Annotated in this window: 49 protein-coding genes, 1 other RNA gene and 1 pseudogene (2 of these 51 running past the window's edge); 37 read left to right on the top strand and 14 right to left on the bottom strand. The window is 64.3% G+C overall.

Annotation, left to right across the window (positions count from 1 at the left end):
- Window positions 1-524 carry the beginning of a GGDEF domain-containing protein gene (locus tag EJ068_RS04280; RefSeq protein WP_127250680.1) on the bottom strand. 754 nt of this gene lie to the left of the window's left edge, so 524 of the gene's 1,278 nt are visible here — the first part of the coding sequence; it begins with the start codon at window positions 522-524; its stop codon lies off the left edge, out of view.
- A 266-nt stretch (window positions 525-790) separates the two neighbouring features.
- Here EJ068_RS04280 and ettA point away from each other — a divergent pair, with 266 nt between their 5' ends.
- From ettA to EJ068_RS04265, 3 genes are all read left to right on the top strand, one after another.
- Window positions 791-2,440: an energy-dependent translational throttle protein EttA gene (ettA, locus tag EJ068_RS04275; protein ID WP_126060051.1), complete on the top strand. Its 1,650-nt coding sequence runs from the start codon at window positions 791-793 to the stop codon at window positions 2,438-2,440.
- A gap of 40 nt (window positions 2,441-2,480) precedes the next feature.
- Entirely contained in the window at window positions 2,481-3,248 is a 768-nt protein-coding gene (tam, locus tag EJ068_RS04270) for a trans-aconitate 2-methyltransferase (protein WP_127250681.1), read from the top strand.
- Between the two features lie 118 nt (window positions 3,249-3,366).
- The gene (locus tag EJ068_RS04265) at window positions 3,367-4,488 is read left to right on the top strand and encodes a beta-ketoacyl-ACP synthase III (RefSeq protein ID WP_127250682.1); all 1,122 of its coding nucleotides are present in this window, start codon (window positions 3,367-3,369) and stop codon (window positions 4,486-4,488) included.
- A 15-nt stretch (window positions 4,489-4,503) separates the two neighbouring features.
- Here the strand turns inward: EJ068_RS04265 and EJ068_RS04260 are convergent, their stop codons facing one another.
- Complete coding sequence (locus tag EJ068_RS04260) at window positions 4,504-5,070, bottom strand: isoprenylcysteine carboxylmethyltransferase family protein (protein WP_127250683.1); 567 nt, start codon at window positions 5,068-5,070, stop codon at window positions 4,504-4,506.
- A 178-nt stretch (window positions 5,071-5,248) separates the two neighbouring features.
- On the opposite strand from EJ068_RS04260, the gene EJ068_RS04255 reads away from it, so the two are divergent.
- On the top strand, window positions 5,249-5,875 hold the full coding sequence (locus tag EJ068_RS04255; RefSeq protein ID WP_127250684.1) for an MOSC domain-containing protein: 627 nt from the start codon (window positions 5,249-5,251) through the stop codon (window positions 5,873-5,875).
- 171 nt (window positions 5,876-6,046) lie between these two features.
- On the opposite strand, the gene EJ068_RS04250 is transcribed toward EJ068_RS04255, so the two are convergent.
- The 4 genes from EJ068_RS04250 to tsaA all read right to left on the bottom strand — a co-directional run bounded on the left by EJ068_RS04250 (window position 6,047) and on the right by tsaA (window position 8,874).
- Complete coding sequence (locus EJ068_RS04250; protein ID WP_127250685.1) at window positions 6,047-6,886, bottom strand: SDR family oxidoreductase; 840 nt, start codon at window positions 6,884-6,886, stop codon at window positions 6,047-6,049.
- 125 nt (window positions 6,887-7,011) lie between these two features.
- Window positions 7,012-7,971 (bottom strand): D-amino acid aminotransferase, encoded by a 960-nt coding sequence (locus EJ068_RS04245; RefSeq protein ID WP_127250686.1) that lies wholly within the window; start codon window positions 7,969-7,971, stop codon window positions 7,012-7,014.
- An 85-nt stretch (window positions 7,972-8,056) separates the two neighbouring features.
- Window positions 8,057-8,371, bottom strand: a complete 315-nt coding sequence (locus EJ068_RS04240) for a DUF2293 domain-containing protein (protein ID WP_127250687.1) — start codon at window positions 8,369-8,371, stop codon at window positions 8,057-8,059.
- Window positions 8,368-8,874 (bottom strand): tRNA (N6-threonylcarbamoyladenosine(37)-N6)-methyltransferase TrmO, encoded by a 507-nt coding sequence (tsaA, locus tag EJ068_RS04235; RefSeq protein WP_127250688.1) that lies wholly within the window; start codon window positions 8,872-8,874, stop codon window positions 8,368-8,370. The genes EJ068_RS04240 and tsaA overlap by 4 nt, the downstream gene beginning before the upstream one ends.
- A gap of 140 nt (window positions 8,875-9,014) precedes the next feature.
- On the opposite strand from tsaA, the gene EJ068_RS04230 reads away from it, so the two are divergent.
- Both EJ068_RS04230 and metF read left to right on the top strand, forming a co-directional pair.
- On the top strand, window positions 9,015-10,022 hold the full coding sequence (locus EJ068_RS04230) for a metalloregulator ArsR/SmtB family transcription factor (protein WP_127250689.1): 1,008 nt from the start codon (window positions 9,015-9,017) through the stop codon (window positions 10,020-10,022).
- The gene (gene metF, locus EJ068_RS04225) at window positions 10,022-10,939 is read left to right on the top strand and encodes a methylenetetrahydrofolate reductase [NAD(P)H] (RefSeq protein ID WP_126060063.1); all 918 of its coding nucleotides are present in this window, start codon (window positions 10,022-10,024) and stop codon (window positions 10,937-10,939) included. Before EJ068_RS04230 ends, metF begins: the two co-directional genes overlap by 1 nt.
- 381 nt (window positions 10,940-11,320) lie before the next feature.
- On the opposite strand, the pseudogene EJ068_RS04220 reads toward metF, so the two are convergent.
- A pseudogene (locus EJ068_RS04220) lies at window positions 11,321-12,227 on the bottom strand (DMT family transporter); the annotation flags it as partial.
- Between the two features lie 210 nt (window positions 12,228-12,437).
- Here EJ068_RS04220 and EJ068_RS04215 point away from each other — a divergent pair.
- Window positions 12,438-13,658 carry an alanine racemase gene (locus tag EJ068_RS04215; RefSeq protein ID WP_127253879.1) on the top strand — a complete coding sequence of 407 codons (1,221 nt, stop codon included), beginning with the start codon at window positions 12,438-12,440 and terminating at the stop codon, window positions 13,656-13,658.
- A gap of 158 nt (window positions 13,659-13,816) precedes the next feature.
- On the opposite strand, the gene EJ068_RS04210 is transcribed toward EJ068_RS04215, so the two are convergent.
- Both EJ068_RS04210 and EJ068_RS04205 read right to left on the bottom strand, forming a co-directional pair.
- Window positions 13,817-14,995, bottom strand: coding sequence for a lytic murein transglycosylase (locus EJ068_RS04210; RefSeq protein ID WP_127386194.1), 1,179 nt, complete (start codon window positions 14,993-14,995; stop codon window positions 13,817-13,819).
- 183 nt (window positions 14,996-15,178) lie between these two features.
- Complete coding sequence (locus EJ068_RS04205; protein WP_127253925.1) at window positions 15,179-15,970, bottom strand: GH25 family lysozyme; 792 nt, start codon at window positions 15,968-15,970, stop codon at window positions 15,179-15,181.
- A 292-nt stretch (window positions 15,971-16,262) separates the two neighbouring features.
- Here EJ068_RS04205 and EJ068_RS04200 point away from each other — a divergent pair, with 292 nt between their 5' ends.
- Window positions 16,263-17,645 (top strand): serine hydrolase, encoded by a 1,383-nt coding sequence (locus tag EJ068_RS04200; protein WP_127386193.1) that lies wholly within the window; start codon window positions 16,263-16,265, stop codon window positions 17,643-17,645.
- Between the two features lie 110 nt (window positions 17,646-17,755).
- On the opposite strand, the gene EJ068_RS04195 is transcribed toward EJ068_RS04200, so the two are convergent.
- From EJ068_RS04195 to EJ068_RS04185, 3 genes are read right to left on the bottom strand one after another with little or no spacing between them, the layout of a single operon-like run.
- Window positions 17,756-18,421, bottom strand: a complete 666-nt coding sequence (locus EJ068_RS04195) for a class I SAM-dependent methyltransferase (RefSeq protein ID WP_127253842.1) — start codon at window positions 18,419-18,421, stop codon at window positions 17,756-17,758.
- Window positions 18,418-19,716, bottom strand: coding sequence for a DUF3419 family protein (locus tag EJ068_RS04190; protein WP_127253843.1), 1,299 nt, complete (start codon window positions 19,714-19,716; stop codon window positions 18,418-18,420). Before EJ068_RS04190 ends, EJ068_RS04195 begins: the two co-directional genes overlap by 4 nt.
- Before the next feature lie 44 nt (window positions 19,717-19,760).
- The gene (locus EJ068_RS04185; RefSeq protein WP_128298177.1) at window positions 19,761-23,393 is read right to left on the bottom strand and encodes a hydantoinase B/oxoprolinase family protein; all 3,633 of its coding nucleotides are present in this window, start codon (window positions 23,391-23,393) and stop codon (window positions 19,761-19,763) included.
- Window positions 23,394-23,570: 177 nt separating this feature from the next.
- Here EJ068_RS04185 and EJ068_RS04180 point away from each other — a divergent pair, with 177 nt between their 5' ends.
- The 7 genes from EJ068_RS04180 to EJ068_RS04150 all read left to right on the top strand — a co-directional run bounded on the left by EJ068_RS04180 (window position 23,571) and on the right by EJ068_RS04150 (window position 27,540).
- On the top strand, window positions 23,571-23,777 hold the full coding sequence (locus tag EJ068_RS04180; protein ID WP_082056158.1) for a hypothetical protein: 207 nt from the start codon (window positions 23,571-23,573) through the stop codon (window positions 23,775-23,777).
- A gap of 135 nt (window positions 23,778-23,912) precedes the next feature.
- The gene (locus EJ068_RS04175; RefSeq protein WP_127250306.1) at window positions 23,913-24,632 is read left to right on the top strand and encodes a DnaJ family molecular chaperone; all 720 of its coding nucleotides are present in this window, start codon (window positions 23,913-23,915) and stop codon (window positions 24,630-24,632) included.
- Window positions 24,629-25,414 (top strand): N-acetylmuramoyl-L-alanine amidase, encoded by a 786-nt coding sequence (locus EJ068_RS04170; protein WP_127250278.1) that lies wholly within the window; start codon window positions 24,629-24,631, stop codon window positions 25,412-25,414. The genes EJ068_RS04175 and EJ068_RS04170 overlap by 4 nt, the downstream gene beginning before the upstream one ends.
- A 167-nt stretch (window positions 25,415-25,581) precedes the next feature.
- Window positions 25,582-26,283, top strand: coding sequence for a transglycosylase SLT domain-containing protein (locus EJ068_RS04165; RefSeq protein WP_127250279.1), 702 nt, complete (start codon window positions 25,582-25,584; stop codon window positions 26,281-26,283).
- Between the two features lie 128 nt (window positions 26,284-26,411).
- An RNA gene (rnpB, locus tag EJ068_RS04160) (RNase P RNA component class A) lies at window positions 26,412-26,807 on the top strand.
- Window positions 26,808-26,965: 158 nt separating this feature from the next.
- Complete coding sequence (locus tag EJ068_RS04155) at window positions 26,966-27,250, top strand: type II toxin-antitoxin system ParD family antitoxin (protein WP_126060079.1); 285 nt, start codon at window positions 26,966-26,968, stop codon at window positions 27,248-27,250.
- A complete protein-coding gene (locus EJ068_RS04150) occupies window positions 27,247-27,540 on the top strand; it encodes a type II toxin-antitoxin system RelE/ParE family toxin (RefSeq protein ID WP_127250280.1) in 294 nt (97 codons plus the stop codon). Before EJ068_RS04155 ends, EJ068_RS04150 begins: the two co-directional genes overlap by 4 nt.
- 69 nt (window positions 27,541-27,609) lie before the next feature.
- Here the strand turns inward: EJ068_RS04150 and EJ068_RS04145 are convergent, their stop codons facing one another.
- Window positions 27,610-28,725, bottom strand: coding sequence for a cystathionine gamma-lyase (locus tag EJ068_RS04145; RefSeq protein WP_127250281.1), 1,116 nt, complete (start codon window positions 28,723-28,725; stop codon window positions 27,610-27,612).
- 400 nt (window positions 28,726-29,125) lie between these two features.
- Here EJ068_RS04145 and mraZ point away from each other — a divergent pair, with 400 nt between their 5' ends.
- From mraZ to EJ068_RS04040, 21 genes are all read left to right on the top strand, one after another.
- Window positions 29,126-29,584, top strand: a complete 459-nt coding sequence (gene mraZ / locus EJ068_RS04140; RefSeq protein WP_127250282.1) for a division/cell wall cluster transcriptional repressor MraZ — start codon at window positions 29,126-29,128, stop codon at window positions 29,582-29,584.
- The gene (rsmH, locus tag EJ068_RS04135; RefSeq protein ID WP_127250283.1) at window positions 29,581-30,597 is read left to right on the top strand and encodes a 16S rRNA (cytosine(1402)-N(4))-methyltransferase RsmH; all 1,017 of its coding nucleotides are present in this window, start codon (window positions 29,581-29,583) and stop codon (window positions 30,595-30,597) included. Before mraZ ends, rsmH begins: the two co-directional genes overlap by 4 nt.
- Before the next feature lie 4 nt (window positions 30,598-30,601).
- Window positions 30,602-30,997 carry a hypothetical protein gene (locus EJ068_RS04130; protein WP_127250284.1) on the top strand — a complete coding sequence of 132 codons (396 nt, stop codon included), beginning with the start codon at window positions 30,602-30,604 and terminating at the stop codon, window positions 30,995-30,997.
- Window positions 30,994-32,718: a penicillin-binding protein 2 gene (locus EJ068_RS04125; protein WP_126081990.1), complete on the top strand. Its 1,725-nt coding sequence runs from the start codon at window positions 30,994-30,996 to the stop codon at window positions 32,716-32,718. The genes EJ068_RS04130 and EJ068_RS04125 overlap by 4 nt, the downstream gene beginning before the upstream one ends.
- A 54-nt stretch (window positions 32,719-32,772) precedes the next feature.
- Window positions 32,773-34,227, top strand: a complete 1,455-nt coding sequence (locus EJ068_RS04120) for a UDP-N-acetylmuramoyl-L-alanyl-D-glutamate--2,6-diaminopimelate ligase (protein ID WP_127250285.1) — start codon at window positions 32,773-32,775, stop codon at window positions 34,225-34,227.
- Complete coding sequence (locus EJ068_RS04115) at window positions 34,224-35,657, top strand: UDP-N-acetylmuramoylalanyl-D-glutamyl-2,6-diaminopimelate--D-alanyl-D-alanine ligase (protein WP_127250286.1); 1,434 nt, start codon at window positions 34,224-34,226, stop codon at window positions 35,655-35,657. Before EJ068_RS04120 ends, EJ068_RS04115 begins: the two co-directional genes overlap by 4 nt.
- 26 nt (window positions 35,658-35,683) lie before the next feature.
- The gene (mraY, locus tag EJ068_RS04110; RefSeq protein WP_042637735.1) at window positions 35,684-36,766 is read left to right on the top strand and encodes a phospho-N-acetylmuramoyl-pentapeptide-transferase; all 1,083 of its coding nucleotides are present in this window, start codon (window positions 35,684-35,686) and stop codon (window positions 36,764-36,766) included.
- 11 nt (window positions 36,767-36,777) lie between these two features.
- On the top strand, window positions 36,778-38,181 hold the full coding sequence (murD, locus tag EJ068_RS04105) for a UDP-N-acetylmuramoyl-L-alanine--D-glutamate ligase (protein ID WP_127250287.1): 1,404 nt from the start codon (window positions 36,778-36,780) through the stop codon (window positions 38,179-38,181).
- Entirely contained in the window at window positions 38,181-39,332 is a 1,152-nt protein-coding gene (gene ftsW / locus EJ068_RS04100; protein WP_127250288.1) for a putative lipid II flippase FtsW, read from the top strand. The genes murD and ftsW overlap by 1 nt, the downstream gene beginning before the upstream one ends.
- A 6-nt stretch (window positions 39,333-39,338) precedes the next feature.
- Window positions 39,339-40,463: an undecaprenyldiphospho-muramoylpentapeptide beta-N-acetylglucosaminyltransferase gene (murG, locus tag EJ068_RS04095; RefSeq protein ID WP_127250289.1), complete on the top strand. Its 1,125-nt coding sequence runs from the start codon at window positions 39,339-39,341 to the stop codon at window positions 40,461-40,463.
- Window positions 40,460-41,866: a UDP-N-acetylmuramate--L-alanine ligase gene (gene murC / locus EJ068_RS04090; protein ID WP_127250290.1), complete on the top strand. Its 1,407-nt coding sequence runs from the start codon at window positions 40,460-40,462 to the stop codon at window positions 41,864-41,866. Before murG ends, murC begins: the two co-directional genes overlap by 4 nt.
- Window positions 41,863-42,828, top strand: coding sequence for a UDP-N-acetylmuramate dehydrogenase (murB, locus tag EJ068_RS04085; RefSeq protein WP_127250291.1), 966 nt, complete (start codon window positions 41,863-41,865; stop codon window positions 42,826-42,828). The genes murC and murB overlap by 4 nt, the downstream gene beginning before the upstream one ends.
- 481 nt (window positions 42,829-43,309) lie before the next feature.
- A complete protein-coding gene (locus EJ068_RS04080; protein ID WP_127250292.1) occupies window positions 43,310-44,236 on the top strand; it encodes a D-alanine--D-alanine ligase in 927 nt (308 codons plus the stop codon).
- Window positions 44,224-45,168: a cell division protein FtsQ/DivIB gene (locus tag EJ068_RS04075; RefSeq protein ID WP_128298262.1), complete on the top strand. Its 945-nt coding sequence runs from the start codon at window positions 44,224-44,226 to the stop codon at window positions 45,166-45,168. The genes EJ068_RS04080 and EJ068_RS04075 overlap by 13 nt, the downstream gene beginning before the upstream one ends.
- The gene (ftsA, locus tag EJ068_RS04070; protein WP_042637743.1) at window positions 45,165-46,472 is read left to right on the top strand and encodes a cell division protein FtsA; all 1,308 of its coding nucleotides are present in this window, start codon (window positions 45,165-45,167) and stop codon (window positions 46,470-46,472) included. Before EJ068_RS04075 ends, ftsA begins: the two co-directional genes overlap by 4 nt.
- Before the next feature lie 67 nt (window positions 46,473-46,539).
- Entirely contained in the window at window positions 46,540-48,207 is a 1,668-nt protein-coding gene (ftsZ, locus tag EJ068_RS04065; protein ID WP_127250294.1) for a cell division protein FtsZ, read from the top strand.
- A 355-nt stretch (window positions 48,208-48,562) separates the two neighbouring features.
- Window positions 48,563-49,510, top strand: a complete 948-nt coding sequence (gene lpxC / locus EJ068_RS04060; RefSeq protein WP_126082002.1) for a UDP-3-O-acyl-N-acetylglucosamine deacetylase — start codon at window positions 48,563-48,565, stop codon at window positions 49,508-49,510.
- Between the two features lie 200 nt (window positions 49,511-49,710).
- Window positions 49,711-50,580 (top strand): outer membrane protein assembly factor BamD, encoded by an 870-nt coding sequence (locus EJ068_RS04055; RefSeq protein WP_127250295.1) that lies wholly within the window; start codon window positions 49,711-49,713, stop codon window positions 50,578-50,580.
- A gap of 8 nt (window positions 50,581-50,588) precedes the next feature.
- Window positions 50,589-52,262, top strand: a complete 1,674-nt coding sequence (gene recN, locus EJ068_RS04050) for a DNA repair protein RecN (protein WP_127250296.1) — start codon at window positions 50,589-50,591, stop codon at window positions 52,260-52,262.
- Window positions 52,263-52,545: 283 nt separating this feature from the next.
- Window positions 52,546-54,756, top strand: coding sequence for an NAD-dependent DNA ligase LigA (gene ligA, locus EJ068_RS04045; protein ID WP_128315537.1), 2,211 nt, complete (start codon window positions 52,546-52,548; stop codon window positions 54,754-54,756).
- On the top strand, window positions 54,753-55,445 hold the full coding sequence (locus EJ068_RS04040) for a TIGR02453 family protein (protein WP_127250298.1): 693 nt from the start codon (window positions 54,753-54,755) through the stop codon (window positions 55,443-55,445). Before ligA ends, EJ068_RS04040 begins: the two co-directional genes overlap by 4 nt.
- 27 nt (window positions 55,446-55,472) lie before the next feature.
- On the opposite strand, the gene EJ068_RS04035 is transcribed toward EJ068_RS04040, so the two are convergent.
- Window positions 55,473-56,231 carry an SDR family oxidoreductase gene (locus EJ068_RS04035; RefSeq protein WP_127250299.1) on the bottom strand — a complete coding sequence of 253 codons (759 nt, stop codon included), beginning with the start codon at window positions 56,229-56,231 and terminating at the stop codon, window positions 55,473-55,475.
- A 156-nt stretch (window positions 56,232-56,387) separates the two neighbouring features.
- Between EJ068_RS04035 and EJ068_RS04030 the strand changes: the two genes are divergently transcribed.
- Window positions 56,388-57,281, top strand: partial view of an aldehyde dehydrogenase family protein gene (locus EJ068_RS04030; RefSeq protein ID WP_127250300.1) — the 5' portion only. 516 nt of this gene lie beyond the right edge of the window; the window shows 894 of its 1,410 coding nt (coding positions 1-894); its start codon is at window positions 56,388-56,390; the stop codon falls past the right edge of the window.

Raw genomic sequence — 57,281 nt, 5'->3', positions numbered from 1 at the left:
AGCACGCAGGCGACCGATGCTAGGATGCGCATGAACGGCCTGGCGCGCAGATAGGCGCCGAGCTTCTCGTAGAGCAGGATGATCAGGATGGCGTCGATGAAGAGCAGCGAGGTGCCCCACACCATCAGCCAGCCCATCTCGTCGATGAAGGCGATGTCGGGCATCCTGCCGTCGGGAAGCGGCGAAACGGCGTGCAGCCGCAGGATCAGCACCAGGCCGATCATCAGCGCGTTGCCGAGCAAAAGACCGTAGATCGGCTGCCGGACGGTCGCCGCATCCTCCTTCATGTAGAGCAGTAGGATCATCACCAGCTTGCCGGAGAACAGCACGGCGGAGCCCGGCGACACCAGCCCGAACGGCAGCGCGACATAAAAGACGCTGGCGAGGTAGGTTTCGAGGAAGTGCATGACGCCGAGCGCGCAGATGAACACGCCAAGCCCGATGCGTCGCCGGAAGCGGAAAAGCGTGACCATGGCGCCGAAATACAGAACCGCTTCGGCAAGGAGCAGGGCACCGTTCAGCACGTCGTCGATCCGATCTTTCCCCGAAACCGCGGCATGGCCGCCAATTTGCCAACCTATTAGCGTTTTGAAGGCGAATGGTTAACCGCTGATTTCAAGCCATGGCCGGCGGCGGTGAAAAGCTATGGACGGAGTGGGACCGCAAAACCGGCGAATGCGCGCCGTTTGACGGCCTGCGCGCCGAAAGCGATTGCCGTGCAGCGCTTCATCGCCTACATAGCGCGCAACCCCCATTCACTTTGACACTTCAGTTTCCAGGGAAAGCGCGCGTGGCTCGCCAGTTCATCTATCACATGTCAGGCCTGTCGAAGGCCTATGGCACCAAGAAGGTGCTCGATAACGTTCACCTGTCCTTCTATCCGGACGCCAAGATCGGCATCCTCGGCCCCAACGGTTCGGGCAAGTCGACGATCCTGCGCATCATGGCCGGGCTCGACAAGGAATTCCAGGGCGAGGCGTGGCTGGCAGAAGGCGCGACCGTCGGTTACCTGGCGCAGGAACCGCAGCTCGACAACACCAAGACCGTGCGTGAAAACGTCATGGACGGCGTCGCCAGGAAGACCGCCATCATCGAGCGCTACAACGAGCTGATGATGAACTATTCCGACGAGACGGCCGACGAGTCGGCCAAGCTCCAGGACGAGATGGACCGCCTCAATCTGTGGGATCTCGAGCAGCAGGTCGAGATGGCGATGGACGCGCTGCAGTGTCCGCCGCCGGAGTCCGAAGTGACCAACCTGTCGGGCGGTGAGCGTCGCCGCGTGGCGCTTTGCCGCCTGCTGCTCGAACAGCCCGACCTCTTGCTGCTCGACGAACCGACCAACCATCTCGACGCCGAGACCACGCAGTGGCTGGAAAAGCATCTGCGCGACTATCCGGGCTCGGTGCTGATCATCACCCACGACCGCTACTTCCTCGACAACGTCACCGGCTGGATCCTCGAGCTCGATCGCGGCCGCGGCATTCCTTACGAGGGTAACTACACCAAATATCTCGACGCCAAGGCCAAGCGCCTGATCCAGGAAGGGCGCGAGGACGACGCCCGCCAGAAGTCGATCTGGCGCGAGCGCGAGTGGATCCAGTCCTCGCCCAAGGCGCGCCAGACCAAGTCGAAGGCGCGCATCAAGGCCTATGAGGAATTGGTCGAGCAGTCGCAGAACCGCAAGCCGACCGACACGCAGATCGTCATCCCGGCGAGCGAGCGCCTCGGCAATGTCGTCATCGAGGTCGAAGGCCTCAACAAGGGCTTTGGCGACGAGCTCCTGATCGAGAACCTGTCGTTCAAGCTGCCGCCGGGCGGCATCGTCGGCGTGATCGGCCCGAACGGCGCCGGCAAGACGACGCTGTTCAAGATGGTAACAGGGCAGGAAAAGCCGGATGCCGGCTCGATCCGCATCGGCGAGACGGTCAAGCTCGGCTATGTCGACCAGAGCCGCGACGCGCTCGACCCGAACAAGACGGTGTGGGAAGAGATCTCCGGCGGCGCCGAGGTCATCAAGCTCGGCAAGCACGAGGTCAACAGCCGCGCCTATTGCTCGTCCTTCAACTTCCGCGGCGGCGACCAGCAGCAGAAGGTCGGCAACCTTTCGGGCGGCCAGCGCAACCGCGTCCATCTGGCCAAGATGCTGAAGGGCGGCGGCAATGTGCTGCTGCTCGACGAACCGACCAACGACCTCGACACCGAAACGCTGGCCGCGCTGGAAGATGCGCTCGAAGCCTATGCCGGCTGCGCGGTCATCATCAGCCACGACCGCATGTTCCTCGACCGCATGGCCACGCACATGCTCGCCTTCGAGGGCGACGCGCATGTCGAATGGTTCGAAGGCAATTTCGAGGAGTATGAGAAGGACAAGCTGCGCCGCCTCGGTGCGGAAGCGGCGGCGCCACACCGCATGACGCACAAGCGGCTGACAAGGTAGCATCGGTCCGAAGGGGCGGCGAACAGAGCGAGGGTCTCAAATGGCTGACTGGTCCGCCGCCCAATATCTGAAGTTCGAGGATGAGCGCACGCGGCCCGCGCGCGACCTCGTGGCGCAGGTGCCGGTCGATTTTCCGCGCCGCGTCGTCGACATCGGCTGCGGTCCGGGCAACTCGACCGAACTTCTGGTCGAGCGCTGGCCGGACGCTCGGGTCAGCGGTTTCGACACCTCGCCCGATATGCTCGAAAAGGCGAGGGCGCGGCTGCCCAATGTCAATTTCGAGCTGGCGGACGCCGCCAAATGGCAGCCCGAGCATCCCGTCGACGTGATCTTCGCCAATGCCGTCTTCCAGTGGCTGCCGGAGCACCCGGCGGTGTTCCAGCGGCTGATTGGACTTCTGGCGCCGGGCGGCGCCCTGGCCGTGCAGATGCCGGACAATCTCGGCGAGCCCTCGCACCAGCTGATGCGCGAGACCGCGGCGGAAGTGCCGTTTGCGGCCAGGCTCAAGGGCGCCGCGCGCGGACCTCTGCCGCCGGTGTCCTTCTACTACGATCTGTTGTCGCCGCTCGCCGACCGGCTCGACATCTGGCACACGATCTACAACCATCCGCTGGCCGACGCCGAAGCGATCGTCGAATGGGTCAAGTCGACGGGGCTGAAGCCCTTCCTCGATCCGCTCGATCCGAATCAGAAGAAAGTGTTCCTCGACGGCTATACCGCCAAGATCGCCAAGGCCTATCCGAAAACCGCGAACGGCAAGGTGCTGTTGCGCTTCCCGCGTATCTTCATCGTCGCCAAACGCGCTTGAGCATCCACCACCTGAATGCCAGCGATGGTTGTCGAATTAAGCTGGAATAAACCGGGCAAATGCGACAAGTGTAGCGCCTCGCCTCGGCACCACTTGCCTCCCCTCGGACGGATTGGACATGCATCGCGTCATCATCAGCGGCATCGGCGCCGAAATCCCTGAACCCGTCATCACCAATGAGGAGCTGGTCGCAAGCTTCAACAGTTGGGTCGACACCGAGAATGCGCGGCGCGCCGACACCGGCGAGCCGCTTTTACAGAAATCGGACAGCGATTTCATCGTGCATGCCTCGGGGGTCAAGAGCCGTCATGTTATCGAGCGCGAGGGAATCCTCGATCCGACTCGCATGTCGCCGCGCATTCCGGCGCGGCCGGACGACGCGCTGTCATTGGAGGCGGAGTTCGGCATCGCCTCGGCCAGGAAGGCGCTTGCCCATGCAGGCGTCGATGGGTCAGACATCGACCTGGTGATCTGCTCGGCCTCGCACCATCAGCGGCCCTATCCGGCCATCGCCATCGAGATGCAGGAGGCGCTGGGCACTAAGGGGGCCGGCTTCGACATGGGGCTGGGCTGCTCTTCGGCGGCAGCCGCGCTGCATGTCGCCGTCAACCTGGTGAGGGCAGGGGCGCACAAACGTGTCCTGGTGTCGACGCCGGAAATCATCACCGGCCATCTCAACTTCCGCGATCGGCAGACGCATTTCATCTTCGGCGACGCCTCGGTCACCATGGTCGTCGAGGGACTGGCGCAAGGCGAGAAGCGGCCGGGGCGTTTCGAGGTGCTCGACACACGCACCTGGACGCAGATGTCGAACAACATCCGCACCAATCTCGGCTATTACACGCGCACTGCCCAGGAGGATCCCTACATGATCAACCTGGAAGGCAATCTCATCAAGCAAGTCGGCAACAAGGTGTTCAAGGAAGTCACGGTTGCCGGGCAGAAGTTCATCGTCGAATTCCTGGCCGAGCACGGGCTGACACCGGGGGGCATCCGCCGCTTCTGGCTGCACCAGGCCAATGCGCGCATGAATGCGATGATCCTGAAATTGTCCTTCGGCCATGACGTCGACCATGACCGCGCGCCCATGGTGCTGGAGCGGCTCGGCAACACCGCCGGCGCCGGCGCAATCGTGGCGCTTTCCGAGAACCATGCCGACATGAAGGCTGGCGATTTCGGCCTGATCTGCGCCTTCGGCGCCGGCTATTCGATTGGGGGCGCGCTGCTCAGAATGCTGTAAAGCCATCCCGCCGCGTTACGCCGGCGCGAACGGCACCAGCATCGGCACGCGCCTGGCGTAGTCGTCATAGGCCGGGCCGAGTTCGCCGCGCAGGAAGCTTTCTTCCAGCCTCGCCTTGACGACGACGCCGACAAGCAGCAGCGCCGCGCCCGCGATACCCCATATCGTGCCTTTGACGGCCGCCGTGGCGAGGATCGACAGCAGCAGGCCGGTGTAGATCGGGTGGCGGACGAGGCCATAGGGGCCGGTATCGACCACGCGATGATCGGCCTTGGCGGTGACGTTGGCCGACCACAGCCGGCCGAGATGAAGGCGCGCCCACCAGGCGAAGGCGATGCCGATAGCAATCAGCGCAACGCAGATCCAAGCCTCGGTGAGCGTCGGCGTCCAGAGCCGCAGCCTGCCGACATAGCCGTGCGCCGGCACGAACATCAGCACGGTGCCGGCAAGCAAAAGGACACGATAGCGCGCCTCCGACTTGAGATCGGCGCGCTTTTGCGCGGGATCCGCCCAGGCAGCAGCAAGGACCCAGGACACCACCCAGAACAGCCAGAGTGCTGCGATTGCGTGTCCAACCTGCATGATCGAGCCTCCTCCCGATTGCGCCATCATTTAGGGGAGCGTCGCGGCGGCAATGCGACGTGTGGTGCGGCGGTGCCGGCGTTTTTGGTAATAACGTCGTGATCGCCATCAAGCGGCGTGATCGGATCATCAGCGCTTTCGACTGGACCGCATTCTTCGGCACCTTTAGACCAGCGGCATGCAGGAAACGAACCTGGAACTTTTTCCCATGGCAGAACCGATGGTTGACATCGTGCCGGGCCGCAAGCTCGCTGCCAAAGCAGCGGCGCTCTATGCAGCTCCGCACGATCATTTCGAGACGAGGGCGGTCGAGGAACTGCGGCTTGGCTTCGACGGTATCGCAGGCGACTTTCATGCGGGGGCAACCCGGCGTTCGGGCGGGCGCGAGCCCTGGTATCCGCGCGGCACCGAGATGCGCAACGAGCGGCAATTGTCGGTGGTCGCCGCCGATGAACTTGCCATTGTCGCGCAGCGCATGGGCCTCGCGGAGATCAAGCCGGAGTGGGTCGGCGCCAATCTCGTGGTCGAAGGCGTGCCGCATCTGTCGATGCTGCCGGCCGGCTCGCTGATGTTCTTCAAGGGTGGCGTGACGCTCAAGGTCGATGGCCAGAACAAGCCGTGCCGCTTTGCCGGACAGGCGATCGCCGAGCATGTCGGCGCCGTAGATACCGATGGCACCGCGCTGCTCTTTCCCAAGGAGGCGAAACGGCTGCGCGGCCTCGTCGCCTGGGTCGAGAAGCCGGGCGTCATCAGGGCCGGCGAGGAGATCTCGGTGCGGGTGCCGGAGCAGTGGATCTACGCCTGAGGCATGCTGATATTCAGGTGAGGCCGGCCTGCGAACGGCGGTTTCCTGTGCTTCCGGTGCTCACGTACCCAAAAGTACGCTCCGCGCCGGTTCTCGGAATCCACCGTTCTCGACTCGCCCTGACCTGAATCTCAGCATACCTCGGCCGGTTTAGGTCCGGCCGAAAGAGTTTTAGCCTTTCCGGTTCTTGTTGGCGCCTTGCGCCATCACCGAGACATGGTCCCATTTTTCCCAGATGGCGATGCGGTTGGCGTATTCCTGCCGGATCATCGGCAGGCCGCCATCGCCGAAGAAGACCCTGAGCGGCGGCTCGGCGGCATCGACGATCGCCAGCATTGCCGGGCCGGTTGCTTGCGGATCGCCGGCGACCGAACGGCTGCGACGTTCGGCCATCGCCGCGCGGACCGGCTCATAGACGTCCATCGGCTTGGAAACCTTGGCCGACGGTCCGGCCCAGTCCGTGGAGAAGCCGCCCGGCTCGACCAGGGTCACGTGGATACCGAACTGGGCGACTTCCTGGCTGAGCGACTGGCTGAATGCCTCCAGCGCCCATTTCGAGGCGTGGTAGAGGCCGATCGAGGCGAAGGCGTTGACGCCGCCGATCGACGAGATCTGGATGATGTGACCGGAGCGCTGCGCCCGCATGATGGGCAGCGCCGCCTGGGTGACCCAGAGCGCGCCGAACACGTTGGTCTCGATCTGGTCGCGCGCTTCCTGCTCGGAGACTTCCTCGATGGCGCCGAAATGGCCGTAGCCGGCATTGTTGATGACGACGTCGAGCCGGCCGAACCGCTTGTGCGCTTCGGCGATCGCGGCGTCGACCGCCCGTTTGTCGGTGACGTCGAGCTTCAGGGCGGCGATGTTGTCGCCATATTTCTCGACGAGATCGGCGAGCGTGCCGGCGTCGCGGGCGGTGGCGGCGACGCGATCGCCGCGGGCGAGCGCGGCCTCGGCCCAGACGCGGCCAAAGCCCTTCGACGATCCGGTGATGAACCAAACCTTGTTTGTCATGATGTGTATTCCTTGCCCTTGGAAGGCCGTGAATTCTCTCGGAGGAAAGCGGAGGAATCTCCGCTTACGGCATGTACGGCGCTGTCGGCGTTTTTCCAGATGCGTTCCGAGAAATAATCCGTGGGTCAGGGATAACGCACCGCACTTGACCAGGCGGGATCCTCATGCCTCTTCCAGTAGAGCGCCATCAACCGCTCGGTGATCGGACCGACCTTGCCGCCGGCGACCGGCGCGCCGTCGATCGTGGTGACCGGCATGATGCCGCCGGCGGTCGAGGTGATGAAGACCTCGTCGGCGCCTTTGAGAGCGGCGACGCCGACCGCTTCGGCTTTGACGGCGAGGCCGATTTCGGCGCACAGGTCGAAGACGGTGCGGCGCGTGATGCCGGGCAGCACGCCGACGGCGGGCGTCGTGAGCCTGCCGTCCCTGACGCAAAAGACATTGAAGCCCGGGCCTTCGGCGACATTGCCATTGAAGTCGAGGATGAGCGCGGTGTCGGCGCTACGGTCATAGGCATCGTAAAGGCCACGGACCAGATCGAGCCAATGGTAGTTCTTGATCGAAGGATCGATCGAGGCCGGCGGAATGCGGACCTTGTCGCTGATCGCGACATGCAGGCCGGTGCGCAATTGCTCGGCATTGGCGACCGAGCCGAAGGGGACGGCGAAAGCCATGAAGCGGTTGATCGCCTGGCGCGGGTCGCGGCTGAAGGTCGGCGAGGCGCCGCGCGTGCACAGCATCTCGACATAAGCCGCGCGATGGCCCGACAGCGCGACGCAATTGTGGAGGATCTCCGCAACGCCGTCGCGATCGAACGGGATCGTCATGCGCAGCTTCTCCAGCCCGCCGAAGAACCGGTCGAGATGCAGGTCGAGGCGGAAGAAGCGGCCGTCCCAGACGTGGACCGTGTCGTAGGTGGCGTCGGAATGCAGAAAGCCCCAGTCCAGCACCGAGATTTTGGCCTGCGACATCGGCAGATATTGTCCGTCGAGGAAGGCGACGCCGTCGGGATAGGCATGCGGATCGATGTGGTGTTCGGAGAGAAAGGGGAACGGCTTGGCTGGCGTGGCGGCTGCCTGGCTCATTTCATTCCTCCTCGGGCGTTCAGGTGAGGCAGGCTAGCGTCCGGTTGCGGAACAAGTAGAGCCAGGCAGGCAGCGTTGTTTGGCCTCACTCGTCCTCGTCGTCTTCCTCAAGCAACCGTGTCGCCCGCCAGCGGGTGAGCACCGCATTGGTCTGCTCGATGACGAAGAAGCGCGCCGAATCCCGGTCATAGCCTTCGGCGAGCAGCTTCTCGTAATCGGTGTGGGCATGGCGGATATGGGCGATCGTTGCCAGCCACACCGCGATGGTTGGCGGCAAGGTCTTCATGTGCACCGAACCGGCATCGGCGCGGATTTTCTCCATGTCGGCGTAGGGCGCGAGCGGAAGAAGCGCGGTCAGCGCCTTGGCGATGGCGCGGCGGCGGCCGGTGGGGGCGCTCATTTGTCGTCGCGTCCGGCGATGATCGCTTCGGGAAAGGCATCGGTTGAAGCGTAATAGGGCTTGATGTCGATGACCGGCGTGCCGTCGAGCACGTCGATGGCGTCGATCCCGATCCGTCCGGCCGCGATGTCGAGCGCGACGAGCTTTCCCACATGCAGGCCGACGGGGTTCGGCCGGGCAGGGGAGCGCAGCGAGAAAACGCCTTTCGATTCAGCCGCATGGCGCGGTTTCTGCACGATCAGATTTCGCGGCGCGTGATGGAGCCAGGACAGGATGACCATGTGGCTGGCGCGTTCCAGGTTTCGCAGCCCCGGGCGATAGGGCTCGTCGATCAGGACTGTCGCGGCCCGCCCGGATTCGCGGGCGGCGCGCATGTTCTTGGGGCAATCCTCGCGCCTCGTCCAGGGCGAGACGATGCGTCCGATAAAGACGACATGGCCGTCCGGCCGCAACTCCGCCGGATCGGCCGCAAGAAGCGTTTCACCTTCACGCGTCTCGAACATGCTCTTCACTCCGCGCAAGAACCGTCTGCCAGGCGCGGATCACGGCTGCGCCATTTTCTTGTCCGGAAGCGACATAGCGCTTGCCAGGGTTTCGAAATCGACATAAACATATCTTTATATCTTTCAACGAGAGCCCGCTCATGCATGTCTCGCTCGACACAATGGTAGATACATTGAAGGCGGCGGCCGAATCCAGCCGGCTACGCATCCTGGTGCTGCTTTCGCGCGGCGATCTCACCGTCTCCGACCTCACCGAGATACTCGGACAGTCGCAGCCCCGCGTCTCGCGCCATCTGAAGCTGCTGCTCGAGGCCGGGCTGATCGGCCGCTACCAGGAAGGGTCCTGGGCCTTCTTCCGGCTGACCGATACGGATAATTCGCGCGATTTCGTGCAGCGTCTGGTCTCCGGCATCAGCGAGGCCGATCCGCAGGTGGTGCGCGATCTCGAGCGGCTGGCGGCGGTGAAGCGCAAGCGGCAGGACCGGGCCGCCGAATATTTCTCGGAGAACGCCGCGAGCTGGGATCATATCCGCTCGCTGCATGTGCCGGACCGCGCGGTGGAGGCGGCGCTCATCAAGCTTGTCGGCAAGCGGCCGTTCCAGTCGATGCTCGACCTCGGCACCGGCACGGGCAGGCTGCTCGAAATCTTCGCGCCGCTCTACCGGCGCGGTGTCGGCATCGACATGTCGCGCGAGATGCTGACGGTGGCGCGCGCCAATCTCGACAAGGCCGGCATCGCCAACGCGCAGGTGCGCCAGGGCGATATCTTCTCGCCGCCGGTCGAGCGCAACGCCTTCGATCTCGTCACCATCCACCAGGTGCTGCATTATCTCGACGATCCCGCCCGCGCCATCGCCGAAGCGGCGCGGCTGCTCAGGCCATCGGGCCGGCTGATCGTCGTCGACTTCGCGCCGCATAATCTCGAATTCCTGCGCGACCAGCATGCGCATATGCGGCTGGGCTTCTCCGACCGGCAGATGTCCGATTGGTTCGCGGAGGCCGGCCTCGACCTCGAGGACAGCCAGGAATTCGAGCCGCGCGGCGGCAACGAGGCAAGGCTCACCGTCAAGCTCTGGCTCGGCCGCGACCGCCGCCTGCAGATCGCAGACCCGTCCAACGATTCCTTGCCAGTGAGGGAAACAGCCTGATGAACCAGTTCCGCTTTTCCCGTCGCCCCGACATAGGCGAGAAGGTCAGCGTCTCGTTCGAGTTCTTTCCACCGAAGACCGACGAGATGGAAGCAAGGTTGTGGGATACGGTCACAAGGCTGGAGCCGCTCAAGCCGGAATTCGTCTCGGTGACCTACGGCGCGGGCGGCTCGACCCGCGAGCGCACGGCGCGCACGGTCAAGCGCATCCTCAACGAGACGACGCTGACGCCGGCGGCGCATATGACCTGCGTCGACGCCGCGCGCGATCAGGTCGACACGGTCATCCGCGAGTTCGTCGACTTCGGCGTCACCCGTTTCGTTGCGCTACGCGGCGATCCGGCCGCAGGCGTCGGAACCTCTTATCGCCCGCATCCGGACGGCTACGCCAATGGCGCCGAACTGGTAGGGGCGCTGAAGAGCGTCGGCGATTTCGACATCTCGGTCTCGGCCTATCCGGAAAAGCATCCGGAAAGCCCGGATTTCGCCACCGACATCGACATGCTGAAGCGCAAGGTCGACAATGGCGCGACGCGGGCGATCACCCAGTTCTTTTTCGACAACGATCTTTATGAACGCTATGTCGAGCGGGCGCGCCGCGCCGGCATCTATATCCCGATCGTGCCGGGCATCCTGCCGGTGCATAATTTTACCCAGGTCGCCAATTTCTCGTCACGCTGCGGCGCGCTGGTGCCGGCATGGCTGGCCGAGCGTTTCGAGGGGCTGGAGAACGACCCGCAGACGCACGCGCTGGTGGCTTCGGCCGTGGCGGCCGAGCAGGTGCTCGACCTTGTCGAGCGCGGCGTCGGCGATTTCCATTTCTACACGATGAACCGTGCTGACCTGGTCTTTGCCGTCTGCCACATGATCGGCATCCGCTCGCATGAGGCGGAGGCGACCGGTTCGGCCGCGGCCTGAGGTCGGCGGAAATGGAAAAGGCCGGGTGGAAACCCAGCCTTTTCGAACTGTTGGACTATTCTCGGTGCTTGGTCTTCCCTCTTTGGCGGGTCAGGGAAGAACACCTATGATCAAGGCACCGATGAATGCGAATGCGGCACAAATCATCAAAGCGTTGATCGGCCTCGTCAGTCCCATGCCATAGCCTCCTCTTCAGAGCTATGGCAGGAGTCTAGGGGCATTTGGGCCACAGGCAAGCGGAAAACGTGCTGCAATGCGACATGATTGTGGAATTTGCGACCCGGGATTTGCCGTTAGCCGTTGAAACTCTTCGGCAAAAGCCGGCTTCGCCGTTGTGAATAAATTGTGGCGGCGGTGTGGCATGACAGCGCTACCATTGCCGAACAGCCGTCCGTCGATGGTGATGAGGCCCAATCCGATCAGCGTCATGCCGCCGATCTCGAACAGCGCCAGCCGCTCGCCCAGGAAGAGGAAACCGAGCAACACCGCGCTGGCCGGGACGATCAAGGTGACCAGCGAGGCATTGGTGGCGCCAGCCGAGGCGACGAGGTTGAAATAGAGGATATAGGCGAAGGCGGTAGACAAAAGCGCCAGGCCCAGCACCGCGGCCCAGACCGGCTGCGAGGCCGACAATGAGCCCGTCGGCCCATAGGCAATGAGCACGATGGGGATCATGATGATGGTCGAGGCGGTCAGCTGCCCGGTGGCGATGACTGGCGATGGCACGCCCTTGAAGCGGCGCGCGATCATCAAGGCGATCGCATAGGATACCGAAGCGCCGATCAGCGCGAATTGGCCCAGACCGGCCCGCCGGGTCCGGCAACAAGGCCCGGACCGATCATCACCGCAGTGCCGGCGACACCGAGCGCGATGCCGGCCAGCTTGTTCCAGGACAGTTTCTCATCGGTGGTGAGCGCATTGGCCAGGATCAGCGTCCAGAACGGCGTGGTGGCGTTGAGCACCGAGGCGACGCCGGCGCCGAGCTTAGTCTGGCCGGCGAAGATCAGCGAGAAGGGCACGACATTGTTGGTGAGCGCAGCAGGAAGAACAGGCCGGCATGCGGGAAGGCGAGCCGGAACGAGGGGCCGCGGACCGCCAGATAGAGCTGAAGTCCGATGGCGGCGATGGCGACGCGGAACAGCACCAGCGCAAGCGGGTGGATCTCGGACACTGCAATGCGGGCAAAGAAGAACGAGCCGCCCCAGATTGCGCCGAGCAGAAGAAGCTGCCCCCAATCCTTGAGTGTCATCGGTCCGCGCGTCGGCGCGGCGGCGGCCGTAATCGACATGTCCTGTTCCTCCCCAGGCCGATCGCAATCTCGGCTTCACACCTCACCAACCGATAATGCGTTCGCCGGCAAGGGCCACCCGAAACCTGACTGGTGGTTTAGCTTTGGCAAAATGTGCAACCGGCCGCGTCGGGTCGCCAGACACAGAACTGTTTTCTTTGGCGGCTAGCTAGGATTAATTGTGCGCGCTCCAGCCCCGAGGATTCGTCCATGCAGCGATTCGAAAATGCCCGCGATGCGGCACTGGCGCTTCGTCCCGACGATCCGGTCTACTGTTTCCGCCCGCAGGTGCTGAAGGCGGATGCCCTGCAGTTCATGGGCATGTTTCCCGGCAAGACCGCCTATGCGGTGAAGACCAATGGTGAGCAGATCGTGCTGAAGACATTGGTGGAATCCGGCGTCAGCACCTTCGACGTCGCTTCGCCGGGAGAGTTCGCGGCCGTGCGCGCCGTCTCGGCGGATGCCGAGATGCTCTACATGCACCCGGTCAAGGCGCAGTCGGACATCAAGCTGGCGCTGGAGAAATACGGCATCCGGGTGATCTCGCTCGACCATGAGGACGAGATCACCAAGCTGACGCGCGTCGTGCGGGCGCTCGATATCGACCCGGGCGCCATTACCGTCTTCGTGCGCATCCAGACCAAGGGCCATGCGGCTTACGAATTGTCGAAGAAATTCGGCGCCGGGCCGGCCAATGCGGTCGAGCTTGCTGAGCGGCTGAACCGGACCGGCTACAAGGTTGGCCTCTGCTTCCATGTCGGCAGCCAGATCGAGGATCCCGACACCTATGAGCGGGCGCTGGCCTCGGCCGACTGGGTGCGCAATCGCCTGACCTTCGACATTGCCGGGCTCGATGTCGGCGGCGGTTTCCCCGCCGAATACGGCCACGATCCATACCGCAAGCAGGTCGAGATGCCTTCGCTCGGCCAGCTGATGTCGCGGCTTGCCGGCGACCTGACGGAGTATCAGTTCGACCAGATGCCGCTGGTGGCCGAGCCCGGACGCGTGATCGTGGCGCGCTGCCTGTCGCTGATCGTGCGGGTGCTGCTGCGCAAGGGCAAGCGGCTCTACATCAATGACGGCATCTGGGCCTCGCTGTCGGATTCATGGACAGGCAAGATCACCCTGCCGGCCCGCTTCATCCCCGATCCGGCGATCCGCACGCGTAATGGCGACGAGAAAAACATCGTGCCCTTCAAGGTCTGCGGCGCGACCTGCGATTCCGTCGACATCCTGTCCAGGCCGTTCTGGCTGCCGGAAACGGTCGACACCGGCGACTGGATCGAGATCGGCCATATCGGCGCCTACTCGCTGTCGCTGAGGACCCGCTTCAACGGCTTTTACCCCGACACATTCGTGGAGGTGACGACGCCGTTCGACGAAGGCGACGCGCCGCAGGGGTTCGCGAGCCTGGAGACGATGGCGGATTAAGCTCCCCCTTCTCCCCTTGTGGGAGAAGGTGTCGCCGAAGGCGACGGATGAGGGGTGCTCCAGGAAAAGCCAGCGTCTCATCCGCTGGAACACCCCTCATCCGTCTCGGCGCTGCGCGCCGATCCACCTTCTCCCACAAAGGGGAGAAGGAAAGGGCGCTACAACTTCGCCAACAGCTCCGGCGTCGGCCAGCCATCCACGGGCAGGCCAAGCCGCGTCTGCTCCTTGCGGATTGCTTCGCGCGTGTTGGTGCCCAGGATGCCGTCGACCGTGCCGACATCGTAACCCTTGGCTTCGAGCTTGGTCTGCAGCGCCTTCATTTGATCGCCGCTCAGGCCCTGCTCGGGCGTGCGCGGGTCGAATTGCGGAGCGCCGGCAAACCGCGTCGCCATAACGGCGGCGGTCAGCGCATAGGTGAAGGACTGGTTCCACTCGAGATAGACATCGAAATTGTCATAGGTCAGGAAAGCGGGACCCTTGCGGCCCATCGGTAGCGCCAGGCCGGCTTTCAGGCCATTGTCGACAAGCGGGTTGCCGTTGGGCTCGGTCACGCCCCACTGAGCCCACTGCGACAGCGGTAGCTTGTTGGTGCGGCCGGTCTGGTCCCATGGCATGTCGTCGGGAACGCGCACTTCCTGGACCCAGGGCTGGTCGCGCTTCCAGCCGCGCGACATGATCTTGTTGGCGGTCGTCATGATGACGTCCGGCACGCTGTTCCTGAGATCGACCTTGCCGTCGCCATCGCCGTCGACACCCTCGGCAAGATAGTCGGTCGGCAGGATCTGCGTCTGGCCGATCTCCCCGGCCCAGGCGCCGTTGACGTCGGCCGGCAGCACGCCGCGATCGATGAGCGTCAAAAGCGGCACCAATTGCTGGCGGAAGAGCTGGGGCCGGCGGCAGTCATGGGAAAGCGTTACCAGCGCATTCAGCGTATGGAAGTCGCCCTGCACGGCGCCGAAGTCGGTCTCCAGCCCCCAGAAGGCGGCGATGATGGCCGGCTGGACGCCGAACTGCTTGTCGGCGCGGTCGAAGATTTCGGCATATTTCTTCAGATTGGCCGCGCCCTGCTTCAGGCGGTAGGCCGAAATCATGCGGTTGGAGAACTCGGTGAAAGTCTGGGTGAAGACGCCCTGGGCGCGGTCGCGCGCCAGCGCTCGCTCGTCGATGGTGGCGTCCTCCAGCGCGTCGAGCCCGGTTTCGCCGACGCCGGCCGCCTTGGCTTCGGCCGCAACACCCTGCTTCCAGGTCTCGAAGTCGCCGCCGCATTCCTGCGCCGCCGCGGGCAGTGCAAACGCGCCGACAAAAAGCGCCGCCAGGATTTCAACGCGCAATCGCATCGCTTTCCTTTCGAGACCGGCGCATGACCTGATTGTGATCCCGGATTGGGACCGCACAGGCGCATGCGAGATTTCAAAATTCAGGAGCCGCGCCAGCCACCCGCACGAGTGCGCCGCTCCGGATTACCAGCGGTTGCATGTTTCGCCGCCCGCCGTGTCGAAAAGCAGGCGGGAGGGCCGATGTCAACGGGTGTTCTGCCGCAGCCACTTCTTCCAGGCGGCTTCCGAGCCGTTGAAGACGTTGATGTCGGACTTGCCGGTCATGCCGGGCACAATGCCGGTGCCGGTGTACTGCCAGAAGGTGAAGGGATGGCTGCCGTATTTCTCACGCGGGTGCCCTGCGACCGAGCGCAGCCAGTAGGGGTAGCCGCGGAACGTCGCCAATTGGTTGTCGTCGAAGAAGTCGACCGAGGTGTAGATGATCGGCTTCTTGCCGTAGTGACGCTCGACCATCTGTAGAAAGACGGTCATCTCACTGCGGACGGTGGCTGCATCGGGGCGCAGCCTGCAGGTCGGCGATTTCGGGTTCCATTCCATGTCGAGCACCGGCGGCATGGCTGACGGGTCATTTGGGACATTGGCGATGAACCAGCGCGCCTGGGCTTCCGCCGGCGTGCAGAAATAGAAGAAATGATAGGCCGCGCGCGGGATTCCGGCTGCCCTGGTGCGTGCCCAGTGCTCGTTGAAATTCTCGTCGAAGCGGTCGCCGCCTTCGGTCGCCTTGATGAAGGCGAAGGTGATGCCGCTGGCCCTGGCGGTGGGCCAGTCGACCGAGGTCTGGTATTTGGAGACATCGGTGCCGTGGATGGCGTAGGTCCATGGCGCGCCGCTGTCCCACTCATGCGGCTTGGAATCCTCGAATTTGGGCGCGCGCACGGTGACCGTCTGCGAGGATGGCGACAACGGCGAAAGGTCGTCGACGGTTGAGCAGGCGCAGAGCAGCGTCAGCATCAGGATGGCCGCGAGACGGCGCATGATATTCCCCGAGCCGGGTTCAGCCGGCCGCTGATGGGTCCTTTACTGATGGTGGTCGCTAACCTCGCGTCCCCCTGCCGGACGATCGCCCCACGAGATCGTCCGCCTTATTTGTCCGTCCATGTCGTTGTCCCAAAACCGCTGTGCAATTTCGGGCGACATGGACAAGTTGATCGCCGAACATGGTTGATAATCCATTGACGGCGCTCGACTACGCCGGTGATTTTGCGGAAGCAATGGCGGCAAATCGATGACATAAATCGTGCCGGCGAATCCAAAGAGGCGGGGAAAGATGCGGGCTGTCGCGAAGTTCATCAAGTGTCTGCTTGGCCTGGTGATCCTGGCGGTGGTCGCGCTCTTCGCCTGGCTCTATTTCGCGCCGCCGGAACTGATCCGGGTCGGCGCCGGCTATTCGGCCAAGATCGTCTGCTCGAACGTCTTCATTGCCGGCCGCGACGCTAACCAGGTTCTGGCCGTCGACGTGCAGGCGCCGGGCCATCCGCTGCTCAGGCTGATGAAAATCTCCGTCGACAAGGAAAGGGGACTTGTCTCCGCCGGCCTGCTGTGGGTGCTGGGCAAGAGCGTCGCGGTGGAACGCGACGGCGTCGGCTGCGCCTCGGTTCCCGACGGTGATACCGGGAAGGCGCGACAGACATCGCTGCGCGCGGCAGCTTCCGCACCGGCGCAGGCGGACGCGCTTTGGCCCGATGGCGAGCGCGTGGATGCGTCACAAAATCCCGAGGTCGCGAAAATCGTCGACGACTCGGCCATGGCCGGACCCGGCATGCGCGCCATCGTGGTGGTGAAGAACGGCCGCGTCGTCGCCGAGCGTTATGGCGACGGCTTCTCGGCCAAGACGCCGCTGCTCGGCTGGTCAATGACCAAGACGGTCAATGCCGCGATCGTCGGCACGCTGGTCAAGGACGGCAAAATGGCGATCGACAACAAGGGTCTGGTCAAGGCGTGGAAGGCCGATGGCCGCGCCGCCATCAGCGTTGCCGACATGATGGCGATGTCGAGCGGGCTGGAATTCAACGAGGATTATGGCGATGTCGCCGACGTGACGCGCATGCTCTATCTCGAGCCGGACATGGCCGGCTTCGCCGAGGCCAAGCAGCTAACCGGCGAGGTCGGAAAGGTGTTTTCCTATTCGAGCGGCACGGCGGTGATGCTGTCTCGGCTGTGGCAGGACGCGATCGGCGACAAGGCCAAGGCGCTGGCCTGGCCGCGCACGGCGCTGTTCGAGCCGCTCGGCATGCACAGCGCGGTGCTGGAGACCGACGAGCAGGGCACCTTCGTCGGTTCGTCCTATCTCTACGCCACCGCGCATGACTGGGCGCGCTTCGGCCAGTTCCTGCTGCAGGGCGGAACCTGGAACGGCAACCAGATCCTGCCTGCCGGTTTCGTCGACTGGATGCGCGAGCCGGCGCTGGCGTCGAAGGTCTACGGCAAAGGCCAGCTCTGGATCGAAGGCCCGGGCGACGAAGACAAGCCCGGCGCCGGTGCTGCCGCCGGTCTGCCCAAGGACACCTACTGGATGGAAGGCCATGACGGCCAGACGGTCGCGATCATTCCGTCGGAGCAGCTGGTGGTGGTGCGGCTTGGGCTGACGCCGGCCAAGCTAGGCTACCGGCCGCAGACCATGGTGGGAGCGCTGGTGAAGGCGCTGCACTAGTGCGTTTCACCGTTTCATAGAAACGGCGAAACGCCCTATCTATTTGTTTTTACGCAATTTCGGACGGAAAACCGCTCACACTTTTCCTGGAATTGCTCCAGTAGCACTTGCTATTTGGAGGATCCGATCATGCCGAGCCAGGCATAGCCGCGATAAAGCGTTCTGAAACGGAAGGTTGCGCCGGTGCGCTGCGATTCCGATTCAAGCACGTCGCGCAGCGAGGCGCGCGGCGAAACATGGAATTTCCGCAGCCAGCCGCGCAGCATCGTTCGGAACCAGCGCGGCAGGCCCTCCTGCTGGCCAAAATCGACGACATGCAGCGAGCCGCCAGGCGCGAGCGCGGCCAGCGCTGCCGATACCGTCTTCTCCCAGCCGGGGATCATCGACAGCGAATAGGACACGAAGACGCGGTCGAATTGCTCGACGTCGAACAACGCCTTGGCGTCGAAATCGGTGGCGTCGCCGGGCGCCAGTTTGACCTTGCCGGAGAGACCTTCGCGAGCGATGGCGGCATTGGCCGTCTCCAACATCTCGGCCGAGATGTCGAGGCCGAAGAAGCGAGCGTCGGGAAAGCGGCGGGCGGCCAGCGCGATGTTGCGGCCAGTGCCGCAGCCGAGCTCCAGCACGGTGCCGCCTTGCGGCACGTCCAACCCGTCGATCAGCCGGTCGCGGCCGAGCAGGTAGTATTTGCGGGTCAGGTCGTAGATGTGGCGCTGCCAGCGGTAGACGCCGTCCATCAGTTCGGCATGGCTGGCCGGCAGCTCCGTCGTGCTCATGCTGCGCTCTTCACGTAAAGGTGGAAGCCGCCATAGATCGCCGAGCGGTCTTTTGCCGAGAATTCGCGCGAGGCGTCGGCCTCGTAGGTCCATTGGTCGAGCAGCGAGCTGGAGACGCGGCCGGGCAGCAGGCTGGGTTCTGCCGCCGTGCGGAAGATGACACGGGCGCCAACCGAAGCGCTACGGGTGATCTCGGTCCACAGCGCGTTGAGCAGGTCGTCGGTCATCCAGTCCTGCGCGTCGAGCAGGACGAAGCGATCGACGCTGCCGGCGTCCTTGGCGGCCAGGAACTTGATCAGGTTGGCGTGGTGGATGGCGACGCGATCGATGTTGTCGCGGATCGTTTTGTAATTGCGCTGTTCCAGATAGGCAGGCAGCGCCGCCTCGCCGGGCTGCGGATAGCGGCGGGCAAAGGCCTGCCAGGCGAAGTAGTTGTTCTTCAGCGGGAAATCGCAGGCGAGCTTTTCGAGCCGAGCCTTCAAGACGCTCGCCATCGAGCCGTCGCCGGAGGTGATCAGCGAATCGTACTGCGCCGGCGGGATGCCGAGGCCGAACAGCGAAGCCTTACGCGAGGTCGCCCAGCGCAGCAGCTTCTTGTCGAAGACGGGCGCCAGTTCCTCGTTGAAGAAGCGGCGCTGCTCGCCGATATTCTGCGCCTTCATGATGCCGGCCGGGTCGACACCAAACAGCTTGCCGACGCGATGGCCCATGGCGATGAAGAGCCCGAGCAGGCCGGTCTGGTAGAAGTTGCGGTCGAAGACCGAGATGCGGCGGCGGCCGCGCCAGTTGCGACGCTCCCAGTAGTGGCGGCTGACCGCATCGAGATGCGGCGCGATGAAGCGATCGTAGGCATCGGAATTGTGGCTGGTATCGGCGGCGCCGAAGAAGCGGAAGAGGTCGCCTTGCGACGGCAGATGGCGCACCGCTTCCAGCTTCATGCGGTTGAGCGCGATGTGCGCGGCATTGAGATCGACGGCGTCGATCCTGGCCGGCGAGCGGGTCAGGTAGGCCAGAATGTTGCAGCCACCCGAGGCGATCGTGACGACGCGATGACCGGCGCCGAGCTGCATGGCCTCCATGTCGACATCCGGGTCTTCCCAGATCTGCGGATAGACCAGACCGGAGAACAGGAAGGCGAAGAGCCGCTCGGAAATGCCGTCCTTCGACAATGCGCGGTTCTGGTAGACGGCCTTTCCGACTTCCTTGCCTCGACGATAAACGAGTTCTCCGGATACGTCCGACATGGAAAGGTGATTCCCCGTTTGCGTTGGCGCAAGCGGGTAGCGCAGCGTCATGACAGGCAGGTGACAGCCTGTTGACGGCAGGCTGTCACGAATTCTTACGCGCTTCCGAAGCCTCCAGGTGTCGGCGTGGTGACCATGACGGCTTCGCCGGCATCGAGCGTGGTCTGGTCGCAGGCCTTGAGGATGTCGACCGAGCCGTCATTGCGCCTGACCTTGGTCGAGCCCGACTCGCCGTCGCCGCCGCCGTCGAGACCCTGGGGCGGCCGGCTTCGATGCGAGGACAGGATCGCGCATCCCATCTTCTCGAGAAAACGGATTGTGCGCCTGGTGCCGTCGCCGGCATTCCACTTGCCCTTGCCGCCGGAGCCTTCGCGGATGTGGAAGTCTTCCAGCACGACGGGGAAGCGCAGTTCCAGCACCTCCGGATCGGTGAGGCGCGAATTGGTCATGTGGGTGTGAACGCCGGAGGTGCCGGCAAAACCGCGGCCCGAATTCATCCGGCCGGCCGGTGAGCCGGAGCAGATCGTCTCGTAATACTGGTATTTCTTGTTGCCGAAGGTGAGGTTGTTCATCGTGCCTTGCGCATTGGCCATGGCGCCCATCGCGCCGAACAATGCGTTGGTGACATGCTGCGAGGTCTCGACATTGCCGGCGACGACGGCGGCGGGGTAGGCTGGCTTCAACATCGAGCCGTCGGGGATGACGATGTTGATCGGCCTGAGGCACCCGGCATTCATCGGGATCATGTCCTCGACCATGACGCGGAAGGCATAGAGTACGGCTGCGCGCGCCACCGGCTCCGGCGCGTTGAAATTGTTCTCCATGACAGGCGAGGTGCCGGTGAAATCGACGGTCGCCTCGCGCTTTTTCCGGTCGACGGTGATCTTCACCCTGATCACTTGGCCGGTGTCGGTCGGGTATTCGTAAGCGGCGCTGTCGGGAAGCCGCTCGATCACGCGGCGCACGCTCTCGGCGGCATTGTCCTGGACATGGCCCATATAGGCCTCGACGACATCGAGGCCGAAATGCGCGACCATCTTGCGCAGTTCCGCCACACCCTTTTCGTTGGCGGCGATCTGCGCCTTGAGATCGGCGATGTTCTGGGCAGGATTGCGCGCGGGGTAGGGATGGTCGGTCAGCAGTGCCTCCAGCTCCGTCTCGCGGAAGCGGCCGCGATTGACGATGCGGAAATTGTCGAACAGCACGCCTTCCTCATCGACCGTTGTCGCAAGCGGCGTCATCGAGCCGGGTGCGGTGCCGCCGACATCGGCGTGATGGCCGCGAGAGGCCGCCCAGAACAGGATCTCGCTCTGGGCATCGTCGAAGACAGGCGTCACCACCGTGATGTCGGGCAGATGCGTGCCGCCATTGTACGGCGCGTTGAGCGCGAAGACGTCGCCGGGATGGATGTCGCCGGAATTCAGGCGGATGACGGTTTCGACGGAACGGTCCATCGAGCCCAGATGCACCGGCATGTGCGGCGCGTTGGCGACCAGCGCGCCATGGCGGTCGAACACGGCGCAGGAAAAATCGAGCCGCTCCTTGATGTTCACCGAATAGGCGGTGTTCTGCAGCGTCACGCCCATCTGCTCGGCGATCGACATGAAGAGGTTGTTGAACACCTCCAGCATCACAGGATCGGCCTCGGTGCCGAGCGCCGCGGCACGCGCTTTCCGTTCCGTGCGGCGGATCACGACGTGGTTGAGACCGGTGATTTCGGCCCGCCAGCCGGGCTCGACGACAATGGTCTGGTTCGGCTCGATGATCAGCGCGGGGCCGGCGACCGTGTTGGATGGCCTCAGGTTTTCACGGCGATAGACGCCGGCCTCGTGCCAGCGGCCCTCGGTATAGATGCGCCGGCTTTCCGAAGGCTTGGGCTCGACTCCTGCCGCTCCGTCAGGGGCGGAGGTTTCAGCCTTGTCCTGTCGAGCGGCCTCCATGCCTTCGACGGCGACGGTTTCTACGACGATCGGCTTGTCGTCATAGATGAATCCGAACTGCGCCCTGTGCGCGGCCTCGAAATCGCTTCTGGCGCGGAAGATCGAGCCATGCTCGAAATTCACCGGCAGGGCCGTGTCGGTGCCGTCGTAGCGGACATGCAGCACGGGCCTCGTCGAAAGCGCCTCCTCGGCAATGCCCTGTTCGCCGAGTTCGGCGACGACCTCGCTGCGCAAGGCCGCGATGAGCGCCTCGACCGCGGATCGGGATTCCTCGGAAAGCGGCTGCAGCAGACCCTGCTGGCGCGAGGCGAAGACCGACGAGAGGCCGATCCCGTAAGCGGAAAGCAGGCCGGAAAAGGGATGGATCAGCACCGCTTCCATGCCGAGCGCGTCGGCGACTAGGCAGGCGTGCTGGCCGCCGGCGCCGCCGAAACAGTTCAAGAGATATTCCGTGACATCATAGCCGCGCTGCACCGAGATCTTCTTGATGGCGTTGGCCATGTTCTCGACGGCGATGGTGACAAAGCCTTCGGCGACCGCCTCGGGCGAACGGCCGTCGCCGATCTGGGCGGCAAGTGCCGTGAATTTCTCGCGAACCGCGCCAGCGTCGAGCGGCTGGTCCTGGCCGGCGCCGAAGATCGCCGGGAAGAAATCGGGCTGCAATTTGCCGAGCATGACATTGGCGTCGGTGACGGCGAGCGGGCCGCCGCGCCGGTAGGCGGCGGGGCCGGGATTGGCGCCGGCCGAATCCGGGCCGACGCGGAAGCGTTCCGCCTCGTAATGCAGGATCGAGCCGCCGCCGGCGGCGACCGTGTGGATGCGCATCATCGGCGCGCGGATGCGCACGCCGGCGACCTCGGTATCGAAGGCGCGCTCATATTCGCCGTCATAATGGGCAACGTCGGTCGACGTGCCGCCCATATCGAAGCCGATGACTTTTTCGAAGCCAGCGAGCTTCGCCGTCTCGACCATGCCGACGACCCCGCCGGCCGGGCCGGAAAGCAGCGCGTCCTTGCCCTGGAACATATCGGCGGCGGTGAGGCCGCCCGACGACATCATGAACATCAGCCGCGGCCCGGCGCCCAACTCGCCCGCTACACGCTGCACATAGCGCGACAGGATCGGCGACAGGTAGGCGTCGACCACGGTGGTGTCGCCGCGGCCGACCAGCTTGATCAGCGGCGAGACCTCGTGGCTGACTGAAATCTGGCTGAAGCCGACCTTGCGGCAGACTTTTGCCACGGCTTTTTCGTGGTCCGGGTATTTCCAGGCATGCATGAAGACGATGGCGACCGCGTCGATGCCATCGGCCCTGGCCTGCTCGATCACCGGGCGGCAGGCGGCGATGTCGAGCAGACGCTCAACGCAGCCATCGGCGCGCACGCGTTCGTCGACCTCGATCACCCGCTCGTAGAGCTGCTCGGGCAGGATGATCTCCTTGGCGAAGATATCCGGCCTTGCCTGGTAAGCGATGCGCAAAGCGTCGCGAAAACCCTTGCTGATGAGCAGCAGCACACGGTCGCCCTTGCGCTCGAGCAGCGCATTGGTGGCAACGGTGGTGCCCATTTTGACGTCGCCGATCGCGTCGGCGGAAATGGCGGCGCCGGCCTTCAGACCCAACAGGTCGCGGATGCCCTGGATGGCTGCGTCCGCATAAGCCTCGGGATTCTCGGACAGGAGTTTTCGAGGGTGCAGCCGGCCGTGCGGATCACGGCCGATGATGTCGGTGAAGGTGCCGCCGCGGTCGATCCAAAAATCCCATCTCCGTGTTTCCGCGGCTGCCGGCATTCTGCTTGTCCACTCATGTCTTCGTGCGCATGTTCTGTTAGTTCGGGATTTCCCCGCCAGCAATTGCAAGTTGATGTTACATATCGAAATGCAACGTTACGAAACCGTCGAGCCTGCTGATGCATTTCCCCTGCGACCGCTCACCGAAACGTGAGCGTCTGTTGAAGGAGACATACCATGAAGAAGCTCATCTTGGCGTCTGTTTCGGCGCTCGCCCTGCTGGGGGTCGCGGCTTGCAGCGACAGTGGCACCGACAATACCACCACCCAGAGCACCAATCCGCCGGCCAACGAGCAGCCGATGAAGCCTGCTTCGCCCGACGCTTCGAAGCCCGCTGAACCGGCTCCGGCAACAAACCCGGCTCCTGCCGCGCCTGCGCAGTAAGATCCGACCATATAAATTCAAGGAAGGCCGGCAATGCCGGCCTTCCTTTTTGCTCCACCGATCCCGAAGGTCGCCCATCACCTGCGGCATTGTCCAGGCTTGATAGAACCGCCCGGTTCGCTCTATGAAGCCGGCATGTCGATTTGGGACCGCCTTGGCGACTTCATCGCTCGTGTTTCGTCATCGGCGTCCTCGGGCGTCGCGGATGTCGTCGAAGCCGTGCGTACCGTGTTTTCCGGCGATCCGGACCTGCGCCGGCGCGTTGCCTTCTCGGTGGCCATGATCGCGCTCTCCGCCAAGATGGCCAAGGCAGACGGCATCGTCACCCAGGACGAGGTGCGCGCCTTCCAGGAAATCTTCGAGGTGCCGCCGAGCGAGACACGCAACGTGGCGCGGCTTTACGATATCGCCAAGCAGGATGTCGCCGGATTCGAGACCTATGCCCAGCGCATGGCGCAGCTTTGCGGCTCCGGCCATGCAAACTGCATGATGCTGGAAGACATACTCGACGGGTTGTTCCACATCGCCAAGGCGGATGGCCTCATCCACGAGCAGGAAGGGCAATTCCTGCATCGGATCGCGGAGATTTTTCAGATCGACGAGGCGCATTACGAGGCGATCCTGTCCAGGCACGTCGATCTTGGCGCCGCCGATCCCTATGTCGTCCTGGGGATCGACCGGGGCAGGCCGTTCGAGGAGATCAGGAAACGCTATCGCAAGCTGATCTCGGACAATCATCCCGACCGGCTGATCGCGCGCGGCTTGCCGCAGGAATTCATCAAGATCGCCACGACCAGGGTCGCCGCGATCAACGCCGCCTATGAGATGATCGAGCGGGGCCTCAGGCACGCATGAGCGGTTTTCTGCCCGACCATCCAGAGGCGGAGGTTCGGGTCTCGCCCAATTTCGGCCCGCGCCGCGAGACGCTTCGGCCCGACATGATCGTGCTGCACTATACCGGTATGGCAAGCGGCGCCGGCGCCGAGGCGTGGCTGTGCGACCCGGCGAGCGAGGTGTCTTCGCATTACCTCGTTCATGAGGACGGCCGTGTCGTGCAAATGGTGCGCGAGAGCGATCGCGCCTGGCATGCCGGCAAGAGTTCCTGGCTCGGGCGAACCGACATCAACTCCTGCTCGGTCGGCATCGAGATCGTCAATCCCGGGCACACGCTGGGCTACAAGGCCTTCCCGCGGCGGCAGATCGGCGCCGTGATCGAGTTGTGCGCGGGTATCGCGGAACGCCATTCCATTCCCGCGGCAAGGGTGCTCGCCCATTCGGACGTGGCACCGGGCCGCAAGGTCGATCCGGGCGAGAAATTCCCCTGGAAGGCACTGTTCGCGGCCGGTATCGGACATCTCGTGGCGGCGGCGCCGATAAAGGCGGGCGCTGCACTGAAGGCCGGCGATGCGGGCGCCGACGTTGAAGCACTGCAAGCGATGCTGGCGCTCTATGGCTACGGTGTCGAGATATCGGGTGACTATGACCGGCAGACGGAAATCGTGGTGGCGGCCTTCCAGTTACATTTCCGCCGGCGGCTGGTCGACGGCGTGGCGGACAATTCGACGATCCGCACACTGCAGAGGCTCCTGGCTTCCGTAAAGGCAACTCCCGTCAAAAAGTCGCGTCGGGATCCTTAAATTACAATCTGTCACTCAAAGTGAATTGCGCCGCCTTCATTGCCGCCAATTCCGCCTGCAAATGCCCCTTCCGCAAGTTGTCGGGCGTCTATCCCCCCAAGGCACCCGATGTTGAGTTGACCTAACTGTGCGAAGTTCTTCGTGCAGCTCTAACAGAACAGGACTACATGCAAAAATTGACCGTTGTAGCGGCAGCCGTTGCTGCCGGAGTGATAAGTTTTGCCTTCAACCAGGCCAACAGTGCCCCGCTGAGCCCCAGGGCGGACAACGGCCTTGCAGCCGTAACGCCAAAGGCAGCCTCGAGCACCAAGACGGCAAAAACCGCGCGGGCTGCTCCAGCAAGGGTTCAGAAGGCCGTCGCAACGCGGGTGACAAAATCGACGGCCAAACGCGCCAAGCGCGGCAGAAAGGCTGTCGATCTCACCACGACGGCCTCGATTCAACCCGGCAAGATCGCCGTGGCGACGCCCGCTGCCGCCGGCGAAGGCCAGTATTCGGCGATCATCGCCCGCTATGCCGCGAGCTATGGCGTGCCGGTGTCGCTAGCCAAGGCCGTCATCAAGATCGAAAGCAACTATCGGCCGAACATGGTCGGCGGCGCCGGCGAGATCGGCCTGATGCAGATCAAGCCGGCGACGGCCCGCATGATGGGTTATACCGGTTCGGCCAAGGGATTGTTCGATCCCGACACCAACATCAAATACGGCATGAAGTATCTCGCCATGGCGCGGGACCTTGGCGGCGGCACCACCTGCGGCACGATCCTGAAATACAATGCCGGCCACGGAGCGACGCGGATGAACCCGGTCTCCGCCGCCTATTGCAGCAAGGTGAAGGTGCAGATGGTGGCGCTGGGCTCGCCGGCCTGACGCTATGCAGCGCGGCGGATTTGGGCAACGCGCGCTTTATCCACGTCGTTGCCCCAAACCGCCGCGCATTTGGGGCGAGGCGCTTTTTCGTTTGCGTTTTCAGCCGGGAATCCCTTTATACGCGCTTGCCAGCTGGCCGGGCGGCCGCACCCGCGGGAGCCGAAAGGTTGCGGGTGAGGAAAGTCCGGGCTCCATGGAGACACGGTGCCGGCTAACGGCCGGCGGGGGCGACCCCAGGGAAAGTGCCACAGAAAGCAAACCGCCGCGGCATTGCCGCGGCAAGGGTGAAAGGGTGGGGTAAGAGCCCACCGCGCGACTGGCAACAGGAGCGGCAGGGCAAACCCCACCGGGAGCAAAACCGAATAGGGGCGGTGCGAGGGGAAACCTTCGAGGGCTGTTTCCGGCCCACCGTCCGGGTTGGTTGCGTGAGGCGCATGGCAACATGCGCCCGAGATGAATGGCCGCCACGTTCTCGTCGCAAGGCGAGGGCCATACAGAACCCGGCTTACAGGCCAGCTGGCATTTTTTCTCGTAACGATAGCTGAACGGGATCAGAAGGTTACGCCGATGAGCGGGTCTTCTGATTCAAGGGTCCTGCAATACAACCTCCCAATGCTGCCAAACGTGTTCTTGAAGCCGGTGCGATTAAATCGTACCTTCCAAGAAAGGACAGGAGCACGTCATGGGCCAGGTCGATAAACGTAGCATCACGCTTTCGCCGGAACTGGCGCAGGCAGTCGACGATGTGGTCGCCGCGGGCGAATATGCTTCCGCGAGCGAGGTGATCCGCGATGCGCTCAGGCAGTGGAAGGAGCGCCGCGACCTGCTCGGCTACACCGTGGAGGAGTTGCGGGAATTGGTGCAGGAGGGGATCGATAGCGGACCGGCGCTGGACGGTCCCCCCTTAATGGAGCGATTGCGCGCCAGATATTCGAAGATGGCGGAAGCCAAAGGCGCTGACGAGTGAAGTACCGCCTGCTTCCACAGGCACTGGTCGACCTCGAAGCTATCGGCGACTATATCGCCGCCTACAATCCTAATGCCGCAATCCGCTTTGTGGAAACTCTTCAGCGGCGATGGGACTTGCTAACCCTCCATCCCCGATCAGGCGCACCGCGCGACGACATCCTGCCGGGCATTCGCCACCTTGTCGTCGGGGAGTACCTTACGTTCTATCGAATTGGCGACGATGCGATCGAAATCCTGCGCGTGTTGCATGGCCGGCGAAGGATCGAGACAGAGGATATGGGACCCTAAAGCGCGTCGCGTTGAAACTGATTCAGGCGACGCGCTTAAGTCTTTGTTTTGATGCGTGTCGTTGTCCGCTCAACTGGCGACTTTGTCCAACGACGCCTCGATCGCCTGCCAAAGCTCCTCGACCGGCTCGCAGCCGATCGACAGGCGCACGAAGCCGGGCGGCACGGCGTCGCCGCGCTTCGAGCGCCGTTCGGCCGAGGTGTGCACGCCACCGAAGGAAGTCGCCGATTCAATCAGCGCGCAATTGTCGATGAACGCCTCGGCCTTCTGTTCCGAGGCCAGTTCGAACGAGATCAGGAAGCCGAAGCGATCCATCTGGGCGCGAGCCAGATTGTGCGAGGCATCGCCCTCGAGGCCGGGATAGCGCAGGCCGCTGACCGCGCGATGGGTTCTCATCTTCATTGCGATCGTTTCGGCCGAGGAACACATCCGGTCGAAACGCACCTCCAGCGTTTCCAGCCCGCGATGCACAAGCCAGGCCTCGAAGGGACCGGGGATGCCGCCGACCAGGCTGCGCCAGTCGGTCACCTTGGCGATGATGTCGGCATCGCGGCTCGCGACATGGCCGAAGAGCACATCGGAATGACCGTTCACCGCCTTGGTGTCGGCGGAGACGACGATGTCGGCGCCGAGGTCGAGCGGACGCTGGCCGAAGGGCGTCATCGTCGTGTTGTCGACGACCAGCAGCCCGTCCTGCCTGTGAACGGCTTCGGCCACCGCCGTGATATCGCAGATGTCCAGCCGGGGATTGGACGGCGTCTCGGCAAAAACCAGCCGGTAACCATCGAAGCCGCCGTCGAGGAAGGTTGGCGTCGGCCTGGTGTCGCAGGCAAGGCCGAGGGGATTGAGAAAGCGCTCGGCCATGGCGCGCGTGGCGTGATAGCCGTCTGACGGCAGAAGCACGCGGTCGCCTGCTTTCAGCAGCGCGAAAAACACCGACGAGATTGCGCCCATTCCGGACGGGAAGGCGACGCATTGCGCGCCTTCGAGGTGGCCAAGCGCGTGCTCGACGGCGCGCCAGGTCGGATTGTCGTAGCGGCCATACTGATCGAAGCCGACCTCTGCGCCCGGCGTGTGGAAGATCGATGCCATGGTCAGCGGCAGCGGAATCGGGTCGCCCTTGGCGAAATCGCGGCTGCGCAAATGGGCAAGCGCCGCGGCGCGGGACTTCGCTTTCTCGGACATCAGGCTTCATCCCTTCGGCTGAATAGAAATTGCCAGAGACGCTATGCGTGCCGGCTGTTTGCGGCAAGCAGCGTCCTTTTGGGCCAGAGGGCTCTAAACGCTTCGTTAGGCTTAATGGACGATAAAGACGAGACGTGCCTTCAGCCTGCGCTTTGTGGTTGTGATGTGCGTGTTTGTGATGCCTGTTCCCGTTGACGCCCATAGTACCCCATGATATCCCGTTCACATCATCAAGCTTTCGTTCCGCGTCAGGGTGAAGCGTACGCCAATCGGGCAGCCGCGGCGGCTGCGCGTTTGCCGGTTTTCGCCCCGGTGAATGAAGCGATTTGCCGCAAGTGCGGCGAGGGCGCGGAGAACAACATGGGAAGGGGTGCGGCGGCGGAAGCGGCTGTAGCGTTCATTGGACCGATTTCTGTCAAACGCGGTAAACAGGATCGATGCGAAGGGGCGGGTCTCCGTTCCGGCGCATTTCCGTGCGGTGGTTCAGAAACGCGGCTATTCGGAGCTTTACGCGCTGCGCTGCCTGGACCTGCCGGCCATGGATGTCGGCGGACTCGACCTGCTCGACCGCTACGAGCAGCGGATCGCGCTGGAGGATCCCTTTCTGCAGACGGCGGACGATATGTCGTTCTTCTGCCATGGCGACGGGACGTTCCTGAAGCTCGATCAGGATGGCCGCATCACCATGAGCGACTTCATCCGCGAGCATACGGGCATCTCGAACGAGGTGGCCTTTGTCGGCCGCGGCAATTTCTTTCAGATATGGGAGCCGGGACGGCTTTCCGCCTATGGGGCGCAGGCGCGCGCCAGGCTTTTGCAGCTTCGGCAGGGGACGAAGCCCGGGGAGCGATCGGAATGATGGCTGGCCACGGCGATGATCCTCACGCCGTTGGCGGACCGGCCCGCCACATTCCGGTCCTCCTTGCCGAGGTGCTCGACGCGCTTGCGCCGCAGGCCGGCGAGACGATCGTCGACGGGACATTCGGTGCCGGCGGCTACACCAGCGCCATCCTCGATCGCGGCGCCTCCGTCATTGCCATCGACCGCGACCCGGACGCAATCGCGGCGGGCAAGGCGCTGGAGCGGCAGGCCGGCGGCCGGCTGAGGCTTGTCCAGGCGCCGTTCTCGACGCTGGACGAACATGTCGAGGGCGCCGACGGCGTGGTGCTCGACATCGGTGTTTCCTCCATGCAGTTCGACCAGGCGGAGCGCGGCTTTTCCTTTCGCGCCGATGGGCCGCTCGACATGCGCATGGCGCAGTCGGGGCTTTCCGCCGCCGACGTCGTCAACACCTTCAAGGCCGGCGATCTTGCCCGCATCTTCGGCTTTCTCGGCGAGGAGCGCCATGCCGGCCGCATCGCACGCATGATCGAGAGCCGGCGCGAGAAGAGACTGTTCGAGCGCACGCTCGATCTCGCCGACGCCATCGAAACGCATATCGGACGCGGACCCAAGGACAAGATCCATCCGGCCACGCGCGTCTTCCAGGCGTTGCGCATCTTCGTCAATGACGAGCTTGGCGAGCTTGCAAGGGCGCTGCTGGCGGCCGAGCGGGCGCTGAAGCCCGGCGGCCGACTTGCCGTGGTGACCTTCCATTCCCTGGAAGACCGTATCGTCAAGCGCTTCATCGCCGACCGTTCCGAAGCCGCCAGCGGCTCGCGACACATGCCCGACGCGCCGCAGCGCGCCGCGACTTTCCGTAAAGCTGGCGGCGGCGTGACGCCGGGGGAGGCCGAGATAGCGGCCAACCCGCGAGCGCGCTCGGCCAGGCTGCGCGCTGCGATCCGCACAGATGCCCCGGCGCGTGCGGGCGATTTTTCGATTTTCGGCCTTCCAAAGCTTCCCGCCGTCGAACGGCCGGGAGAGAGGTGAGCACGTGTTTCGTACCAGCGACATAGTCCTGATCGCCGTCATGGTCTCGGCCGCGGCCCTGACCTACAAGGCCAAGCGCGAGGCCGAGGAGCAACTGGCGTCCGTGCAGAAGATCCAGGCGCAGATCCGGTACGAGGAAGACACGATCGATCTTCTCAAGGCGGATTGGAGCCTGCTTACCCAGCCGTCGCGGCTGCAGAAGCTTGCCGACGTCTACAAGAGCCAGCTGGGCCTCGAACCGGTCGGCGCACGCCAGATCGGTGGCCTTGACGACATTCCGGTGAAACCGCTGACCATCGAGGACCTTTCCTCTCAGCGGCTTGGCGGCATGGCCGACAGTTCCGGCAATGGACCTGGGGACGACAAGGACCCCGTCGTCACGGGGAGCACGGTGCAATGATCAGCGGGCTTCCAAGGATCGGCGACCTGCTGAAACGCCGGAAGAAGACCGTCGAGGACGGCTCAATCGTCGTCGACGCCGCGCGCAAGGCAACGGGCGGCAAGGCCAGGACCCGCATCGTCATGACGATGGCGGTGTTCTTCACCCTCTATTCCACGATTGCCGGCAGGCTTGTCTATCTCGGCCTGCAGAATCCGGACCTGTCCGACGGCCCGCAGAGCAGGGTCACCGCGTCGCGTCCCGATATCGTCGACCGCAACGGCGAAGTGCTGGCGACCGACATCAAGACCGCGTCGCTGTTTGCCGAGCCGCGGCGCATCGTCGATGCCGACGAAGCGATCGAGAAATTGTCGACCGTGCTGCCGGAGATCGACTACGAGCAGACCTATCGCAAGCTCAAGAGCGGCGCCGGCTTCGTCTGGCTGCAGCGCCAGCTGACGCCGAAGCAGCAGGCCGACATCATGGCGCTGGGCGTTCCCGGCCTCGGCTTCCGCACCGAAAAGCGCCGGTTCTATCCGAGCGGCGAGACCTCGTCCTATATCGTCGGCCTGACCAATATCGACAATCAGGGCATCTCCGGCATGGAGAAGTATATCGACGAGCAGGGGCTGAGCGACCTGCAGGCGTCGGGCCTTGCCATAGCCAAGGACCTCAAGCCTGTCAGGCTTTCGATCGATCTGCGCGTCCAGCATGTAGTGCGCGACGAGATCGCCGCTGGGCTCGAGCGCTATCGCGCCATGGGCGCCGGCGCCGTCGTGCTGAACATCAAGACGGGCGAAGTGATGGCGATGGCCTCGGTGCCGGACTTCGACCCGAACAATCCGTACAATGCCCAGGACAAGGACCGGCTGAACCGCATGTCGGCGGGCCTCTACGAGATGGGCTCGACCTTCAAGAGCTTCACCTCGGCGATGGCGCTCGATTCCGGCAAGGCGACGATGAACAGCCGCTTCGACGCGTCGCATCCGATCCGGGTCGGCCATCAGGCCATTCACGATTTCCACGGCAAGAACCGCGTGCTGTCGCTGCCGGAGGTGTTCCTCTATTCGTCCAACATCGGCTCGGCCAGGGAGGCAGAGCTTGTCGGCATCGAGGGGCACCGCGAATTCCTGCATCGCCTCGGCATCCTCGACAGGATGCAGACCGAACTGCCGGAGGTCGCGCGCCCGACCGAACCCAAGGTCTGGAAACAGGTCAATTCGTTCACCATCGCCTTCGGCCATGGCGTGTCGACGACGCCGCTGCAGGCCGCCGTCGGCTGCGCGGCGCTGATGCAGGGCTATCTGATCCAGCCGACATTCCTGGTCCGCAGCGAACAGGAGGCGATGGCGGTGGCCAAGAAAGTGGTCAGCGATAAGACGGTCGAAGGCATGCGCTATCTCTATACGCTCAATGCCGAGAAGGGCTCGGCCAGAAACGCCAGGGCTCCCGGCTACCGCGTTGGCGGCAAGACCGGAACGGCCGAGAAGGTCATCAACGGCCGTTACTCCAAGGAGTTGAATTTCAACACCTTCGTCGCCGCCTTCCCGATGGACGATCCGCAATTTCTGGTGTTCACGATCGCCGACGCCCCGCATCCGGAAAAGCCCGGGATGACGGACGTCGCCGCCAACAATGCGGGGGTTATCGCCGGCAATATCATCAGGCGCTCGGCGGCCATGCTTGGCGTGAAGCCAGATTTCAGCCATGAAAATGGTGCAACGCTGGTTTCCTATCAGTGATTCTTGGGGCGCGCCGGCAACTGCGCGCTATTTTGTTGCAGTGAACGGGACTCAATGCATCTAAAAGATCTAGCCGGTATCCTGCCTGTCGAGGGAACAGCTTCCCGCGATCTGGAGGTTACCGGACTTTCCTCCGATTCCCGCGCGGTCAAGACCGGCGTCGTCTTCTTTGCGCTTGCCGGCAGCAAGGCCGATGGCTCCGCCTATGCCGCCGATGCCGCCAGCCGGGGTGCCGCCGCGATCGTCACAGGCAAGGGCACGGCGGTTTCCGGCCTGTCGATCCCGGTTCTTGCCGTCGATGATCCGCGCCATGCGCTGGCGCTCGCCGCCGCCCGCTTCTTCGGCCGCCAGCCTGAGACCATGGTCGCCGTGACGGGCACCGCCGGCAAGACATCCGTCGCCGCCTTCACCCGCCAGATCTGGGAGCAGGCTGGCTTTGCCGCCGCCTCGATCGGCACGACCGGCGTGGTAGCGCCCGGCCGCAACGAATATGGCTCGCTGACCACGCCCGACCCGGTGGCGCTGCACCGGTTGCTCAAGGAACTGGCGGATGCCGGCGTAACCCATGCCTCGATGGAAGCCTCGAGCCACGGCCTCGACCAGCGCCGTCTCGACGGCGTGAAGCTCGCGGCCGGCGCCTTCACAAATCTCGGCCGCGACCACATGGACTACCATCCGACGGTCGATGATTATCACCGCGCCAAGCTGCGCCTGTTCGACACGCTGCTGCCGAAGGGCGCGCCCGCGATCGTCTTTGCCGACGACCCGTGGTCGGAGCCGACGATCAAAGCCGCAAAGGCGGCGGGTCTCAAGGTCCTGACCGTCGGCCGCCATGGCGATTTCCTGACGCTGAAGCGGGTGGAGCATGAGCGCCATCGCCAGCGCGCCGAGGTCGTGGCCGACGCCGTGCTCTACGAGATCGACCTGCCTTTGGCCGGCGATTTCCAGATCGCCAACGCGCTGGTCTCGGCGGGGCTTGCCATCGCGACTGGAACGCCGGTGGATAAAGCTTTGGCCGCCCTGGAAAAATTGAAGGGTGCGCCTGGCCGGCTCGACCTCGTCGGCGCCACCGCCGCCGGCGCTCCTGTCTATGTCGACTATGCCCACAAGCCCGACGCGCTGGAGAACGTGCTGACCTCGGTCCGACCTTTCACCACGGGCCGCGTCATCGTGGTGTTCGGCTGCGGCGGCGACCGCGATCGGGGAAAAAGGCCGATCATGGGCGAGATCGCGACGCGGCGAGCCGACATCGTCATCGTCACCGACGACAATCCGCGCACGGAAGTGCCCGAGACCATCCGCGCGGCCATCCTCGCCGCGGCGCCCGGCGCCATCGAGATCGGCGACCGCCGCAAGGCGATCCATGAGGCGGTGGCGATGCTGCGCGCCGGCGATACGCTTATCGTCGCCGGCAAGGGGCATGAGGAAGGCCAGACCATCGGCGCTCAGACATTCCACTTCTCCGACCACGAGGAAGTGCGCGATGCGCTGAAGGAGCGCGCCGCATGAACCTGCTGTGGACGTCGGAAGCGCTGGTCGAAGCCATGGAAGGCAGGCCCATCGGCTCGCTGCCGGAGGGCATCACCGGTATTTCGATCGACAGCCGCAGCCTGGAGCCGGGAAGCGCCTTCTTCGCCATCAAGGGCGAGGCGATGGACGGCCATGATTTCGCGACAGCCGCGGTCAAGGCCGGAGCGGCCGTGCTGGTCGTCGCCGAGGGCAAGCTGCCCTCGCTCGGCCGGCTGACGGCGCCGATGATCGTCGTGCAGGACGTGCTTGCGGCCCTTGAGAAGCTCGGTGTGGCGGCCCGCGCCCGCTCGAAGGCCCGGATCATCGCGGTCACCGGCTCGGCCGGCAAGACGACCACCAAAGAAGCGCTGCGCCATGTGCTGTCGGCGGTCGGCAAGGTGCACGCCTCGGCGCAGTCGTTCAACAATCATTGGGGCGTGCCGCTGACGCTGGCGCGTATGCCGCAGGACTGCGACTTCGCGATCTTGGAGATCGGCATGAACCATCCCGGCGAGATCAGGCCGCTGGTCAGGATGGTCAGGCCGCATGTCGCCATCGTGACGATGATTGCCGCCGCCCATCTCGGCTTCTTCAAGAATCTGGACGAGATCGCCAGGGCGAAGGCGGAGATCTTCGAGGGCTTGGAGCCCGACGGCGCCGCGCTGCTCAATCGTGACGACCAGCGCTGGAAGCTGCTTGAGAAGATGGCGAAGGAGGCCGGCGTCGAGCACGTCTTCGGCTTCGGCGAGAATGCCCGTTCAACCTTCCGGCTGACCGGCTGCGAGCTCTACGCCGGTCACTCAGACATCACCGCCAAAATCGGCAAGCAGGATGTTGCAGCGCGTGTCGGGGCTCCCGGTCGCCACATGGTGCAGAATGTATTGGCCGTGCTGGGTGCTGCCAAGCTCGTCGGCGCCGATCTCGACAAGGTTGCGGCGGCGCTTGCCGACCTGTCGCCCGAACGCGGGCGTGGCCGGCGCCATGTCCTGCACCATCCAAATGGACCGATCACGCTGATCGACGAGAGCTACAACGCCAATCCGGCGTCGATGGCGGCGGCGATGGCGCTGCTCAACGCTACGCCCGTCTCGGGGGAGGGCCGGCGCATCGCGGTGCTGGGTGACATGCTGGAGCTTGGCGGCCATTCGGCGAAGCTCCATGCGGCGCTGGCCGAACTGATCGTCGGCACAGGCACGCGCAATGTCTTTCTCGGCGGGCCGGAAATGCAGGCGCTGGCCGAGGTTTTGCCGGCCGATGTCCAGACCGAGTACCGGGCAGGCGTCGAGGAACTGAAGCCGATCGTGATCGCTGCGCTCAGGCCCGGCGACGTGGTGATGGTCAAATCGTCGAAAGGCATCGGCTTTTCAAAGCTGGTCGAGGCATTGCTCGGCAAATTTCCGGCGCAAGCCACAAACATTGAACCGACTTGAGGTCGGCTCCGGGGGACGGAAGGACCATGTTCACACTGCTCGTCGATTTCGCGGACAAGATCTCGTTCTTCAACGTCTTCCGCTACATCACCTTCCGCACTGGTGGCGCGCTGATCACCTCGGCGCTGATCGTCTTCATCTTCGGGCCGACGATCATCAATTCGCTGCGCCTGCGGCAAGGCAAGGGCCAGCCGATCCGCGCCGACGGCCCGCAGACGCATTTCAAGAAGGCTGGAACACCGACCATGGGCGGGCTGATGATCCTGTCCGGCATCATCGGCTCGTCGCTCTTATGGGCGAATCTATCCTCGATCTATGTCTGGGTTGTGCTGCTGGTCACCGTCGGCTTCGGCTCGATCGGCTTCTACGACGACTATCTCAAGGTCACCAAGCAGTCGCATCTGGGCTTCTCCGGCAAGGCGAGGCTGGCGATCGAATTCGTCATCGCGGCCATCGCCGCCTGGGTGATCATGCATAATGGCCAGGCGCCTTTCTCGTCGTCCCTGACCTTCCCTTTCGCCAAGGAGTTCCTGATCAACCTCGGCTGGTTCTTCGTGCCGTTCTCCTGCTTCGTCATCGTCGGCGCCGGCAATGCGGTCAATCTGACCGACGGTCTCGACGGCCTGGCGATCGTGCCGATCATGATCGCGGCGGCGTCTTTCGGCGTCATCGCCTATCTCTCGGGCAACGCGGTCTTCGCCGAATATCTGCAGATCCATTTCGTTCCCGGCACCGGTGAGCTCGCCGTCGTGCTCGGCGCGGTGATCGGCGCCGGCCTCGGCTTCCTCTGGTTCAACGCACCGCCGGCCGCGATCTTCATGGGCGACACCGGCTCGCTGGCGATGGGCGGCCTGATCGGCACCATCGCCGTCGCCACCAAGCACGAGATCGTGCTGGTCATCGTCGGCGGCCTGTTCGTGGTCGAGATTTTCTCGGTCATCATCCAGGTCGGCTACTTCAAGATGACCGGCAAGCGCGTCTTCCTGATGGCGCCGATCCATCACCATTTCGAAAAGCTCGGCTGGACCGAAAGCCAGGTGGTGATCCGCTTCTGGATCATCGCCGTCATCCTGGCGCTGGTCGGCCTCTCCACCCTCAAGCTCAGATAGGACCAGCCCGCTTGATCCCCGCCGCTTCCTTCTCAGGCAAACGCGTTTCGCTCTTCGGGCTCGGCGGCTCGGGGATTGCCACCGCGTATGCGCTGATCGCGGGCGGTGCCGAGGTGCTGGCCTGGGACGACAATCCTGAAAGTGTCGCCAAGGCAGCGGCCGCGGGCATCGCGACGGGCGATCTGCGCGCCGCCGATTGGCCGCGCTTCGCCGCCTTCGTGCTGTCGCCAGGGGTGCCGCTGACGCATCCGAAGCCGCATTGGACGGTGGAGCTGGCGCGCGGCGCCGGCGTCGAGGTGATCGGCGATATCGAGCTGTTCTGCCGCGAGCGCATCGCCCGCGCGCCGGCGGCACCCTTCATCGCGATCACCGGCACCAACGGCAAATCGACGACGACGGCGCTGACGGCGCATATATTGAAGTCGGCGGGACGCGACACGCAGATGGGCGGCAATATCGGCCGCGCCATCATGACGCTCGATCCGCCCGAACCGAAGCGGCACTATGTGGTGGAGTGCTCCTCCTACCAGATCGACCTCGCGCCCTCGATCAACCCCACCGCCGGCATCCTGCTCAACCTGACGCCCGATCATCTCGACCGGCACGGCACGATGGCGCATTACGCCTCGATCAAGGAAAGGCTGGTCGCCGGCTCAGACACCGCGATCGTCGGCGTCGACGATTCCTGGGGCGCCCAGATCGCCGACCGGCTGGAGCGGGCAGGGCGGCAGGTCACCCGCATTTCCAAGCGCCTGCCTTTGACGGACGGCTATTTCGCCGACGGCACCAATCTGATGGAAGCCGTGCATGGCCGCTACAGCCGCGTCGCCTTCCTCGAGGGCATCGGCTCGCTGCGTGGCCAGCATAATGCGCAGAATGCGCTGGCCGCCGTCGTTGCCTGCCTCAAGGTCGGGCTCGAGCTTGGCGAAATCCAGGCAGGGCTCGAAAGCTTTCCCGGGCTGGCGCACCGCATGGAACAGGTCGGCCGCAAGGGCCATGTGCTGTTCGTCAACGATTCCAAGGCGACCAATGCCGACGCGGCTGCTCCCGCGCTGTCAAGCTTCCCCAGCCGCATCTACTGGATTGCCGGCGGCCTGCCCAAGGAAGGCGGCATCGAGCCCTTGCGCGGCTTCTTCCCGCGCATCGCCAAGGCCTATCTGATCGGCGAGGCGGCGCCCGCCTTCGCGGCGACGCTCGGCGAAGCCGTGCCCTACGAGATATCGGGAACGCTGGCGGCGGCGGTCGAGCATGCCGCCCATGACGCGGCGAGCGACGCCGGCGGCGAGGCCGTGGTGCTGCTTTCGCCGGCCTGCGCCAGTTTCGACCAGTTCAAGAATTTCGAAGTTCGCGGCGAAGCCTTCAGGCAAGCTGCGACTGCTATTGATGGTGTCAAACCCATCGGAGGGCCACTTTGATGCAAAGCCGTCTCGACAAAAGTCCTGTCGCCACCTGGTGGTGGACCATCGATCGCTGGTTTCTGGCGGCGTTCCTGTCGCTGATGGGACTGGGTATCGTGTTGTCCTTTGCCGCCAGCCCAGCGGTGGCCGAACGCATCGGCCTCAGCAGCTTTCACTTCGCCACCAGGCAGATCATCTTCACCATCCCGGCGCTCGCCGTGATGCTGGCGGTCTCCTTCCTGCAGGCGAGGCAGATAAGGCGCATGTCGCTGGTGCTGATCTGTGTCATGCTGGTGCTGATGGTGGCAGTGCTCTACGTCGGTGTCGAGGTGAAGGGCGCGCGGCGTTGGGTGTCGCTCGCCGGCCTGTCCATCCAGCCGTCCGAGTTCCTGAAGCCGGCCTTCGTCATCATCTGCGCCTGGCTGTTTGCCGAGCATAAGCGCCAGCTCGACATCCCCGGCAATCTGTTCGCCCTCCTGCTTCTGGTCCTCGTGGTTTCTCTTCTGGTCGCCCAGCCCGATCTTGGCCAGACCATGCTGGTCACCGGCACCTGGGGCGTTATGTTCTTCATGGCCGGCCTGCCGTGGCTGTGGATCATGGCCCTCGGCATCACTGGTGCGAGTGGCCTGTTCGCCGCTTATACGGTGTTCCCGCACGTTGCCTTGCGCATCAACAAGTTCCTGACCGGCGAGGGCGATACGTTTCAGGTCGATATGGGCCGCGAGGCACTGATCAACGGCAGCTGGTTCGGGGTTGGGCCGGGTGAAGGAACCGTCAAGCGCATTGTTCCGGATGCTCATACCGACTTCGTGTTCTCGGTCGCGGGCGAGGAATTCGGCCTGATCATGTGCTTCTTCATCATGTCGATCTTCGCCTTCATCGTGCTGCGCGGCCTGAGCATCGCGCTCAAGGAGCATGACGATTTCACCCGCTACGCGGTGGGCGGTCTCGTCACCATCTTCGGCTTGCAGTCGGCAATCAACATGTGCGTCAACCTGCAGCTGATGCCCGCCAAGGGCATGACGCTGCCCTTCATCTCCTATGGCGGCTCCTCGCAGATCGCCATCGCCGTCTCGATGGGCATGGTGCTGGCATTGACGCGCAAGCGTCCGGAAAAGCGCAAGCAGATGGGCTTCGTCCTCGCGCAGCGCGCAATCCCGGCGGAATGAGGCGGGATGGCGAAGGGTGTCATCCTGCTTGCAGCCGGCGGAACGGGCGGACACCTGTTTCCGGCCGAGGCGCTCGCGCATGAGCTGATCGAACGCGGCTGGAAGGTGCATCTTGCCACCGACCGGCGCGCCGAGCGCTATTCCGGACAGTTTCCCGCCGCCGACATCCATGCGGTCCCGTCGGCGACGCTGGGCTCGAAAAATCCGGTCGCCGTGGTCTCGGCGTTCTGGAAGATCTGGCAGGGCGTGCGCGAAGCAAGCCGGATCATCGCCCGGATCAAGCCGGAGGCGGTCGTCGGCTTCGGCGGCTATCCGACGCTGCCGCCGCTCTATGCGGCGACAAGGCGCAAGGTGCCGACGCTGATCCACGAGCAGAACGCCGTCATGGGTCGTGCCAACAAGGCGCTTGCCGGCCGCGTCGACGCGATTGCCGGCGGCTTCCTGCCGGAAGGCGCGAGCGCCGACGGCGCAAAGACGGTGACCACCGGCAATCCGGTCAGGCCGCAGGTGCTCGAGGCAGCGAAGACGCCCTATGCGGCATCGAACGAAGGCGAGCCGTTCCGCCTGCTGGTGTTCGGAGGCAGCCAGGGCGCGCAGTTCTTTTCCGATGCGGTTCCGGCGGCGGTCGCGCTGTTGCCGCAAGACCTGCGCAGGCGCCTGGTGATCACGCAACAGGCCCGCGCGGAGGATGTTGCGCGGGTGAAGGCGGCTTATGCCGAGCTCGGCGTCGACGTCCAGGTCTCGCCCTTCTTTACCGACATGGCGGCGCGCATGGCGGCGGCGCATCTGGTGATGTCGCGCTCCGGCGCCTCGACGGTTTCGGAGATCGCGGTCATCGGTCGGCCGGCGCTGCTGGTTCCTTATCCGCACGCGCTCGACCACGATCAGGCGGCGAATGCCGCGGCCCTTGCCGCCGCCGGCGGCGCCGAGCTCCATCCGCAGTCGACACTGTCGGCCGAACGGATTGCGCAACTGGTCGGCGGGCTGATGCAGGACCCGGACCGGCTGGCGGCCATGGCCGCCGCAGCCCGTTCGGCCGGGAAACCGAACGCGGCACGGTTGCTCGCCGATCTGACAGAGGCTATTGCGTCCGGCAAAACGGTTTCGGACTATAGGAGGACGCGCGCATGAAGATGCCGCAGACGATCGGCCTTGTGCATTTCATCGGCATCGGCGGCATCGGCATGAGTGGCATCGCCGAGGTGCTGCACAATCTCGGCTATAAGGTGCAGGGTTCCGACCAGGCCGACGGCGCCAATGTGCAGCGGCTGCGCGACAAGGGCATCGAATGCTTCGTCGGCCACAAGGCGGAGAATCTCGGCGATGCCGAAGTCGTCGTTGTTTCGACCGCGATCAAGAAATCCAACCCGGAACTGAGGGCTGCGCGGGAGAAGTTGCTTCCGATCGTGCGCCGGGCCGAGATGCTGGCCGAATTGATGCGCTTTCGCCAGGCGGTCGCCATCGGCGGCACGCATGGCAAGACGACCACCACCTCGATGGTGGCGACGCTGCTCGAGGCCGGCGGGCTCGATCCGACCGTCATCAATGGCGGCATCATCAACGCCTATGGCACCAATGCGCGAATGGGCGACGGCGAGTGGATGGTGGTCGAGGCGGATGAGAGCGACGGCACCTTCCTGAAACTGCCGGCCGACATCGCCGTCGTCACCAATATCGATCCTGAGCATCTCGACCATTATGGCAGCTTCGACAAGGTGCGCGAGGCCTTCCGCCAGTTCGTCGAGAACGTGCCGTTCTACGGCTTCGGCGTGATGTGCACCGATCATCCGGAGGTGCAGGCGCTGGTCGGCCGCATCGAGGACCGCCGCGTCATCACCTATGGCGAGAACGCGCAGGCCGATGTTCGCTTCACCAACCATCGCATGCTGGGCGCGATCTCGGAGTTCGACGTCTTGATCCGCGACCGCAAGGGGCGCGGCACCGCGACGATAACCGGCCTGCGCCTGCCTATGCCCGGCAAGCACAACGTCTCCAACGCGACGGCGGCGATCGCGGTCGCGCACGAGCTCGGCCTGTCGGATGACGCGATCAAGAAGGGTCTGTCGTCCTTCGCCGGCGTCAAGCGGCGCTTCACACACACCGGCTCGTGGAACGGTGTCGAGGTGTTCGACGATTACGGCCATCATCCGGTGGAGATCGCGGCGGTGCTGAAGGCCGCGCGCAGCGCCACCAAAGGGCGTGTGATTGCCATCGCGCAACCGCATCGCTTCACCAGGCTGCACGATCTGTTCAACGAATTCTCCGTCTGCTTCAACGACGCGGATACGGTGATGGTGGCGCCGGTCTATGCGGCAGGCGAGGAGCCTATCGAAGGCGTGACCTCCGATGCGCTGGTTGCGCGCATCCGTTCCGGCGGCCATCGCGACGCGCGCTATATCGATGGGCCGGCGGCGATCGCGCCAGCCGTTCGCGATCTTGCCAAGCCCGGCGATTTCGTCGTCTTCCTCGGCGCCGGCAACATAACGCAATGGGCTTACGCGCTGCCCAAGGAACTTGGCGGGACGCCCTCATGATGCGCGGCCAGGATCTCATCGACAAGCTCGGCGACAAGCTTTCGGGCCTGCGCGGCCGCATCACGCCGAACGCCGAGATGGACAAGATCACCTGGTTCCGCGCCGGCGGCCTGGCGGAGGCGCTGTTCCAGCCGGCCGACGAGGAAGACCTCGCCGCCTTCCTGCGCGCGGTGCCGGAAGAGATACCGGTCATGGTGGTCGGCGTCGGCTCGAATCTCCTGGTGCGTGACGGCGGCATTCCAGGTTTCGTCGTCAGGCTCTCTGCCAAGGGTTTCGGCGAGGCCGAGGCCACCGGACCGACCACGATCAAGGCGGGTGCTGCAACACCTGACAAGCGTGTCGCCGCCGTGGCGCATGAAGCCGGGATCGGCGGCTTCCATTTCTATCACGGCATCCCCGGCGCCATTGGCGGCGCGCTCAGGATGAATGCCGGCGCCAACGGCGTTGAGACCCGGGAGCGCGTGGTGGAGGTGACGGCGCTGGACCGTAAGGGCAATCTTCACACGCTCAGCAATGCCGATATGGGTTATACCTACCGCCACTCGTCCGCGCCCGCCGGACTGATCTTCACCTCCGCCATTTTCGAGGGGTTTCCGGAAGACAAGGCGGCGATCAAGGCGGCGATGGATGCCGTGCAGAACCATCGCGAGACGGTGCAGCCGATCCGCGAGAAAACCGGCGGCTCTACCTTCAAGAATCCGGAAGGCACCTCGGCCTGGAAGGAGATCGACAAGGCCGGCTGCCGCGGGCTGATGATCGGCGGCGCGCAGATGTCGCCGATGCATTGCAACTTCATGATCAACACCGGCACCGCGACCGGCTATGACCTCGAATATCTTGGCGAGACGGTGCGCGCGCGTGTGCTCGAGAATTCCGGCATCCGGCTGCACTGGGAGATCAAGCGCCTCGGCAATTTCCGGCCCGGTCATGAGGTGCAGGAGTTCCTCGGGCAACTCCTTTGAGGTGCGTTGATATTCAGGTGAGGCCGGCCTGCAAACGGCGGCTTCCTGCGCTTCCGGTGCTCACGTACTTTAGTACGCTCCGCTCCGGTTCTCGGATGCCACCTTGTTTGGTCGCTTCGCGCCCGTCTTCGACTCCGGCTCGGCCTGACCTGAATCTCAACGCACCTCAGCGAACTCGTTAGTTCAAGTACTACTTGAACTTCGGTGCTTCGCGGCGGCCTCAACCGTTGCTGCAAAGACTCAACAACACACTTTTCTCGGCTGTTTTCGCGGAAAGTGAATCTCTCGGAATCATAGGCACTTGCCAGCGAATCAACTCTCTGATTCTCTGCCCTGAAGCGTTTCCTAATTTGAGTCGTTCGACGCGTTCAGCCGCGTTTTCCGTCTGGGGGGGCAACCTGCCGGAAGCTCGGACTCAATGCTCGGGAATGCGGTGCGGGAATATCGGTTGCAGGCCCGGCGTGAGAGGGGATGATGGGAAATGAAGAAGAAGCATGTGGCTGTTCTCCTCGGTGGATTCTCCTCGGAGCGGCCCGTGTCTCTATCCTCGGGGAAGGCGTGTGCGGATGCGCTCGAGACTGAAGGCTATCAGGTCACCCGCGTCGATGTTTCGCGCGATGTTGGATCGGTGCTTGCCGAGCTCAAGCCCGACGTCGCCTTCAACGCGCTGCATGGCCCGTTCGGCGAGGACGGCACCATCCAGGGAATTCTCGAATATCTCGCAATTCCCTACACCCATTCGGGCGTGCTCGCTTCGGCGCTGGCCATGAACAAGGAGCAGGCCAAGAAGGTTGCCAAAGCGGCCGGCATTCCGGTCGCGGAATCCAAGGTGGTCAATCGCTTCGCCGTCAAGGATGTGCATCCGATGAAGCCGCCTTATGTGGTCAAACCGGTCAATGAGGGGTCGAGCTTCGGCGTCGTCATCGTGCATGAGGGGCAGTCGCATCCGCCGCAGGTGATCGGCTCAACCGAATGGCAATATGGCGAGACGGTCATGGTCGAGCGCTACATCCATGGGCGCGAATTGACCTGCGCGGTGATGGGCGATGTGGCGCTCGGCGTCTGCGAGATCATTCCGACCGGGCATACCTTCTACGACTACGACTCAAAATACGTGCCTGGCGGATCAAAACACGAAATCCCTGCTAAAATTTCACCGAATATTTACCAAAAAATACAGACACTGGCCCTCAAGGCTCATCTTGCCATTGGTTGCCGGGGCGTCTCCCGATCGGATTTCCGTTACGACGACCGTCACTCCGAAAACGGCGAGGTTGTCTGGCTCGAGGTCAACACTCAGCCGGGCATGACGCCGACGTCTCTGGTGCCCGAAATCGCCGCGCAAGCGGGACACTCGTTCGGCGATTTGTTGAGTTGGATGGTGGAGGACGCTTCGTGTCTGCGTTGAGGTGGGGACAGGGTAATGGCGGCAACGCGGCTGGTCCCGCGCTGTTCGGCGTGCCGCTGTCATTCGACCGTTTCGTCTTGCCGCGTCAGCTTCGCCGGCCGGTGCGCGTGCTGGCGCGCCTGTGCGGCGGCGAGTATGAGGCGCCGCGCTTTTCGGCAGCGATCCTTTCCGCCGCGCTCATCGCGTCGAGCAGCGCCTATGGCGCTTTTCTTGGCGGCTACTCCGACAGAGTCGTGCAGGGCATCACGGCCCGCACCGGCTTTGCCGTCGATCAGATCAAGGTGGTCGGCAACCGTCAGACGTCCGAGATCGACGTGCTCGACCGGCTCGGCCTCGACGGCTGGACGTCGCTGATCGGCTTCGATGCCGAGGCTGCGCGCGAGCGCATCGCGACGCTGCCCTGGGTCGAGGGCGCGGCGGTGCGCAAGATCTACCCTCATACGCTGGAAGTGCGCATTGAGGAGCGCGAGCCCTTCGCGCTCTGGCAGCAGGGCGCATCGGTTTCGGTGATCGAGCGGTCCGGCGAGGTGATCGCGCCGTTCTCGGGCGGCAAGCAGGCGCTGCTGCCGCTGATCATCGGTAGCGGCGCGCCGGCCATGGCGCCGGCCTTTCTCAACAAGATCAAGCGCTATCCCGAGCTTGCGGCGCGGGTCAAAGGTTATATCCGTGTCGGCGAGCGCCGCTGGGACATGCGGCTTGAGAACGGCATCACGATCAAGCTGCCGGAAGACGACGAGGACCAGGCGATCGCCGAGCTCGTCAAGATCGACCACGACAACGGGCTTTTGACGCGCGACATCGCCGCCGTCGACATGCGGCTCCCCGACCGGCTGGTCGTGGAGCTTTCGCCGGAGGCGGCCACGCAGCGCGAAGCCGCGCTCAGCGACAAGCCGAAGAACCCGGCCAAGCGCAAGACGGGGACGAAGATATGAGCTGGCTTGGCGGCGGCGGTGACGCTTCTTCGCGCCGGTCGGGCATACTCACGGTGCTCGACGTCGGTTCCAGCAAGGTTTGCTGCGTGGTTGCGAAGCTCAAGCCGAACGAGGACGGCAAGCTTCTGCGCGGACGCTCGCATCGTATCCAGGTGATCGGCATCGGCCACCAGAAATCGCAGGGCGTGAAGTCCGGCGTCGTGGTGGACCTCGATCGCGCCGAGCATGCCATCCGGCTTGCCGTCGACGCCGCCGAGCGCATGGCCGGGCTCACGGTCGATTCCCTCATCGTCAACATGACGGCGGGCCGGCTGAAGAGCGAAGCCTTTTCGGCGACGATCAATCTCGGTGGTCATCAGGTCGAGGAAGTCGACATCAAGCGCGTGCTCGCCGCCGGCGCCAAGCAGGCGCTGAGGGCCGAGCGCGAAGTGATCCATTCGCTGCCGGTCGGCTTCTCGCTCGACGGCGAGCGCGGCATGCGCGACCCGCGCGGCATGGTGGGCGATGCGCTCGGCGTCGACATGCATGTGCTGACGGGCGATGCGGCGCCGATGCGCAATCTCGAGCTTTGCATCAACCGCTCGCATCTGTCGGTCGAGCGCATGGTGGCGACGCCCTATGCCAGCGGGCTTGCCTCGCTGGTCGACGACGAACTCGAAATGGGCGCCGCCTGCATCGACATGGGCGGCGGCACGACGACCATCTCGGTCTTCTCGGAAGGCAAGTTCATCCATGGCGACGCGATCGCCATCGGCGGCAACCATGTGACGCTCGACATGGCCAAGGGCCTGTCGACTTCACTCGATGCCGCGGAGCGGCTGAAGGTGATGCATGGCTCGGCGCTGCCCGGAAGCGCCGACGACCGCGACCTCGTCTCGATCCAGCCGATCGGCGAGGAAGGCGATGTGCCGTCGCAGATACCGCGCTCGGTGATGACGCGCATCATCCGTGCGCGCATCGACGAAACGCTCGAGCTTTTGCGCGACCGGCTGAACAAGTCCGGCTACGGCAATGCCGTCGGCAAGCGCGTCGTGCTCACCGGAGGCGCCAGCCAGCTCGCCGGCCTGCCGGAAGCGGCGCGCCGCATTCTCGGGCGCAATGTGCGCATCGGCCGTCCGCTCGGCGTGGCGGGCCTGCCGGAGGCGGCCAAGGGACCGGCGTTCTCGACCCCGGTCGGATTGATGATCTACCCGCAGATGGCGAGCTTCGAGAGCCATTCGGCGAAAGGACTTTCCGGTTTCAGGATGACCGGGACGGGCGGAAGACTGCATCGCATGAGTCAGTGGTTGAGAGACAGTTTTTAATTTGACGGGGACAGCCCCATAGGCGGCCGCAGCGGCGAGGCGGCGGGAAAGGCAAAGGACGGAGACAATGACCATCAATCTGCAAAAGCCGGACATCACCGAGCTCAAGCCCCGCATCACCGTGTTCGGTGTCGGCGGCGGCGGCGGCAATGCCGTCAACAATATGATCACCGCCGGCTTGCGCGGCGTCGAGTTCGTGGTGGCCAACACCGACGCACAGGCGCTGACCATGTCGAAGGCTGAGCGGCTGATCCAACTTGGCGCGCATGTCACCGAAGGCCTCGGCGCCGGCTCTCAGCCGGAAGTCGGCCGCGCGGCGGCGGAAGAGTGCATCGACGAGATCATCGATCATCTGTCCAACACCCATATGTGCTTCGTCACCGCCGGCATGGGCGGCGGTACCGGCACGGGCGCCGCTCCGGTCGTTGCCCGCGCGGCGCGCGAGAAGGGCATCCTCACCGTCGGCGTCGTCACCAAGCCGTTCCACTTCGAGGGCCAGCGCCGCATGAAGACGGCCGACATGGGCATCGAGGAGCTGCAGAAATGCGTCGACACCCTGATCGTCATCCCCAATCAGAACCTGTTCCGGCTGGCCAATGACAAGACCACCTTCGCCGATGCCTTCGCCATGGCCGACCAGGTGCTCTATTCGGGCGTCGCCTGCATCACCGACCTGATGGTCAAGGAAGGCCTGATCAATCTCGACTTCGCCGACGTCCGTTCGGTGATGCGCGAGATGGGTAAGGCGATGATGGGCACCGGCGAAGCTTCGGGCGAAGGGCGCGCGATGGCCGCTGCCGAAGCCGCGATCGCCAACCCGCTGCTCGACGAGACCTCAATGAAGGGCGCCAAGGGCCTGCTGATCTCGATCACCGGCGGCCGCGACCTCACGCTGTTCGAGGTGGACGAGGCCGCGACCCGCATCCGCGAGGAGGTCGACCAGGACGCCAACATTATCCTGGGCGCCACCTTCGACGAGGAGCTGGAAGGCGTGATCCGCGTGTCGGTCGTCGCCACCGGCATCGACAAGTCGGCCGCCGAAATCGCCGCGGCGCCGATCTCGATCCGCGCGCCGCAGAAGCCGGCCGCTCGCCCGGCGGCGGCTCCGGTCGCTGAAATCCGGCCCGCTCCGGTCCAGCCGCAGGCCTACGAGCTGCGCGCGGTCGATCCGGTCGCCGAGGCGATCCAGCTTGCCGAGGCAAACGCAGCCGCCATGGCGCAGCCGCGCCCCGCGCCGGTCGACGACTTCCGGCCGCAGAGCAAGATCTTCCAGGCTCCGCCAGCCCAGCCGCAACCGCAGCCGCAGCCGGTGATGCAGCCGCAGGTCATGCAGCAGCCCGCGCCACAGCGCGAGATGCCGCAGCCGGTGGCCGCCGCTCCGCAGCGTATGCCGCGCGTGGAGGATTTCCCGCCGGTGGTGAGGGCTGAGGTCGAAGCCAAGACCCGCCCGGCGGACCATGAGAACAGCGGTCCGATGGGGTTGATCAAGCGGCTGACCAACGGCCTTACCCGCCGCGAGGAAGAGCCGGCCCGGCTCCAGCCGGCGCAGCCGCGCGAACCGAAGCTGCGCCAGGCAGCGCCCGAGATGCGCCGCCTCGCCAGCCAGGATCCTGCGCTCTACGCGCCGCGCCGCGGCCAGCTCGACGATCAGGGCCGGCTGACGCCGCAGGCCCGCACGGTCCAGGAAGACGACCAGCTGGAAATCCCGGCCTTCCTGCGCCGTCAGGCCAACTGAGCGATACGGCGCACCGCCGATCGTTAACGATATATAACGGTTGTTAACAGGCAGACGAGAAACCGTCTGCCTGTTGCTTTGCAAAACATATCAAAAACAATCGCTTACGATCTATTTTTAACAAAATCCCGTGGTTACACGGGGTAAGAAACCGTGATTTGGAGTCTCCAGGGCGGGCCACTATCTTCGCCACGGACTAAAGTCGGTTTGCCGGGATTCGGGGAGTAGCCCTGCCTGCCGATCACACAGAGCCGCGTGCTCTTGCTTATTTTGCCGCATTCCATGCGAGCGCCAGACCGTTCACTGGCTGCAAGATACCCAAGGCCGATGGAGCGGACGCAGGCATTTTGGGCGTATGGGGTTACTCTTGCACGACTATCAGACGACAGTGAAATCGCGCGCGACGCTGACTGGCATCGGCGTCCATAGCGGCAAGACCGTCACCGTTCATTTCCTGCCGGCCGACGCCGATACGGGCATTGTCTTCCATCTTTCGAACGGCGGCGAAACCCGTGAGCTCCGCGCCCTGGTTGCGGAAGTCGGGGCCACCGATCTTTGCACCATGCTTGGCGATCCGGCCGGCGCACATATCGGCACCGTCGAGCATCTGATGGCGACGGTGTTCGGCCTCGGCATCGACAATCTCATCATCGAGATCGACGGCTCGGAAGTTCCGATACTCGACGGCAGCGCCATGGCGTTCGTCGAAGCCTTCGACCAGGCGGGTATCGAGACGCTGGCAGTGAAGCGCCGCTATATCCGCGTCGTCAAGCCGGTGCGCGTGGAAGCCGGCGCGTCCTGGGCGGAATTCCGCCCCTATGACGGCACGCGGTTCGAGGTCGAGATCGATTTCGAAAGCCCGGCCATCGGCCGCCAGCAATTCGCCTCCGATATCAACCCCGACATCTTCCGCCGCGACATCGCGCGTGCCCGCACCTTCGGCTTCATGAAGGATGTCGAGAGGCTTTGGGCCGCCGGCTACGCGCTCGGCTCGTCGCTCGAAAACTCGCTGGTTATCGGCGACGACAACCGCGTCATCAATGTCGGCGGGTTGCGCTATCCCAATGAGTTCGCCCGCCACAAGACGCTCGATGCCATGGGCGATCTGGCGCTGGCCGGCGCGCGCTTCATTGGCTGTTTCCGCTCCTATCGCGGCGGCCACCGGATGAACGCGTCTGCGTTGCGCCGGCTGCTTTCCGACCACACCGCCTTCGAAATCGTCGAGACCCGGCGCCGCGAGCGTGGCCGCGTCGCCGAGATGATCGCCGTCAGCCGGCCGGTCTACGCACCCTGGGTGATCTGATTTTTAACCGTTTTCTGGCGTTATAGTCAGGTTGTGTTGCGCGATTGCATCACGAATCGCTGAAAGTGCACAACCTCGGTCGCAGCGCCAGGCCGCCACAAAAATGTGCGATTGGCCGGACATAGCGTTGCCGGGCACGGGGATAATGGTTTATGGCTTCGGCCCGGACCGAAACGACGCCGAAGGGGCGGAATCCAAACATGTTTTTTTCGCGAGTTGGACAATCGGTAACGCCGCGTCGGGGTGTTTTGCTGGCGCTGTCGGTGGTTGCTCCCGCGCTTGTTCTTTCGGCCTGCATGTCATCCGAGAAGGACGTCAACCTGGCGACCTATGTCGATCAGACCGAGCCGGCCGACGTCCTCTACAACCAGGGCCTGGCCAATATGAATGCCGGCCGCCTCGACGAGGCGAGCAAGAAGTTCGATGCGGTCGATCGCCAGCATCCCTATTCGGAATTCGCTCGCAAATCGATGGTGATGGGGGCTTTCGCCGATTACCGCGCCGGCAATTATGACGAAGCGATCGGCACCGCGAAGCGCTACCTGACGCTTTATCCGTCGACCGACGACGCGGCTTACGCGCAGTATATCATCGGCCTGAGCTATTACCGGCAGATCAAGGACGTCACCCAGGATCAGAAGGAGGCGCGTCAGACCATCCAGACCATGCAGGATCTGGTGACGCGCTGGCCGAATTCCGAATATGTCCCCGACGCCAAGGACAAGATCCGTTTCGCCAACGACCAGCTTGCCGGCAAGGAGATGCAGGTCGGCCGCTATTATCTCGAACGCCGCGAATACATCGCCGCCGTGAAGCGCTTCCGCACCGTGGTCGAGACCTATTCCAACACCCGCCATGTCGAGGAGGCGCTCGCGCGCCTGACCGAGTCCTATTATGCCATGGGCTTGACCTCGGAAGCGCAGACGGCCGCGGCGGTGCTCGGCACCAACTATCCGGACAGCCAGTGGTACAAGGATTCCTACAAGCTCCTGCAGAGCAACGGGCTTGAGCCGCGCGAGAATGCCGGATCGTGGATCTCCAAGGCCGGGAAGCTGATCACCGGCGCCTGAAGCTTGCGATGCTGTCCAGACTGTCGATCCGCGATATCGTCCTGATCGAGAAGCTGGACATCGACTTCCTGCCTGGGCTTTCGGTGCTGACGGGCGAAACCGGCGCCGGCAAATCCATCCTGCTCGATGCCTTGTCGCTGGCGCTCGGCGCGCGCGGCGACGCCTCGCTCGTGCGCCATGGCGCTGCGCAAGGCCAGGTCATCGCGGTGTTCGACGTGCCGCGCAACCATCCGGCCCGCGCTCTGCTTGCCGAAAACGACATCGAGGACGATGGCGACATCATCCTGCGCCGCGTGCAGACCGGTGACGGCCGCACCCGCGTCTTCGTCAACGACCAGCCGTCCAGCGTCACGCTGATGCGCGATGTCGGCCGCGCACTCGTCGAGATCCACGGCCAGCATGACGAGCGCGCGCTGGTCGATCCCGGCGCGCATCGCGAATTGCTCGACAGTTTCGGCGGCCATCTGGGCGCCGTGCGCGGCACGGGCGAAGCCTGGCGCTACTGGCGAAACTGCGAGCAGGAGCTTTCGCGGCATCGCGCCAAGGTCGAGGCGGCGGCGCGCGAGGCCGATTATCTGCGCGCTTCCGTGGCCGAGCTCGCGAAACTCGATCCGCAGCCGGGCGAGGAGACGGAGCTTGCCGAACTGCGCGCGCAGATGATGCGGGTCGAGAAGATCGCCGCCGAAATCCACGACGCGCAGGATGTGTTGTCGGGGCCATCCTCGCCCTTACCGCAGCTTGCCAGCCTATTGCGCCGGCTGCAGCGCAAGGCGGGCGAAGCGCCGGGCCTGCTCGACGACGTGGTGAAATCGCTGGACGAGGCGATGATCTCGCTCGATGCCGCGCAATCCGGCGTGGAAGCTGCGCTTCGCGCCACCGAATATGATCCGCAACGCCTGGAGAAGGCGGAGGAGCGGCTTTTCGCGCTGCGCGCCGCCTCGCGCAAGCACAATGTCGCGGTGGACGATCTGGCGCAACTGCGCGACACGATGGTGGCCGATCTTGCCGATCTCGATGCCGGCGAGGAGCGGCTGCATGCGCTTGAGAAGCAGGCCGCCGCGGCGCGCGAGGCCTACGACATTTCCGCGGCGCAGCTTTCCTCGCTGCGCCAGGCGGCGGCATCGGGCTTGACCAAAGCGGTGATGGCCGAATTGCCGGCGCTGAAGCTCGAACGGGCCGAGTTCATCGTCGAGATGGGGAGCGATGCCGAAAGCCGCATGGAAGAAGGTATCGATCAGGTCGAATTCTGGGTGCGGACCAATCCGGGCACCAGGCCTGGGCCGATGATGAAGGTCGCCTCGGGCGGCGAGCTCTCGCGCTTTCTCCTGGCGCTGAAGGTGGCGCTCGCTGATCGCGGCTCGGCGCCCACCCTGGTTTTCGACGAAATCGATACCGGCGTCGGCGGCGCCGTGGCCGATGCCATCGGCCAGCGGCTGGCGCGGCTGTCGAAGCGCGTGCAAGTGCTTTCGGTCACGCATGCGCCGCAGGTTGCGGCACGCGCCGCGACGCATTTCCTGATCTCCAAATCCGGCGGCAAGGACCGTGTCGCCACCGGCATCGCCGAGATGGACCGCGCCGCGCGCCAGGAAGAGATTGCGCGCATGCTGGCCGGCGCTGTCATCACCGACGAGGCGCGCGCCGCTGCGGAGCGGCTGCTGCGCGAGAACACGGCCGCGGCCTAGGTTGTGCTGATATTCAGGTGAGGCCGGTCTGCGAACGGCGGTTTCCTGCGCTTCCGGTGCCCACGTATTTCAAGTACGCTCCGCTCTGGTTCTCGGAACCCGCCATTCTCGACTCGGCCTGACCTGAGTCTCAGCACATCCTTGGAGTTCGATTCTCCGGCCTTGCAGGCTGAGTCAGCAGATGGCTGCATCTTGCTGTTCAAGAATGATTTTTGCGCAAGCCGACTTCATGCCGGCGAATCCTGATTTATAGTGGCCCGCCATAATTCGAGGACCGCGTTTCATGTCGGAAAAACCAGTCGAATCGCTGAGCGAAGGCGAGGCCGCGGAGGAGCTGAAGCGGCTCGCGGCGGAGATCGCCGAGCACGACCGGCGCTATCACACCGAGGACGCGCCGACGATCTCGGACGCCGAATATGACGCGCTGGCACGGCGCAACCTCGCCATCGAAGAACGCTTTCCCGATCTCGTGCGCGAGGATTCGCCGTCGCGCCGGGTCGGCTCGCCGCCGGCGGAAGGCTTTGCCAAGGTGCGGCACGCGGTGCCGATGCTCAGCCTTGCCAAGGCCTATACCGACCAGGATGTCGCCGATTTCATCGAGCGCGGGCGGCGCTTCTTCGACCGCGACAAGGACCTCGACATCGCCTTTACCGCCGAGCCGAAGATCGACGGGCTCTCTGCCTCGCTGCGCTATGAGAACGGCGTGTTCGTCCAGGGCGCGACGCGCGGCGACGGCGCGGTCGGCGAGGACATCACCGCCAATCTGAAGACGATTGCCGACATCCCGAAAACATTGCGGGGATCGGACTGGCCGGAGGTCATCGAGATCCGCGGCGAGGTCTACATGACCTATGCCGAATTCGAGGCGCTGAAGCAGCGTTCGGCCGCTGTCGGCGGCCAGGACTACGTCAATCCGCGCAACACGGCGGCCGGATCGCTGCGCCAGAAGGACCCGTCGGTCACCGCCAGCCGCAACCTGAAATTCTTCGCCTATGCCTGGGGCTATACGACGGCTGATCCCGCCCCAACCCAATATGATTCGGTGCAGAAATTCAGGGAGTGGGGGTTCAAGGTCAGCCCGCTGATGGTGAGGGCGAAATCGGTCGAGGAATTGATCGCGCAGTACCACCGGATCGAGGAGCAGCGCTCCTCACTCGGCTACGACATTGACGGCGTGGTCTATAAGGTCGACCAGCTTGAGTTGCAGCGCCGCTGGGGCTTCGTCACCGGCGAGCCGCGCTGGGCCGTCGCCCACAAGTTCCCGGCCGAGCAGGCGATGACGACGGTCGAGAAGATCGACATCCAGGTCGGCCGCACCGGCACGCTGGCGCCCGTGGCACGGCTGGCGCCGGTGACCGTCGGCGGCGTGGTGGTCGAGAACGTCACGCTGCACAATGAAGACTACATCAAGGGCTTCGACAGCAACGGTCAGCCAATCCGCGACGGCATCGACGTGCGCATCGGCGACACGGTGGTCATCCAGCGGGCAGGGGACGTCATCCCGCAGATCGTGAGCGTCGTCATCGACAAGCGGCCGGCCAATGCTGTGCCTTACGAATTTCCGCATACCTGCCCGGTCTGCGGCTCGCCGGCGACGCGCGAGATCAACGAAAAGACCGGCAAGGAGGATTCGCGCCGGCGCTGCACCGGTGAGCTGATCTGCGCCGCCCAGGCCGTGGAAGGGCTTCGCCATTTCGTATCGCGCGGCGCTATGGATATTGAGGGCCTCGGCGCGGAAAACATCGACCTCTTCTTCAATGCGGGACTGGTGAAGACGGCGGCTGACATCTTCACGCTGAAGGGTCGCCGCCCGGCCGTCACCAAGGCGCTGGCCGAGCGGCGCGAGGAGCAGGCGCGGCTGCGCGAGGAAGCCTCGGGCAAGACGCGCAAGAATGTGCGCAGCGTCGAGGAGCGCAACTATGAAGGCCTCGACAAGCTCTTCGCCGCCATCGACGCTCGCCGCGAGCCCGAGCTCGACCGCTTCATCTTCGCGCTCGGCATCCGCCATATCGGCGAGACGACGGCGGCCGTGCTTGCCCGCCAGTTCTCGACCATCGAGGAGCTGATCCGCGTCGGCAAGGAGACGGCAAAGGCGGAGGACCCGCATACCGTCTTCCCGTCGATCAACGGCATCGGCGACACGGCGATCAACGCGTTGCGCGACTTTTTCGGCAATGAGCGCAACGACGACGTGCTGGATGCCTTGCTCGCGCAGGTCCACCCCAAGCCTTATGTCATGGAAATCTCGGCCGGCAGTGAAGTCTCCGGCAAGACGGTGGTGTTCACCGGCACGCTGGAAAAGATGACGCGCTCCGAGGCCAAGGCGATGGCCGAGCGGCTCGGCGCCAAGGTGGCGGGCTCGGTTTCGGCCAAGACCGACCTGGTGGTCGCGGGTCCCGGCGCCGGCTCGAAGCTGAAAGTTGCAAGCGATCTCGGCATCGAGGTGATCGACGAGGACACCTGGCTGCAGCGCATCGGCAGGGCTGGCCGATGACTGACGCGTTCAAGGGATTCGGGCAGAAGGCCATTCCATTCCTGAAGGCGCTCGATTTCCACCAGAGCCGGGAATGGTTCCAGGAGAATCGCGCCCTTTACGACAGCGAGCTGCACGAACCGTTCTGCGATCTGGTCGAGACGCTCACCACGCGCTTCGAAGGGGCCAAGCTCGGGCTGCGCGGCGACCGCAAGAGGTCGCTGTTCCGCATCAATCGCGACGTGCGCTTCTCAAAGGACAAGCGGCCCTATAACCGGCATCTCTCAGCAATCCTGTCGCCCGACGGCACCAAGATGGAGCAGGGCGTCTTCTATGTGCATATCGGGCTCGAGCGCTGCTTCGCCGGCGTTGCCTGGTGGCAGCCAGCGCCTGAACTGCTGCAGGCGATGCGCAAGGCGATCGTGACCAAGCCGGCCGCGTTCCGCGCCATGGTTTCATCGCTCAAGAAGGCAGGGCTGGAACTCGATGCGGAAGATCGCCTGAAGCGGGCGCCGCGCGGCTTCGAGGATGTCGGCGACGAGGATCTCGCCCAGGCGGTGCGCAACCGCCATTTCGTGGTACGGCACGACATCGATCCGGCGACGATCCATTCGCCGGCGCTGGTCGATGATCTCGTCGACTTCACGCTTGGCGCCAAGCCGCTGCTCGATTGGGGCAGGGCGATCCAGGGGACGATCGTGGTGGCCTGACGCCGCCATTCGACGGTCGCCAGGCGCTTACATCCGCATCAGCAGGCCGCCATCGACGGCGAGTTCGATGCCGGTGATGTAGCTCGCGGCGTCGGAGAGCAGGAAGAGCGCGGCATTGGCCATGTCCTGCGGCGTGCCGATGCGGCCAAGCGGCGCATAGTTCGCAACGGCGGCGCGTTTTTCCTCGGTGTCCCAGCGCGCCTGCAGCGGCGTCAGCGCCATGCCGGGGCAGATGGCATTCGAACGGATGCGCTCGCTCGCAAGCTGCATGGCGAGCGACTTGGACAGCGCGCACACGCCGGCCTTCGAGGCCTGGTAGGCGTCCTGCGGGTTGGGGTCGCCGCGATACCACTGGATGGTCGAGAAATGCACCATGGCGCCGCCGCGCCCGCCGGCGCGCATATGGGGAACGACGGCGCGCGCCGTGTGCACGAAGGACTTCAGGTTGATGTTGAAGACGTCGTCCCAGACGCCGAGATCCATGTCGAGCGCCGACTTGTCGCGGCCGAACCACAGCACGCCGGCGACATTGGCCAGATAATCGATGCCGCCGCGCTCGCGGCCGGCGGCGCCGATGATCTGTTCGACGAAGGCGGCGTCGGTCAGGTCGCCCTGCGCGAAGGTCAGGCGATCGTCATAACCGGCAAACGAGGCCGGACGTGTTTTCACATCGATGGCGGTGACGGAAGCGCCGGCATCGAGCAACGCAAGCGCGATAGCCTCGCCCATGCCTCCGCCCGCGCCGGCCACGACCGCATGCCTGCCGGTGAAATCAAAGACGACCATCCGTCACCCCTCTTATGTTGGCGCCAAGGCGCGATGGCGGGACAATAGGGGCGGACAAAAAATCCATCAAGCCGTATTCGAAAAAATTTGCCAAAATGGAAAATCACGATATCGTACCGCGATTGACGGCTTTCCTTTTGGGTGGATTCCAAGACCATGAACCTGCATTCCGGCGCGCGGACCTTCTCGGTGACCTCTCCTGTCGACGGCTCGATCTACGCCACGCGAAACTATGCCGACGGCGCCGCGATCGAGGCCGCGGTCGCCCGGGCTCGCGCGGCGTTGCCGGGCTGGCGGCGCACGCCGCTGGCCGAGCGCCTGGCGATCCTTCTGCGCTTCGGCGAGGAGATGAAGGCGCGCGCCGCCCCGTTGGCCGAAGCGGTGGCGTGGCAGATCGGCAGGCCCTTGTGGCAGGCCGACGAGACGCCGCGCCTGGCGCTGATCGGCGAACTGCTTGCAGGCGCGGCGCCGGAGACCTTGGCAGACATGCCGTATCCGTCGGATGAGAACATCCGCCGCTACGCTAAGCCGATGGCCGGCGGGCTGCATCTGTCGATCTGCGCCTGTAACTACCCGACCGCGATGCTCGGCTATCTGGTCACCTCGCCGCTCGCGGCAGGCAATGTGGTGATCTTCAAGCACTCGCCGCAGACGCCGCTGATCGCGGAACTGACCGAGGAGGCCTTCCGCGCGGCCGGCGGGCCGGAAGGGGTCTTTCAGAGCCTGCATCTCGACCATCCGGACGCCGAGCGGCTGATCGCTTCCGGTGTCCTCAACGCGGTCAATTTCATCGGCTCGGTCAATGGCGGCCGGCGCGTGCATGCGGCCGCGGCCGGCACCTTCACCCAGGTGCACCTGGAACTCGGCGGTAAGGATCCGACCTATGTGCGCTCCGATGCCGACCTCGAAGCGGCGGTTCCGCTGATCGCTGAAGGCACCTATTCCAACGCCGGTCAGTCCTGCTGCTCGGTCGAGCGCATCTATGTCGATCGCCTGATTCACGATCGTTTCGTCGAGGCGCTGGTCGCCGAGACGGCGAAATGGTCGATC

Origin of the sequence: Mesorhizobium sp. M2A.F.Ca.ET.043.02.1.1 (genome assembly GCF_003952405.1) — a bacterium.
Lineage (GTDB): Bacteria > Pseudomonadota > Alphaproteobacteria > Rhizobiales > Rhizobiaceae > Mesorhizobium.
This window is presented reverse-complemented; position numbering and strand designations above follow the sequence as displayed.

Bases quoted from the DNA above. Each gene is read 5' to 3' on its own strand.
- EJ068_RS04250 (WP_127250685.1), bottom strand. From the start codon at position 6,886: ATGACAAACAAGGTTTGGTTCATCACCGGATCGTCGAAGGGCTTTGGC.
- EJ068_RS04170 (WP_127250278.1), top strand. From the start codon at position 24,629: ATGAGCGGTTTTCTGCCCGACCATCCAGAGGCGGAGGTTCGGGTCTCG.
- EJ068_RS04240 (WP_127250687.1), bottom strand. From the start codon at position 8,371: ATGAGCGCCCCCACCGGCCGCCGCCGCGCCATCGCCAAGGCGCTGACC.
- ftsW (WP_127250288.1), top strand. From the start codon at position 38,181: ATGCAAAGCCGTCTCGACAAAAGTCCTGTCGCCACCTGGTGGTGGACC.
- EJ068_RS04260 (WP_127250683.1), bottom strand. From the start codon at position 5,070: ATGCAGGTTGGACACGCAATCGCAGCACTCTGGCTGTTCTGGGTGGTG.
- murG (WP_127250289.1), top strand. From the start codon at position 39,339: ATGGCGAAGGGTGTCATCCTGCTTGCAGCCGGCGGAACGGGCGGACAC.
- EJ068_RS04190 (WP_127253843.1), bottom strand. From the start codon at position 19,716: ATGACGCTGCGCTACCCGCTTGCGCCAACGCAAACGGGGAATCACCTT.
- metF (WP_126060063.1), top strand. From the start codon at position 10,022: ATGAACCAGTTCCGCTTTTCCCGTCGCCCCGACATAGGCGAGAAGGTC.
- lpxC (WP_126082002.1), top strand. From the start codon at position 48,563: ATGGGGTTACTCTTGCACGACTATCAGACGACAGTGAAATCGCGCGCG.
- EJ068_RS04210 (WP_127386194.1), bottom strand. From the start codon at position 14,995: ATGCGATTGCGCGTTGAAATCCTGGCGGCGCTTTTTGTCGGCGCGTTT.
- murB (WP_127250291.1), top strand. From the start codon at position 41,863: ATGATGCGCGGCCAGGATCTCATCGACAAGCTCGGCGACAAGCTTTCG.
- tsaA (WP_127250688.1), bottom strand. From the start codon at position 8,874: ATGTTCGAGACGCGTGAAGGTGAAACGCTTCTTGCGGCCGATCCGGCG.
- EJ068_RS04145 (WP_127250281.1), bottom strand. From the start codon at position 28,725: ATGTCCGAGAAAGCGAAGTCCCGCGCCGCGGCGCTTGCCCATTTGCGC.
- EJ068_RS04205 (WP_127253925.1), bottom strand. From the start codon at position 15,970: ATGCGCCGTCTCGCGGCCATCCTGATGCTGACGCTGCTCTGCGCCTGC.
- ligA (WP_128315537.1), top strand. From the start codon at position 52,546: ATGTCGGAAAAACCAGTCGAATCGCTGAGCGAAGGCGAGGCCGCGGAG.
- ftsZ (WP_127250294.1), top strand. From the start codon at position 46,540: ATGACCATCAATCTGCAAAAGCCGGACATCACCGAGCTCAAGCCCCGC.
- tam (WP_127250681.1), top strand. From the start codon at position 2,481: ATGGCTGACTGGTCCGCCGCCCAATATCTGAAGTTCGAGGATGAGCGC.
- EJ068_RS04175 (WP_127250306.1), top strand. From the start codon at position 23,913: ATGTCGATTTGGGACCGCCTTGGCGACTTCATCGCTCGTGTTTCGTCA.
- EJ068_RS04040 (WP_127250298.1), top strand. From the start codon at position 54,753: ATGACTGACGCGTTCAAGGGATTCGGGCAGAAGGCCATTCCATTCCTG.
- rsmH (WP_127250283.1), top strand. From the start codon at position 29,581: ATGATGGCTGGCCACGGCGATGATCCTCACGCCGTTGGCGGACCGGCC.
- EJ068_RS04200 (WP_127386193.1), top strand. From the start codon at position 16,263: ATGCGGGCTGTCGCGAAGTTCATCAAGTGTCTGCTTGGCCTGGTGATC.
- EJ068_RS04185 (WP_128298177.1), bottom strand. From the start codon at position 23,393: ATGCCGGCAGCCGCGGAAACACGGAGATGGGATTTTTGGATCGACCGC.
- EJ068_RS04215 (WP_127253879.1), top strand. From the start codon at position 12,438: ATGCAGCGATTCGAAAATGCCCGCGATGCGGCACTGGCGCTTCGTCCC.
- mraY (WP_042637735.1), top strand. From the start codon at position 35,684: ATGTTCACACTGCTCGTCGATTTCGCGGACAAGATCTCGTTCTTCAAC.
- EJ068_RS04165 (WP_127250279.1), top strand. From the start codon at position 25,582: ATGCAAAAATTGACCGTTGTAGCGGCAGCCGTTGCTGCCGGAGTGATA.
- EJ068_RS04080 (WP_127250292.1), top strand. From the start codon at position 43,310: ATGAAGAAGAAGCATGTGGCTGTTCTCCTCGGTGGATTCTCCTCGGAG.
- EJ068_RS04245 (WP_127250686.1), bottom strand. From the start codon at position 7,971: ATGAGCCAGGCAGCCGCCACGCCAGCCAAGCCGTTCCCCTTTCTCTCC.
- EJ068_RS04035 (WP_127250299.1), bottom strand. From the start codon at position 56,231: ATGGTCGTCTTTGATTTCACCGGCAGGCATGCGGTCGTGGCCGGCGCG.
- EJ068_RS04125 (WP_126081990.1), top strand. From the start codon at position 30,994: ATGATCAGCGGGCTTCCAAGGATCGGCGACCTGCTGAAACGCCGGAAG.
- recN (WP_127250296.1), top strand. From the start codon at position 50,589: ATGCTGTCCAGACTGTCGATCCGCGATATCGTCCTGATCGAGAAGCTG.
- EJ068_RS04115 (WP_127250286.1), top strand. From the start codon at position 34,224: ATGAACCTGCTGTGGACGTCGGAAGCGCTGGTCGAAGCCATGGAAGGC.
- EJ068_RS04255 (WP_127250684.1), top strand. From the start codon at position 5,249: ATGCAGGAAACGAACCTGGAACTTTTTCCCATGGCAGAACCGATGGTT.
- EJ068_RS04265 (WP_127250682.1), top strand. From the start codon at position 3,367: ATGCATCGCGTCATCATCAGCGGCATCGGCGCCGAAATCCCTGAACCC.
- EJ068_RS04155 (WP_126060079.1), top strand. From the start codon at position 26,966: ATGGGCCAGGTCGATAAACGTAGCATCACGCTTTCGCCGGAACTGGCG.
- EJ068_RS04195 (WP_127253842.1), bottom strand. From the start codon at position 18,421: ATGAGCACGACGGAGCTGCCGGCCAGCCATGCCGAACTGATGGACGGC.
- EJ068_RS04230 (WP_127250689.1), top strand. From the start codon at position 9,015: ATGCATGTCTCGCTCGACACAATGGTAGATACATTGAAGGCGGCGGCC.
- EJ068_RS04180 (WP_082056158.1), top strand. From the start codon at position 23,571: ATGAAGAAGCTCATCTTGGCGTCTGTTTCGGCGCTCGCCCTGCTGGGG.
- EJ068_RS04055 (WP_127250295.1), top strand. From the start codon at position 49,711: ATGTTTTTTTCGCGAGTTGGACAATCGGTAACGCCGCGTCGGGGTGTT.
- ftsA (WP_042637743.1), top strand. From the start codon at position 45,165: ATGAGCTGGCTTGGCGGCGGCGGTGACGCTTCTTCGCGCCGGTCGGGC.
- EJ068_RS04120 (WP_127250285.1), top strand. From the start codon at position 32,773: ATGCATCTAAAAGATCTAGCCGGTATCCTGCCTGTCGAGGGAACAGCT.
- murC (WP_127250290.1), top strand. From the start codon at position 40,460: ATGAAGATGCCGCAGACGATCGGCCTTGTGCATTTCATCGGCATCGGC.